Here is a 57,671-nt window from a genome sequence, read left to right as displayed (position 1 = left end):
GCGCCGTCTACGGGGTACGCGGCGAGGGCGGCCACGAACGCATCCACGTCACCGTGGTGCCCGTCCCCGGGGTGGCGGTCACGGCGCGGGAGCTGCGGGCCGCGGTGCTCGACGGCCGCGGCGAGATGTACGTGCCCGACGTCGTCGACTTCACGGACGCGCTGCCCCTCACCGACACCGGCAAGCCGGACAAGAAGGAGCTCCGGAGCCGGGCCACGCCCGCGGCCTCGTAGCCGCCCGTGACCGCCGGTGCCGGGGCGGCCCGGCACCGGCGGGGTGAGACTGGTCGGGGGACGGAGGCGAGCGGCTACGGCGTCGCCCGCCCGGCGGCATAGGTTTGTCCTCCGTCCCCGTCCGCACCGCCCGAGGAGACCCCCATGGCCGACCAGTCCCCCGACCACTCCCCCGAGCACCTGCTCGCCGCCATCGAGCTCGCCGCCTCCGCCCGGGCGCACGGCAACCACCCCTTCGGCGCGCTGCTCACCGGCCCCGACGGGAAGGTCCTGCTCACCGCCGAGAACACCGTCCTGACCGACCACGACGTGACCGCCCACGCCGAGATCAACCTGGTCCGGCAGGCCTCCCGCACCCTGGCCCCGCACCAGCTCGCCGACGCCGTGCTCTACTCCAGCACCGAGCCGTGCGCGATGTGCGCCGGGGCGATCCACTGGAGCGGCATCCGCCGGGTCGTCTACGCGCTCGCCGCGACCGAACTGAACGCGATCGCGGGCGTGGACCCGGACGAGCCGGTGCTCGACCTGCCGTGCCGCGCGGTCTTCGCGGCCGGCGGCAGCACGGTGGAGGCGTCGGGGCCGTTCCTCTTCGAGGAGGCCTCCGCGGTGCACGTCGGCTACTGGGGGTAGCGGCGGCCACGCCCCCCACCCACCCGGGAGGACCGGACATGACCGCACGGATCGCCTACCGGCGGATCTACGAGGAACCCTCGCCGCAGGACGGCCGGCGGGTCCTGGTGGACCGGATCTGGCCGCGCGGCATGACGAAGGCGGACGCCCGCCTGGACGAGTGGCTGCGCGACGTCGCCCCCTCGACGGAACTGCGCACCTGGTACGGCCACGACCCGGAGCGCTTCGCCGAGTTCCGCCGCCGCTACCTCGCCGAGCTGCGCGACGCCGGGCACCGGGAGGCCGCCGGCCACCTGCGGGAACTCGCCGCCCAGGACGCGCTCACCCTGCTGACCGCCACCAGGGACGTCGACCACAGCCAGGCCGCCGTACTGGCCGGATGGCTGGCGGAGTCCGGGCCCTGAGCTGCGCCCTGACCCGCGCTCTGACCCGCGCCCTGCCGCGCGCCCCCGGTCAGCGGTGCGCCTCGATGAAGCCGCTCACCGTCCGCACGTACTCGGCCGGGTGGGTGACGTGCGGGGTGTGGCCGGCCCCGGTCAGGGCCCGGACCTGCGCCCGGGGCAGCGCCCGCGCCAGCCGGGCGACGATCGCGGGGAACCAGGGCGGGCTCTCGGTGCCCACGGTGAGCAGGGACGGGCCCGGGTACGCGGACAGCCCGGCGAGGTCGAGCAGCGGCCAGCCCGGGTCCTGCTGTTCGTCGAGGAAGGTGGGGGCGTTGGTGAGGAGGGTGTCCCGGACCTCCAGCGGCAGCCGCTCCCACGTCCCCGGCCCGAAGGCGACCTCGTCCACGAACTGCCGCGCGCCCTCGCGGGTCTCGCCCGCGCGCAGGTGCGCCAGCACGGAGTCGATCCGCCGCTCCACCGCCCGCATCACGGGCAGCAGGTCCGGCTCCGGGGGCACGATCGCCATCAGCGGCGGCTCGTGGGCGATGAGCGTACGGAACAGCTCGGGGCGGCGGACGGCCAGGCCCAGGGCCGTCGAGGCGCCGAAGGAGTTGCCCGCGATGTGCGCCGGCGCCAGGTCGAGGGCCTGCACGAGGGCGGCGAGGTCGTCCTCGTCCTCCGTCCGGGAGCCGGGCCCGGGCGGGCGTTCGCTCCGGCTGTGCCCGCGCCGGTCGTAGACCAGGACGCGGTAGCGCTCGGCCAGGGGCGGCCGGACGAGGTCCCAGTGGGTGTGGTCGGCCCAGGAGCCGTGCACCAGGACGAGCGGATCGCCCACGCCCGTCAGCTCGTAGTGGAGGTCGACGCCGTTCACCCGGACCTTCGGCATGGTCCCGCTCCTCACCACTGGGATCCGCCCCCCGCTCCATTCAGTCATCGCGCCGCACCGACGGCAACCAGGTGGCCACGGCTCATCCGGGTGAGGGCCCGCGAGCCGGGGGCGGCGGGCGGGTGCGCGGGTGCGACCGTCGGTCGCATGCCCGTACTGCTCCCCCTGCTCCTGGTGTGCGCCGCCGTCGCGTCGGCGGTCGGACCGGCCCCGGACGCCGCCCCGGCGGCCTTCGACACCGCGCCCGCGCGGGCCGCGCTCGGGCGGCTGCTGCCCGGGCGTGCCGCCCAGTTCGAGCTGACGGCCGGGGCCCGGCCGGCCGACGGCGCCGACGCCTTCACCGTGTCCGGCACGGCGGGCGCGATCCGGGTGCGGGGCACCTCCCCGGCCACCCTGCTGGCGGGCGTCGGCTGGTACCTGCGCACCGTCGCCCACGCCGACATCGGCCTACCGGGCGACAGCACCGCGACGCTCCCGCCGGTGCTGCCGCCGGTGCCCGCCGCCCACACCGGCTCCGCCGTCGTCCCGCACCGCTACGCGCTCAACGACACCGACGCCGGCTACTCCGGGGCCTACCGCGGCTTCGCCGAGTACCAGCACGAGATCGACGTGCTCGCGCTGCACGGCTTCGACGAGGTGCTGGTCACCGTCGGCGCCGAGCAGCCCTACCACCGGGCGCTCCAGCGGTTCGGCTACTCCTCGGCCGAGCTGCGCGCCTGGATCCCGGCGCCCGCGCACCAGCCCTGGTGGCTGCTGCAGAACATGTCCGGCTTCGGCGGCCCGGTCTCCGAGCACCTGGTCGCCGCCCGTACCGCCGTCGGCCGCCGGGTCTGCGAGCAGCTGCGGGCGCTCGGCATGACCCCGGTCCTGCCCGGCTACTTCGGCACCGTCCCGGCCGACTTCGCCGCGCGCAACCCCGGCGCCGCCGTCGTGCCCCAGGGCACCTGGACGGCCTTCGCCCGGGACTCCTGGCTCGACCCGACCGACCCGCTGTTCGCCCGCGTCGCCGAGGCCTACTACACCGCCCAGCGCGAGGTGTTCGGCGACAGCGCGATGTACAAGATGGACCCCCTGCACGAGGGCGGCACCGCGGGCGGCGTCGACGTCCCCGCCGCGGCCGGCGCGATCCAGCGCGCGCTGCTGACCGCCCACCCCGGCGCGGTCTGGGCCGTCCTCGGCTGGGAGCACAATCCGACGGCCGCGCTGCTCGCCGGGGTGGACCGCCGCCGGATGCTGATCGTCGACGGCCTCTCCGACCGCTACGACGGCCTGGACCGCGAGGGCGACTGGAACGGCACCCCGTACGCCTTCGGCACCATCCCCAACTTCGGCGGCAAGACCACCTTCGGCGCCAACACCGGCGTCTGGACCGGCCGCTTCCACCGGTGGCGCACCGCGCCCGGCAGCGCGCTGAGCGGCATCGCCTTCATGCCCGAGGGCACCGGCAGCGACCCGGCGGCGCTCGCGCTCTTCGCCGACCTCGCCTGGTCGCCCGCCGAGATCGACCGGGCCGCCTGGTTCACCGCGTACGCGACCGCCCGCTACGGCGGCGCCGACACCGGTGCGGCGGCGGCCTGGGCACAGCTGCGCGACGGCCCGTACGGCATGCCGTCCGACGGGTGGAGCGAGCCGCAGGACGGGCTGTTCACCGCGCGCCCCTCGCTGACCGCCGCCACCTCCGGGTCCTGGTCGCCGCCGAGGACGCGCTTCGACCCGGCCACGGTGCGCGCGGCCCTGGACGGCCTGCTGCGGGCCGCACCGGAGCGGCGCGGCACCGACGCCTACCGCTTCGACCTGGTCAACCTCGCCCGGCAGGCCCTCGCCGACGAGAGCCGCCGCCTGCTGCCGCTGATCGAACGGGCCTACACAGGAGGGGACTTGGGGGCGTTCCGCTCGCTGGTGGGCCGGTGGACCGCCGCCGAGGCCGAGCTGGAACGGGTGACGGCGACGGACTCCCGCTTCCTGGTCGGCAGTTGGCTCGCCCGGGTGCCGGACTGGGCCGCGGCCCCCGCCGAACGGGACCGGCTCCGGTACGACGCCCGCTCGCTCCTCACCACCTGGGGCGGCACCCGCGCCGAGTCGGAGGACGGCGGCCTGCACGACTACGCCGCCCGCGAGTGGTCCGGCCTCGTCTCGGGCCTCTACGCGAAGCGCTGGGCGGCCTACTTCGCCTCCCTGGACGACGCCCTGACCCAGCACACCCGGCCGGTGCCGGTCGACTTCTTCGCCCTGGACGACGCCTGGGCGCACTCCACCGCCCCTGATCCGACCACCCCGGTCGGCGACCCGGTCGAGGCGGCGGCCGCCGTCGCCGCGAACCACCCTATGGTTGGCCCAAGTCGGCCCCCGGCCCCGGCACCTGCGGGTACCGTGCGGGCACGGGCCACGGCCGGGAGCGAGGGGCGGGAATGAGCGGGAGCGAAGCGGCACCGAACCCCCCGGCCGGGCCGGACCGGCCGGAGAGACGGCGGGTGCTGCGGCTCGCCGCCGCGCCCCTGGCCGCGTCGCTGGCGACGGCGCTCGGTGCCTGCGGCGGGCCGGCCGCCGGACCGTCCCCGGACCCGTCGGCCTCCACCGGGTCGCCGACGCCCCGGCCGAGCAGCGCGAGCCCCACCCCGGCCGGCCCGGCCGACTGGGCCGCGCTCGCCAAGGACCTCGGCGGCGCCGTCATCGGCCCGCAGGACGCCCGCTACCAGGACGCGAGCCGGCTCTACCAGCCGCAGTTCGACGACCTCCACCCCGCCGGGATCGTCTACCCGGCCTCCGCCCAGGACGTCGCCACCTGCCTGGCCTTCGCCCGCCGCCACGCCGTCCCGGTCGCGGTGCGCAGCGGCGGCCACAGCTACGCGGGCTGGTCCTCGGGCAGCGGGATGGTGCTGGACGTCGGCGCGATGGCGGGGGTCAGCGGTTCGGGCGGCCCGGCGACGGGCGGCTCGGCGACGGTCGGGGCGGGCGCGCGGCTGATCGACGTGTACGCCGGGCTGGCGGCCGACGGCGTGACCGTCCCGGCCGGTTCCTGCCCGAGCGTCGGCGTGGCCGGGCTGGCCCTGGGCGGCGGCATCGGCGTCACCTGCCGGGCGTACGGGCTGACCTGCGACAACCTGACCGGCGCAGAGGTCGTGACGGCGGACGGCCGGATCCGGCAGGTGGCGGCGGGCGCCGACGCCGACCTGTTCTGGGCGCTGCGCGGCGGTGGCGGCGGCAACTTCGGCGTGGTCACCTCCTTCACCTTCCGCACCCACCCGGCGGTGAGCTGCGCGTACGGCTTCCTCTCCTGGCCGTGGTCGGCCGCCGGGTCGGTGGTCGCGGCCTGGCAGGCCTGGGTGGCCGGCGCACCGGACGAGCTCTGGGCCAACCTCCACCTGGACACCTGGCCGGACGGCAGGCTGCGCCTCACCAGCACCGTCAACCTGCTCGGTTCGCAGGGTGAACTCGCCGACCTGGTCGACCGCTTGGCCGTCGCGCCGGCCACCGCCTCGCTGCACACCGCGCCGTTCCTGGACACCATGAAGGAGATGGGCGGGGTGGCCGGCTGGTCGGAGGCCGCCGCCCACCTGCCGGGCAGTCTGCCGGGCCGGAACCCCGACGGCCGGCTGACCAGGGTGTCGTACGCGGCCCGGTCCGACTTCTACACCCGGCCGATCGGCGCGGCCGGGATCGCGGCCCTGGTGGCCGCCGTGGACCGGTACGCGCGGACGACGCCGCAGGGCGGCAGCGCCTCGGTCGCCTTCGACGCGCTGGGCGGCGCCGTCGGCCGGGTGGCCCCCGGGGACACCGCCTTCGTCCACCGCGGCGCCCTGTTCGCGGCCCAGTACATCGCCAACTACCCGTCTCCCGGCGCCGGTTCGGGGCCCGGGGTGGAGCAGTCCCAGGCCTGGCTGGAGGACGTCTGGAGCGCCATGCGCCCGTACGCGAGCGGCGAGGCGTACCAGAACTACCCCGACCCGCGGCTGACCGACTGGGCGCAGGCGTACTACGGCGGCAACCTCGACCGGCTGCGGCGGGTCAAGCGCGCCTACGACCCGGACGGCCTCTTCACCTTCCCCCAGGCCGTCACCCCGGCGTGATCCGGCCGCGCCCCGGGCGGACCGTGGCGAGCAGCACCAGGGCGGCGGCCTGGACGGCGGCCACGGTGACGACCAGCGCCGGGACGGACACCGCGGAGAGCGCGCCGGTGAGCGCCCCGCCGGCCAGCGTGGCGAGGCCGACCACGGCGGCGAACACCCCGTAGGCGGTCGCCCGGCGCGGCGCGGGGACGAGGTCGGCGACCACCGCCCGCAGGGTCGACTCCTGGACACCCAGCGCGGCACCCCACAACAGCGCGCCGGCCGCGGCGGGCGCCACCGCGTCGGCGAAGCCCAGCGGGGGCACGGCCGCGGCCAGCACGGGCAGCGCCACCAGGGTGCGCGGGCCGATCCGGTCGTACAGCCAGCCGGTGACCAGGCTCGCCAGCGCGCCGGCGAGCATCGTCCCGGCGTACAGCACCGGTACGGCGGAGGCGGTGAGCAGGTGGTGCCGGACGAGGTGGAAGGAGAGCACGCCGTAGGTGGTGAAGCCGGTCATGGTCGCCGCGGTGAACGCCGCGTACGCCCAGAAGGCGCGGGGCAGCGGTGGGCGGACGGGCGCCGGGGACGGGGCTGAGGCTGAGGTTTGGGCCGGAGCCTGGGTCACCGGGGGTCGGGCGGGCCGCGCCGACTCGTAGCGGGACGGGTCGGGCACCCGGGAGCGCAGCCACCACAGCAGGCCGAGGGCCGCCACGCCCGGGGCGGCCAGCACGCCGAGCGCGGGCCCGTAGCCGCCGGTGGCCGCGAGCACGGCGGCCACGGTGAGCGGGCCGATCACCGCGCCGACCTGGTCGAGGGCCTCGTGGACGGCGAAGCCCCGGCCCCGGCCGGTGGCGGCGGTGGCGTGCGAGAGCAGGGTGTCCTTGGCCGGTGAGCGGACCGCCTTGCCGACCCGCTCGGCGATCACCAGGGTGCAGGCCGCCCCCAGCGAGCCCGCCACGCCGAGCAGCGGCACGGCGGCGACGGTGAGCGCGTAGCCGCCGATCGCCAGCGCCCAGAACCGGCCGGTGCGGTCGGCGAGCGGCCCGGACAGCAGGCGCGGGACCAGCGCCGCCGCCTCCCCCGCGCCGGTCACCACGCCGACCAGCGTCGCCGAGGCACCGAGCGAGGCCAGCAGCGGGCCGGTGACGGAACGGGCGCCCTCGTAGACGAAGTCAGCGAGCAGGCTGACGATGCCGAACCACACCACGAACCGCCACGGCCGCATGCCCGCGCCGTCGTCGTAGCCGCTCCTGTCGCTGGCCTGTTCGGCCGCCCGCCGGGCCGCTGGATCGGTACCCACAACGCCTCCACGATCGCCACGAGGACCGGCGCAGGGCTCCGCGCGGCTCAGCCGAAGCCGTGCCCGCGGGGCGCCGTGACGTCAAGAGTGTCCCGCAGCATCGCGAGCGCCGCGCCGAGCGGGCTGGACCGGCCGCCGCTCACCGTGATGTCCCCGGCCTCGGGGCAGCCGTAGACGACCGCCTTCTCCGGGCCGGTCAGCGCGTACAGCGGGTCGCCCGGCGCGGTCGGCTCCAGGCGGACCTCGACCACCAGCGGGCGGTCCGCGCTCGCACTCGCCACCGCCCGCAGCTGGCGCCCCTCGGCGGCCGCGGCCAGCGCCGCCGCGCCCGTCCCGGCGTCCACCGCCACCGCGTCGACGCGCACGGCCGACGGGTCCCAGCCCCACAGCAGGGCCGCGAGCAGCCGCACCTTGGTGGCGGCGTCGGCGCCCGAGAGGTCGGCCGAGGGATCGGCCTCGGCGATGCCGAGCCGCTGGGCCTCGCCGACCGCCCGGTCGAGGGAGTCGCCCGCGGCCAGGCGGTCGAGCACGAAGGTGGCCGTCCCGTTGGGGCAGGCCCGGACCGTCCGGCAGCCGAGGCCCCGCACCCCCGTGCGCGCCAGGTCGGCCGTCGGGAGGGCGGCTCCGGTGGCCCCGGAGATCCTGATCAGGCTGCCGCCGGCCCGGGCGGCCGCGCCGAGTTCACGCCAGTGGCCGAGCAGGTGGCTCTTGGTGGCGGTGACGACGTGGACACCGCGGCCGAGCGCCAGGACGGCCTCATCGGCGGCCTGTTGCCGCAGCTGCGGGGAGGACGGCAGCGCCTGGACCAGCACCCGCGCACCGGTCCGGTCGAGGGTCCGCGCCAACGGGCCCGGCGGAGCCCACTCGGCCCGGGGCGGGACCGGGCCGCCGTCCCGCAACTCCACCTCCGCCGACCCGACCCGGACGGCCGCCAGCCTCGGCCGGACGCCGTGGTCGCGGGCGAGCCCGTCCGCGTGCGTCAGCAACCGCTCGGCGAAGGCGCGGCCGACCGGGCCGAAGCCCGAGAGGACGACCGCCGGGTCGTCGTCCGAACGCACGACCGCCGGGTCGTCGCCCGGCGCGGCCGGGGGCACGGGCCCGGCAACTGGTGAGGACATCCGGGCAGGATACCCCCGGGGCCGTCGGGCACTCGGCGCCCTGCCCGGCCGGGCCGGCGCGCGGCCGCGCCCGCCGTCCGGGTGGCGCCGACTCTCGGCTTCGGCACCGGCGGTGAGCATCCGTCCGCCGCCCGCTCCGGACCGGGAACCGGAGGCGGACCAGGTGGAACCATCCCACCGGGTCCGGCCCGGTGGCCGAGCAGGGTGTCCCGGGGTTGCATGGGGTGACCGAGCCCCGAGACCGTGGAGGTCACCGTGTACGAGATGTGGGCCGAGCACGACCCGGCGGTGTCGCCGCCCGCCGTGGTGTGGCACGTGGTCGCGAAGGACGACGCGTCGGCATCGCTGTGCGGGCGGTTCCTGGAGCCGTCCCAGCGCGTACTGCCGCCCGGCGACGGCTCGCCGGTGCCGGACCGGTACTGCGACCCCTGCCTGGTGACCGTCCGTGAGGCGATCGCGGCCGGCGGGCGCTGACGGCCGGAGCGGCGCGCCGGGCGGGGCCTGGGGCCCGAGGACGGTGGTCGGCGGCCGAGGCGCAGGGTCGGCGGCGGCCGAATGCCGTCAAGCCCGCACGAATCGGAACCCGTGACGAACCCGCAGGTCGGAGCGGTGATCCGGAGCCGCTGACCCCGGTGCGCGGGCCGTCCGGGGACCGCTACCATCTCCACTCGTCGCACACCCGTTCACCATGCAACAACCGCGCGCCGCTCATGTCGTCGCGCCCAGGGGGAGGACCATCGCATGGGCGCGCCCCAGCGTTCTGCTGCCATGAGCACGTCAACAAGAGCCGCCACCGCCGTGGCCCTGCTCATCGGCTTCTACCTGCTCGCCCTCGGCATCGTCGCGGGCCTGATCGCCCTCGACGTCGCCCTGTACCAGGCCTCCGGCCAGTTCCGCCCGGGGCTGGTCAAGCTCTGGGCGCTGAGCGCCGCCGTCGCCTACCCCGTCGTCCGGGTGGTGTTCCTGACCCGGCGTCGCAAGGACGACGGCGAACTGCCCGGCGTGCTCCTCACCCGCGAGCGGCAGCCCGAGATCTGGGCGATGGTCGACCGGATCTCCGAGCGCACCGGCGTCCGCGGCCCGGCCGAGATCCGCCTCGTGCCCGAGGTCAACGCGGGCGTCATGGAGGAGAGCAGGCTGCTCGGCCTCGTCCCCGGCAAGCGCCACCTGGTGATCGGCGCCCCGCTGCTGATCGGCCTCACCGAGGGCGAGCTGGAGTCCGTGCTGGCGCACGAGTTCGGCCACTACAGCAACCGGGACGTCCGGCTCGCCGCCGTCACCGTCGCCGGCCGCCGCGCGGTCCTGCACACCATCGGCGGACTGCACCACCGCGCCGACCAGCACCAGGCCCAGGAGGCCGTCAAGCTCGCCGCCAAGGCAGAGAAGCGGCTGGCCAAGGGCCGCAAGCCCTCCGCGGAACAGGCCGGCGGCGGCGTGGACCGAGTGCTCGCCAAGCTGTTCACCGGCTACGCCAAGCTCTACTTCCGGGTCTCCGAGGCGGTCGGCCGCCGCCAGGAGTACGCGGCCGACCAGGTCGCCGCCCAGCTCGCGGGCCGGGACGCCACCGCCGCCGCCCTGCGCCGGATCCCGGCGCTGGAGGCCGCCCAGAACTTCTACCTCAACCGCTACGCCACCATCGGCTGGGACGCCGGACTGCTCCCGCCGCCCGGCCAGGTCTACGGCGGCCTCCAGCACCTGCTGAGCGACCCGAAGCGCCGCGCCGAACTCGCCGAGCACGCCCTCGAACTGCCCGAGGAGCAGCCCGACCCGTACGACTCCCACCCGCCGATCCACCTGCGGGTCGCCGCGATCGAGGCGCTGCCCGACGACGGCCGCGGCCCCGGCGCCGCCGGCCCCGCCCTGGCGCTGCTGCACGACTCGGAGCGGGTGCTCGCCGAGCTGGAGGTCGTCTCGCTCGTCCCGGAGGCCTCCGGCAAGCACCGGGCCGACTGGCCCGAGCTGGTCCGCACGGCCATGCTGGCGCGCGCCCGCGAGGCCGCCGAGGACGCCCGCCGGGCGCTCACCGGGCTGGGCCTGCCGCCCACCGCCCACGGGCTGCTCGACGGTATCGACGCCGGGCGTGCCTGGGAGTTCACCGACCGGCTGCCCAAGAGCGAGCAGGCCGCCGCGGCCACCGGCCGGGCCGCCCGGGAGTTCGCCCGACCGGCGCTGCGCGAGGAACTGGCGCACGCCACCGTCGTCGCCCTGGCCGAGGCCGGGCTCGCCGGCTGGGAGCTCTCCTGGGGCGGGCCGGCCGAACTCCGGCTGCCGGACGGCTTCGCGGACGGTTTCGACGCGGCCCTGGACGCCGCCTGCGCGGACGACCCAGACACCGCCCCGCTGCGGGCGCTGCTCGCGGGGGCCGGGCTGCCGACCGCCGCCGCTGTCTGATCGGTGTGATCGGTCGGATCGGTCACACCGATCCGACCGGTCGTCGCCGCACCCGCCCACGCCCGGACTGGTCCGCACCAGTCCACGCCCGGACTCGTCCGCACCAGTCAACGCCCACACCGCACCACCGGAGGAACACCCTTTGCTCGGCATCATCGTGCTGTCCGTCGTCGGCCTCGCCCTGCTGTTCCCGGTCGTCATGACCCGGCTGGCCAAGCGCAAGCTGGCCCAGCTCGAACGGGCCAAGGCCACCATCGCCCAACACGAAGCACGACAGGCGGAGGAGGCCCGGGCGAAGAACACCATCGTCCCGGCCGACCACGGGCTGCTGCTCGGCAGCGAACTGCTCCTGGACGACCGGCCCGAGGACGAGGAGGCCGCCGTCCTCGCCGCCGCCAAGGCCGGCGACTGGCGGACCGCCGCCACCTACCTCGCCGCCGACGCCACCGCCGACGTCCGCTGGCGGCGGCAGCGCCAACTGGCCGAGCTGGCCGCCGAGGACGACGCCTGGCTGCGCGCCTGGCGCGCCGAGCGGCCGCAGGACCCGGCCGCCGCACTGCTGCACGCGGACGCCCTGGTCTACCTGGCCTGGAACATCCGCAGCAGCGCCCGCGCGACCGACGTCAGCCGCGAGCAGTTCGCGGGCTTCCACCGCGTCCTGGCCGAGGCCGGGGAGGCCGCCGTCGCGGCCGCCGCGCTCGCCCCCGAGGACGACCCCAACCCGTGGGTCGCGCAGATCCCCATCGCCATGGGCCTCGGCTGGTCCAACGACCGCTTCCGGCAGCTGTGGGCCGAGTTGGTCGCGCGCGACCCGCGGCACTGGGCGGCGCACACCCGGGCGCTGCAGTACTGGTGCGCCAAGTGGCGCGGCAGCCACGAGCTGATGCACGGGTTCATCGACGGGGCGATCGCCGCCGCCCCGGCCGGCAGCCTGCTCGCCCCGATCAAGCTGGAGGCCTACTTCGAGCAGTTCGCCAAGGACGGCGAGAAGCTCACCGCCTGGCAGCGCCCCGAGGTCGGTGCCGCCCTGGACGCCGCGCTCGCCGACCTCGCGGCGGCCGACCCCGGCCACCCCCGGATCCGGTACGCCCACGGCTGGCTCGCGTACGCGCTGACCCGGGCCGGGCGGCCGACCGAGGCGCTGGCCCAGTTCCAGGCGCTGGGCCGGTACATCCCGCAGCCGTTCACCAACTTCAACGACCCTCGGCAGTCGTTCATCGACCTGCGGGTCGCCGCCGTCCAGGGCGCGGTCGCGGCGGCGGAGCAGCAGCCGGCCTGACCGGGCGCTCCCGCCGGGGTCAGGGGGGCGGGGTCAGGGGGCCGGGAACCGGGTGACGCTGGTGACCCGGCAGCTGACCTTGTCCTTCACCGCGGTCGCCCCGCGCGCCTTGAGCGAGGCGCTCTGACCCGCGGCCAGGTTGTCGGTCGCGGCGGGGGCCTCCGCCACCCGGGTGCCGGAGGCGTCCACGAACTCCACCTGGACGAGGTAGTTCGACGACTTGTCGGTGTGGTTGGTGACCTTGAGGGCCGCCGACGGCCAGTGGATCGCGCCGTCCACCTCGCACGCCGAGATCTCGACGTCCTTGGTCGCGTCACCGCCGGCCCCGGCCGGGGCGGCGGTCGGGGCGGCGGTCGGAGCGGCGGTCGGAGCGGCGGTCGTCGGCGCCGACTGGGTACCACCCGGTGCCGGACCGGCCACCGTCGTGGCCGGGACGGGGGCACCCGTACTCGTGGTCGTGGTGACCGGAGTCGGGTCGCAGGCGGCGACGCCGAGGACGGCGGTGGCGGCGGCGAGCAGGGCGAGGGCGGTGCGTCGCATGGTCCCCCCTGGGACGTGGTGCGGACAGTGCGGGAACCGTATCGACGCATGCCCGCCGGCGTGGGCGGTACGGCGCTTCCGTGACCGCTCCGGAACGCACCCGCCGCTCTCCACCCGCACCGTTCAGCTCACCAACCCCTGCTGCACACCCGGCAGTTCACTTCCCGTCGACACAACCGACACCACCACCCACCACCCCGAAGGGGACCCCATGCGGCACCACCGCGCCCTGCTCGCCGGCACCGTCCTGTCGGCGGTGCTGATCACCGGCTGCGACTCCACCACCCGAGCCGCCGAGCGCCCCACGACCACTCCGGCAACCGCCACCGCCACCACCGCCGCCACCGCGGCCACCTCCGCTGCCGCGCCGACGGCCGCCACCGCAGCCGCGAGTGCCGGGACGGCGCCCGCCGACCTGCCCGACGGATACGACGCGACCCGGGACGCCGAGGCCGATGTGAAGGCCGCCCTGGCCCGCTCCGCCGGGGACCAGCGCCCGGTCCTGCTCGACTTCGGGGCCAACTGGTGCCCCGACTGCAAGGTGCTGGACAAGCTGTTCCGCTCCCCGCAGGTCACCCCGCTGCTGCGGGACGACTACCGGGTCGTCGCGGTGGATGTCGGCCGCTTCGACCACAACCTCGACCTCGCCGCCCGGTACGTCGACCTCCGGAGCAGCGGCATCCCCGCCCTGGTGGTGCTCTCCCCCGACGGCACCGTGCGCACCGCCAGCAACGACGGGGCCTTCTCCAACGCCCGCGCCATGAGCGCCGGCACGGTCGCCACCTTCCTCACGCGCTGGGCGCAGGCATGACGGTGACCCGACGGGCGGCCGGCGCGGTCGCCGCACTCCTGGTCCTCGGGGCGGCCGGCTGCGCCGCCGACCCGGCCCCGGCCGCCGCCCCCATCGCCAGCTACCGTGGCGGCGGGGTCACCGTCTCCCTCCGGCTCGCCCCCGGCGACGACGGCCACCTGGTCCTCGCCGCCACCTTCACCCCCGACGAGGCGGGCTTCCACCTCTACAGCGTCGACCTGCCCGCCGACGGCATCGACGGCCTCGGCCTGCCCACCCGGCTGGCCGTGCGCGGCGGGCTGACGCCGGACGGCGCCGTCCGGGCCGACCGCCCGCTGCGCACCGTCAGCCCCCTGGACCTCGGGGTGCAGCTGCCCGTCTACCCGGACGGCGCGGTCACCGTCGCGCTCCCGGTCCGCCGGACCGCGGCCGGGCCGAGCGAAGCCGTCGTCAGCTTCGGCGCGTGCAGCGAACAGCGCTGCCTGATCCCCGTCACCGACCAGGTCGTCCCGCTCGGCGCGGTCGGCTGACGAACCGATCGCCGAACCGTCGCACCGCCCGCATCCGGCACGTTGGGCCTCTTGCGCGTCAGTCCGGCAGCCAGTGCAGCTCGTGCGCCAGGGTTCTGGCGGCGGTACGGACGCGGCGGTGCAGCGGCAACTGCTCGCGCGGGAGGACCAGGTGGAACGTCAGGCCGGGCGCGCCCCGCAGCGGTCGCCAGGTGAGACCGGCCGGTTGTGCCGTGGCCGCGGCTTCACCGGCGGGGGCGAGGGTGACCCCGTCGCGCAGGTCGCGCTGGGACATGTCGAAGGACACGGCGAGCGTGTGGAACCGGGGGTGCGGTCGGGTGTCCCGGAACACCGCGGACAGCTGATCGTGGACCACGGGGTTGGCCGCACGGTCCGGGAGTCGCAGCGGATACGCGGCCGCGTCGGCGATCTCGATCTCCGGGTGTCCGGCCAGCGGATGGTGCTGCGCCAGCTGGACCCCGATGCGCGCACGCCGCAGCAGCAACCTGCGTACGCCTCGGCCCGGTTGCTCACCGCGGGTGATCCCGGCATCGATGCGGCCGTCGGCGACCGCGGGGGAGATCTCCGGTGTCGCCATCGGGACCGCTCGGACGTCGAGTCCGCTGTTGTCGCGCATCAGCCTGTCCACCAGGGCCGGTGTCGTCTCGGCCCCGGTGCTGAGGCTGTATCCGATGCGCAGCGTGCCCAGTTCACCGGCCGCCGCGCTCCGGGCGGTGTCCCATGCCCGGTCCAGCGCCGCCAGCGCGGGCGGCGCGGACTCCGCCAGCGCCGCACCGGCCGTGGTCAGTACGACGCTGCGCGTGCTGCGGACCAGCAGGGCCGTACCGAGTTCCTTCTCCAACCGGCGCATCCGGGCGCTGAGTGCGGGCTGGGCGATGCCGATCCGTGCGGCTGCCCGGGTGAAGTTCAACTCCTGTGCCAGCACCAGGAAGTAGCGCAGGCTCACGGTGTCCGGCGCCACGTGCCCTCCCCCCCCGATTGATAACGATCCGTTCTGAGCCTAGCCCGTACCGGTCTTTCCCTCGGCCGCACGTCAAGCCCTAGCCTGCGCATGCCGGGATCGACCGATCCGGGTGTCGATGCGGAGCCGGACGTGTCCGGCCGAACGCAGGAGGTTCTCCGTGGCCAAGGGCTACTGGGTCAGTGTCTACCCCGCGATGTCCGACCCTGAGGGGCTGACCGCCTACGACGAGCTGGCCGGTCCGGCTGTCCGGGCCGGGGGCGGGCGCCTCCTGTCCCGTGGCAGTCGAGTCGTCGCCCGCGAGGCCGGAATCACCCAACGCGTCGTGCTGATCGAGTTCGACAGCTTCGAACAGGCCGTCGCGGCCTACGAGAGCGCGGCGTACCGGAAGGCGCTGCTGGCCCTCCCCGACGGCTTCGAGCGCGACTTCCGCATCACCGAAGGCCTCGACTGACCGACGGGAGGCCCTCGACCGGTGGCGCACCGACGCCGAGCACCGAGCGGCGCAGCAGCGCGGCCGGGCCCAGTGGTACCAGAGCTACTCGCTGCACGTGGCCAAGGTCGAGCACAGCCACGGGTTCACCCGCGCGAAGGGGTGACAGCGGAGCAGTGACAGCTGTCATACCGGATCGGTGACGGAGCGACCTGCCGCACGGGGGTCGTGGTCGGCCAGGCTGACGCTGCAAGGAACGAACGGCCGAGAAGGCAGGCGGGGAGAGGGTGCGCAGCATGAAGGTGTTGGTGGCCGGGGCCGGGATCGGGGGGCTCTGTCTGGCCCAGGGGCTGGTCCGGGCCGGGATCGACGTGCGGGTGTTCGAGCGGGAGGGCGCGGCGGACAGCCGGTACCAGGGGTTCCGGATCGGGCTGGACGAGCCCGGACTGGCCGCGCTGCGGGAGTGCCTGCCGCCCCGGCTGCACGGCCTGCTGACGGCGGTGACCGGACCGCTCGCCGGCGAACGGCGCGTGGTGGACGAGCAGTTGACGGAGCTGCGGCGGCTCGGCCCGACCGGCGGGGGAACCGCCGCCGACCGGCACGTGCTGCGGCAGCTGCTGCTGGCGGGGCTCGGGGACCGGGTGGAGTTCGGGCGGGCGGTCGTCGGGTACCGGGAGCGGGCGGACGGCCGGGTGGAGGCACGGTTCGCGGACGGCACCGGCGTGCTGGGCGACCTGCTGGTCGGGGCGGACGGCGTGGGCTCGGCGGTACGGCGGCAGCTGCTGCCCGGGGCCGAGGTCGCCACCGTACCGGGCGGCGCGCTGCTGGGGCGCACCCCGATGACCGAACGGCTCGCCGCGCTCGTACCGGGCGCCGGCACCCTGGTCCAGGGGCCCGGGGCGAGCCTGCTGATCGGCCGGATGGACTTCCGCCGCCCGCCCCGGCTCGCGGCGGCCGAACTGGCGCCGGAGGTGGAACTGCCGGACACCGGGAGCTACCTGCGCTGGGTGGTGATGCTGCCCGAGCCGCTCACGGGCCCCGCGCCGACGGACTGGGCGCAGGTGCGCGACCGACTGCTCGTCCTGGTCCGCGACTGGCACCCGGACCTGGTCGAGCTGGTCCGGCGGTCCGACGTCGGCAACAGCTCACCACTGACGTTCCGCTACTCCGAGCCGGTACCCCACTGGGGCACCGGGCCGGTCACCCTGCTCGGCGACGCGATCCACCCCATGCCGCCCAGCGCCGGCCAGGGCGCCAACCTCGCGTTCCACGACGCCGCCCTGCTCTGCCGCTCGCTCACCGCCGTCCACCGCGGCGAGGCCGAACTGCCCTCCGCCGTCCAGGAGTACGAACTGCTGATGCTCGACCGGGGCTTCACCGCGGTCGCCGCCGGCCTGGCCCGACTCCCGGACTTCACCCCGTCGCGCTAGGCACCGGCTACGGGCGGCCCCGTTCGGCGATGGCTCCGGCGACCGCGGCCAGGTGGTGGGAGGTCTCCCAGGCACGGCGCTGGCCGGGGTTGCCGGGGCCGGTCACGAGGTCGAGGGCCCGGCGGCGGATCTCCTCTCCGCCCCAGGAGGCGTCGGGGCGGGTGGCGTCCCAGACGTCGGCCCGGGTGAGCTGACGGCACAGCCGGAGGGCTTCCAGGCCCGTCGCGTCGACCGCCCGGACGACGTGCCAGTGGCGGCCGCCGGTGTAGCGCAGGTTGGCGGGCGCGGCCCGGACCTCGGCGGGTTCCGGCGGGTCGGGGTGGGTGACGCCGTGGTCGCCGAAGTCGGGCGGCGGGCCGGCCGCCCCGCGGGCGACGTGCTCCCAGAGGTCCAGCTCGTGACGGCGCAGGGCGGTCAGGACGTACGGCCGGACCCGGCGCAGACTCGGCGGGAACGCCCCCGCTGCCAGCGCGATGTGGCGCCAGGGGTGTGCGCGGGCCCAGCCGAGGACGGCGAGCGCGCGTGGCACCAGGGCGGTGACCGCGTCGGGGCCGGGCAGGTAGCCGGCGTCGAGCAGCAGGTCGGTGTCCTGCGGGGTGAGCGCCACGGCGGCCAGGGCGGCGCGCACGTCCTCGGTCAGGTCGCCCGGGCCGCCGGGCAGGTGGTGCAGGTCGATCCGCAGGCAGCCGCCGGCGCCGTGGGCCCGCTGGGCACGGCGGATCTCGTCGAGGGAGCCGACCGGGTCGGTGGTGCGGAAGGCGGGGATGAGCGTCTGGAGCCACTGCTCGAAGTGCTCGCTGAGCCACCGCATGGCGTGGCCGCGGTAGCCGGTCCCGACCGCGCCCTGCTGCCAGAGCTGACCGCAGTCGACGGTGACGGTCAGCCGGGCGGGGAGGTGGTCGCCCGCGTGGCGGGCGAAGGTCTGCACGACATCGGCCAGACGCCGGTCGGGGTGGACTTCGAGCAACGGGCGGATGCGCGCCTGCACGTGGGCGCCGATGTGGCCCAGGGCGATGAACTCGCCCGCCTTGCCGCGCAGGATCGGTACGTACTCCATCGGCCCCCCGCTGACGGTCGTGCGTGCGCGGTGCGTCGCTGTCGCTCCGTCAGTGTGCGGTGCACGACGCCGCCCCACCAGGGCGCGTACCGGGCGCACTCGCCCCCGGTACGCGCCTCGGTGCGCCCTGCGTCAGCGTGCGAGGAGGCGGACACCGTCCTGGGTGCGGAGGAGGTCGCAGAGGGCGCGCAGGCCGGATTCGGCCTGGGCGATCTGGGGGTCGGTGATGTGGACGGAGGGTTCGATCCGCAGGGTGGTCGTCGCGCTGGCGGTCGGGAAGACCCGCAGGGCGTGGGCGTGGAGGAGGTAGCCGGCGGCGGCGTAGCCGAGGACGCCGGCCCGGGAGAGTTCGCGCAGGGCCGGGGAGGTGGAGTCGCCCTGGTCGCGCAGTTCCAGGCCGAGCATCAGGCCGCGGCCTCGGACGTCGGCGACGACGTCCTTGAAGTCGTCGCGGATGCCCTCCAGCCGGGCCAGGATCCGTTCGCCGCGTTCGGCGGCCTGCCGGTAGCGGGCGCCGCCGTCGGCCTCCAGCAGGTCCAGGGTGCGGGCGGCGATCAGGGTGGAGAAGGCGTCCTTGGCGAAGGTGGAGCTGTGCAGCAGCTCGAAACCGGGCCGGTGGCGGCGGTGGTGCACCAGCATGACCGCGGCCTTGGCGAGGCCGCCGCCGAGGCTCTTGGCGAGTACGTAGTAGTCGCCGCGCAGCCCGATGGCGGAGCTCGCCAGGAAGCTGCCGGTGCGGCCCATGCCGCTCTGCACCTCGTCCACCACGATCGGGCAGTCCGCCTCGGCGCAGATCCGCTGGAGCTCGCGCGCGTACCCGGCGGTGAGCGGCCGGACCCCGCCCTCGCCCTGGACGGGTTCCAGTACCAGGGCGCACAGCCGGGGCAGCCGGTGCTCGGCCAGGTCCACGGTGCCGTCGGAGACGGTGAGGCCCAGGGCCGTGCGGTGTTCCTCGGCGATCGCCGCGGCGAGGGCGGCCGGGTCCTCGGCGGGGACGAACCGGCAGGGGGCGGCCAGGGCCCGGAAGGGCTCCCGGACGACCGGGTTGTGGGTGAGCTGGACGCTGCCGACGAGCTTGCCGTGGAAGCCGCCGGTCAGGGCGAGCAGCACGGGCGGCTCCTCGGCCCGCGCCCGGTTGGCGGCGGTGAGGGCGGCGGCCAGGGACTCGAAGTCCCCGCCGTCGGCGAGCCGCCGGGCGGCCGCGGAGAGGACGGCGCCGTCCCGGACGGCCCGGCGGGCCCGGTCGGTCTCCTCGTCGATCCGGGCGAGCAGCTCGGCCGCCTTGAGCCCGCGGTCGAGTTCGGCGTGCTTGACGGCGGCCTCGACCGCCTCGGCGCCGCTGTTGGCGAAGACGGCGGTGTACGGGCCCGGGTCGCCGGTGTCGCGGTGGAGGATCTCGTTGAGCCGCCGGGCGACGGTCTCGGCGTACGGGTGCAGTGAGAACTGGGCGTGCACCGGTACCCGCGCGCTCAGCAACTCCTGGGCGAGGGCGAGGATCTCGGGGTGGTTGTGGCCGAGGATCGTCGCGCCGAAGCCGCCGACGAGGTCGAGCACGGGGAGTTCGCGGCCGTCGTCGCCGCGCCGGTAGAGGGTGTCGCCCTCGGCGCGGACGTACTCGACGGCCAGGCCCAGGGACTCCAGTTGGGCGCGGAGGAAGGGTTCGGCCAGACCGGTGATGGTCATCGCGGTGCCTTTCTGGCGGTGCCGGTCAGAGCCGGGTGTCGATGAAGCGGAGGAGTTCGTCGTCGTCGGCGTCGGCGAGTTCGTCGGCCAGTTCCCTGGCCGGTTCGCCGGCGGGTGCCCCCGCCGGGACGCTCGCCGTCGGAGCGGCGGCGAGGGGGCGGGCCGGGGCGGTGGCGGGTTCGAGCCGCTGGAGCAGGGTGCGCAGCCGGGCGGTGAGGTCCGCGCGGGACTCCTCGTCCACGGCCGTGAGGGTGCGTTCCAGGGTGTCCAGGGCGGCGGCCGCCTGCCGGTGTTCCCGGACGGAGCCGAGCAGTCGGCCCAGCTGCTCGGCGACGGCGGCCGGGCTGGGGTGGTCGTAGACCAGGGTGGCGGGGAGCCGGGCGCCGGTGAGCCGGGCCAGCCGGTCGCGCAGTTCGAGCGCCATCAGGGAGTCGAAGCCCGCGTACTCGAAGGGTTCCTCGGCCGGGATCCGCTCGTCCGCCCCGAGCACCTCGGCGGCCTCGGCCCGGACCAGGTCGAGCAGGGCGGCGGGGTCGGCGGCGACCAGCCGGACGGCCTGCGGTCCGGGAGCCGTGGTACCGGGCGTGGGGTCGGCGGTTCCCCCGGTGGGATCGGCGGTGCCGGGTTCGGCGAGGTCGCGCAGCACCGCGGGGGCCGGGTGCCGGACGGCGCCGGGGTCCAGGGCGAGCGGGACGAGGACGGCCCGGCCGTCGGCGAGGCCCGCGTCGAACAGTCGCAGCCCCTCGGCGGGGTGGAGCGGCCGGACGCCGGTGCGGGCCAGCCGGGCGCGGCCGGCCCGGCCCAGGGCGGCGGTCATGCCGTCGGGCGCGTCCCAGGACCCCCAGGCCAGCGACACCGCGGGCAGGCCGGCGGCCCGGCGGCGGGTCGCGAGGCCGTCCAGGAAGGCGTTGGCGGCCGCGTACCCGGCCTGGCCCGCGGTGCCCAGGACACCGGCGGCGGAGGAGCAGAGCACGAGCGCGACGGGTGCGGGGAGCTCGCGGGTGGCCCGGTCGAGCCAGACGGCGGCGTCGGCCTTGGGGCGCAGCACGGTGTCGAGCCGGTCCGGGGCCTGGGAAGCGACCACCGCGTCGTCCAGCACGCCGGCGGCATGCACGACGACGGTGAGCGGCGCCTCGGCGGACACACCGGCGACCAGGGCCCGGACCTGCTCCCGGTCGGCGACGTCGCACCGGACGGCCTCCGCGTGGGCGCCCAACTCGGCCAGCTCGGCGCAGAGTTCGGCGGCACCGGGGGCTTCGGCGCCGCGCCGGGAGGCGAGCAGGACGCGGCGCAGGCCGTGGCCCGTCACCAGGTGGCGGGCGATCAGCCGGCCGAGCTGGCCGGTGCCGCCGGTGACGATCGCGGTACCGGCCGGGTCCAGCACCGGGCCGTCCGTCGGCGCGGGGGTGCGGGCGGCCAGGCGGGGCACCCGGACGGCCGGGCCGCGGAGGGCGAACTGCGGCTCGTCCGCGGCGGCCGCCTCGCCCAGTGCGGCCGCGACCGCGCGGGCGCAGTCCTCCGGGGTCGCGTCGGCGGGCAGGTCGAGGTCGGCGAGCAGCAGGCGGCCGGGGTGCTCGGTCTGGGCCGAGCGGACCAGGCCGCACACGGCGGCCTCGGCCGGGTCGACGGGTTCCCCGTCCTCGGTCGCCACGCCGTGGCGGGTGGCGACGACCAGGCGGCGGTCCTCGTACCGGGGGTCGGCGAGGAAGTGCTGGACGGCCGCCAGGGCGCGGGCGGTCGCGCGCCGGACCCGTGCGGTGTCCTCGGCGGGGGCGTCGGCGGCGTCGGCGGGCGGGAGCAGCAGCCAGCCGGACGCGTCCGGGGGCAGCACCGCCGGGTCCGCGACCGGTGTCACCGGGACGGGCGCCGCGCCGCGCACGGGCAGGTCCCGCCAGGCGAGGCGGAACAGGTCGCCCGTGCCAGCGAACGCCCGCACCGGCACCGGCCCGGGGCCCGGCTGCGACACCGGCTCCGGCCAGTACCGCCGCCCCCGGAAGGGGTAGGTCGGCAGGTCGATCCGGCGCGCGCCGGGCGGCAGCAGCGGCGTCCAGTCGACCGGGACGCCCCGGACGAAGGCCTCGGCGAGCGAACGGGCGAACCGCGTCCGGCCGCCCTCACCCCGGGTCAGGCTGCCGCAGACCACGGCGGCCCGGCCCGCCCCGGTGTCGGCCAGCGTCGCCTCGATCGCCGTGCCCAGCACCGGGTGCGCGCCGACCTCGACGAAGGTGGTGAAGCCCTGCTCGGCGAGCGCCCGGACGGCGGGTTCGAAGCGGACCGGGTGGCGCAGGTTGCGGTACCAGTAGTCGGGCCCGACCGGGCCGCCGACCCAGTCGCCGTCGACCGTCGAGTACCAGGGCACCGTCGGCGCCGACGACCGTACGCCGTCGAGGAGTTGCAGCAGTTCCGGCTCCAGCTGCGCCACCTGCGCGGTGTGCGAGGCGTAGTCGACCGGGATCATCCGCACGTCGATCCCGCGCCGCTCCAGCTCGGCGTGGAACCCGCTGAGCGCCGCGCCGTCCCCCCCGACCACGGTGCGCTCCGGCCCGTTCACGGCGGCGATCTCGACTCCCCCGCCGCAGGCCCGGATCCAGTCCCGGACGCGGCGCTCGGGCAGCGGTACGGAGAGCATCCCGCCGGTGCCCGCGAGGCGGGCGCCGATGGCCCGGCTGCGCAGCGCGACCGTCCGGGCGGCGTCCGCGAGGGTCAGCGCACCGGCCGCGCAGGCGGCGGCGATCTCGCCCTGCGAGTGGCCGAGGACGGCCGCCGGACGGACGCCGTACGACTGCCAGAGGGCGGCGAGCGAGACCATCACCGCGAAGGACACCGGCTGGGCCACGTCCACCCGGTCCAGCGGCGGGGCGTCGGGGGTGCCGTGCACGACGTCGGCGAGCGACCAGTCGACGGACCGGGCGAGGGCCTGTTCGCAGGCGGCCATCCGCTCGGCGAAGACCGCTTCGGACTGCCACAACTCCCGCCCCATGCCGGCCCATTGGGCACCCTGGCCGGGGAAGACCAGGACCACGTCCTGGTCCACCCGGTCCGCCGGCGCGGTGCCGGTGACCAATCCGGGAGTCGCCGCGCCGGACCTGCTCGCCCCGCCCGTCGCGAGGGCCCGCAGCGCCGCGCGGGCCTGCGTCCCGTCCTCCGCCAGCACGACGGCCCGGTGCTCGAACAGCGCCCGCCCGGCGAGTGCGGAGCGCGCCGCGTCCTGCGGCCGGGCCCCGTCGTCCAGCAGGTCGGCCAGCCGCCCGGCCTGGGCGGCCAGTGCCTCCGGAGTCCGGGCGGAGATCACGAGCGGCACCAGCGGCACCAGCGGTTCCGGCCCGGCCTCGGTGGCGGGTTCCTCGACCGGGGCCTGTTCCAGCAGCACATGGGCGTTGGTCCCGCTGATCCCGAACGAGGAGACCCCGGCCCGGCGCGGGCGCCGCCGCTCGGGCCAGGGGGCGGTGGCGGTGCGCAGCCGCACCGCGCCGCCGGACCAGTCGACCCTGCTGCTCGGGCGGTCGACGTGCAGGGTGCGGGGCAGGACGCCGTGCCGGAGGGCCAGCACGGTGGCCGCCACGCCGACGAGGCCGGCGGCCGCCTGGGTGTGCCCCAGGTTGGACTTCACCGAGCCCAGCAGCAGGGGCTCGGTGCGCTCCGGCCCGTACGCGGCGATCAGCGCCTGGGCCTCGATCGGGTCGCCCAGCACGGTGCCGGTGCCATGGGCCTCCACCGCGTCGACCTCGTCGGGGCGCAGTCCGGCGTCGGCCAGGGCGCGGCGGATCACCCGTTGCTGGGCGGGGCCGTTGGGCGCGGTCAGCCCGTTGGAGGCGCCGTCCTGGTTGACGGCCGAGCCGCGGACCACGGCGAGCGGGCGGCGGCCGGCCCGCCGGGCGGCGGAGAGCCGCTCCAGGACGAGGACGACGGCGCCCTCGGCCCAGCCGGTGCCGTCCGCGGCCTCCGCGAAGGGCTTGCAGCGCCCGTCGGGGGCGATGCCGCGCTGGCGGGAGAACTCGACGAAGGCGTCCGGGGTGACCATCACCGTCGCCCCGCCGACCAGCGCGGTCGTGCACTCGCCGGACCGCAGCGAGCGCAGTGCCAGGTGCAGGGCGACCAGCGAGGAGGAGCAGGCGGTGTCCACCGCGACGGCCGGGCCGTGGGTGCCCAGGACGTACGCCACCCGGCCGGCGGCGATGCTGGTCGCACTGCCGGTGACCCGGTAGCCGTCGGCCGTGCGGGAGACCGGGACGCGCTCGGTGTAGCCGTTGGCGAACACGCCGGTGAACACGCCGACGTCCTGGCCGCGCAGGGCGGTCGGGGCGATGCCGGCCCGTTCGAGCGCCTCCCAGCTGGTCTCCAGCAGGAGCCGCTGCTGGGGGTCCATCGCGGCGGCCTCGCGCGGGGAGATGCCGAAGAAGTCGGCGTCGAAGAGCGCGGCGTCGCGCAGGAAGCCGCCGTGCCGGGTGTCGGAGCGGCCGGGGGCCTCGGGGTCGGGGTCGGCGAGGGCGGCGAGGTCCCAGCCGCGGTCCTCGGGGAAGCCGGAGACGGCGTCCCGTTCCTCGCTGAGCAGCTGCCAGAGCGCCTCGGGGGTGGTGATGCCGCCGGGGAGGCGGACGGCCATGCCGGTGATCACCACCGGGTCGTCGGCGGGCCCGGTCCCGGGGCCTGACGCGGGCTCGGGCTCGGACCCTGGCCCGAACTCGCCTTCCGTGGAGGGGGTTTCGCCGAGCCGGGCGCGCAGCAGCGCGACCACGGCCGCCGGGGTCGGGTGGTCGAAGGCCAGCGTGGCGGGCAGGGTCAGGCCGGTGGCCTCGGCCAGCCGGTCGCGCAGGGCGACGGCCCGGAGGGAGTCCAGGCCGAGTTCGGCGAAGCCGGCGGTGGCGCCGTAGCGGCGGCCGGGCGGGAAGCCGAGCGCCGCCTCGGTCGCGGCCGCGACCAGTGCGGCCAGGCCGTCCGGGCGCGGCGGCCCGGGGAATTTCGAGCCCGGTCCTTCCGTCGCGCGGGCACCCGTCGCCCGGGCTTCCATCGCGCGGGCTTCCATCGCGCGGGCTTCCGTCATGGCCGGCAGCAGCAGCCGCAGCGCCGCCAGGTCGGCCTTGCCGGCGCCGTTGCGCGGGAGCTCCGCGACCAGGTGCAACCGGACGGGCAGCTTGTGCGGCGCCAGCCGGGCCGCGCCGAACTCCCGTACCGTCTCCAGGCTCGGGGCACTGCCGGGCTCGGCCACGGCCACCGCGACGACGGTCTCGCCCCACTCCGGGTGGGCGGTGCCGAGGACGGCGAGTTCGCGCAGGCCGGGGCAGTCGGCCAGGGCGCGCTCGACCTCGGCGGGGTAGACCTTCTCGCCGTTCTGGATGATGACGTTCTTGAGCCGGTCGACCAGGTACAGGCAGCCGTCGGCGTCCAGGCGCCCGAGGTCGCCGGTGCGGAACCAGCCGTCGGCGTCCCGGAGTTGCTCCTCGTCGCGCCAGTAGCCGGGCGAGACGTGCTTGCCGCGCACCCAGACCTCGCCCGGCCGGTCCGGGTCGGCGACGTCCGTTCCGGTGTCCGGGTCGACGATCCGCAGCTGGGTGAAGGGCATCGCCCGGCCCGCCGAGCCGGCCTTCGCCAGGGTGAGCTCCGGCGGCAGGTAGCTGGCGAAGCAGGCGGTCTCGGTCAGGCCCCAGGCCTGCTGGAGCAGCACCCCGCGGGCCGCGTAGTCGCGGACCAGTCCGGGCGGGACGGGGGCACCGGCCACCACGGCGCCGCGCAGCGCGGACAGGTCGGCGGCGGCGAAGCCGGGCTGCCGGGCCAGCAGGGCGTACATCGAGGGGACGGCGAAGAAGGTGTCGACCCGGAGGGCGACCAGGTCGCGCAAGGTCCGCTCGGGGTCGAAGCGGCGGCGCAGCACGGTGGTGCCGCCGTGGCCGAGGTTGCGCAGGGTGAAGCAGTTGAGCCCGCCGATGTGCGACAGCGGGGTGACCACCAGGTTGACGTCGTCCTCGCGGGTGGTCATCGCCGCGTCGATGTTGGCGGCGTTCCACCAGATGTTGCCGTAGGTGAGCCGGACGCCCTTGGGCCGGCCGGTGGTGCCGGAGGTGTACAGCAGGACGGCGAGGTCCTCGGCGTCCAGCGGCGCGGGCTGGCGCGGCGGCTGGGGGGCCGCCGCCAGGGCGGGGGCGAGCGGCGTCCAGCGCGGGTCGGGCGGGCCGGTCACGGGGGCGGCCGGGTCGTCGTCCACCAGCAGCAGCCGCGCCCCGGACGACGGGTCGACCAGCGGCGCGTGGCCCGGTTCGGCGACCACGGTGTGCGCTGCGCAGTCCCGCAGCAGCTCCGCCACCTCGGCGGCGCCGAGCCGGTGGTTGACGGGCACGAAGGCGGCGCCCAGCCAGCCGCAGGCGAGGTACGTCACCAGCAGCGTCGGACTGTTCAGACCCAGGTAGGCGACCTGGCGGCCGGCCGTCACCCCGCCGTCGGCGAGCACCTCGGCCAGGCGGCCGGCCCGGTCCAGCAGTTCGGGGTAGCCGATCTCGGCTTCCTCGTAGTGCAGGGCCGGGCCCGCCCCGGGCCGCCGGGCCGCGCGGCGCAGCGCGTCGATCGGGGTGATCTCCAGATGCATGGTCGTCCTCCTGGTCGGGCGGGCGGGGCGCGGTCAGGCGGTGGGCACGGGCGGCGCGGTGCCGGTACCGATAGCGATAGCGGTGCCGGTTCCGGTTCCGATAGCGGTGCCGGTACCGGTGCCGGTCGGGGGCGGCAGCCAGCCGGTGCGGACGAAGAAGTCCACGTACCGGCGGAACAGCGGCAGGTCGATCGGTGGGCAGGCGATCCCGGTCCCGGCCAGCGCCGCTTCGGCGGCGGACACGTCCATCAGCGGGTGGACGGCCCGGTGTCCGGCGATCCGCTCGAACGGGTCGAGCAGCGGGGTGAGCGCGTTGCCCGGGTGGGCCCGCACCGTCCGGCACCACCGCTCGAGTTCCACCTCGGGCAGCGAGTACCCCAGTTCCCGCAGGTAGCCGGTCAGTTCGCCGTACCCCTCGGTGCTGGTGTTCTGCAGGTGGAAGGTCCGGCCGGCGTTCCCGCGCTGCCCGGCCAGAGTGGTGACGGCCGCGCTGATGTAGTCGACGGGGGCCAGGTGGACGGCACCCGCGCCCGCGAGCCCGGCCGGGACGGCCCCGGACTGGACCAGGCCCTTGAGGCTCAGCCAGAAGAAGTCCCTGGTCTGGCAGGCCCCGTGGACCTGGTCGCCGCAGACCACGTCGACCCGGTACACCGTCACCGGCAGTCCGCGCTCCCGGGCGATCCCCACCACCTGCTCGGCCACCCACTTGCTCTGGGCGTAGCCGTTGGCCAGCACCTGCGGCGGGCCGGTCGGGGAGGACACCGTGCGCGGGCCGGGCTCCGCGCCCTTCTCCGCGAACACGGCGGTGGAGGAGACGTGGTGCACCGGCACGGTGCGGTGCCGGGCCGCCAGCCGGAGCACCTCCCGGGTGCCGTCCACGTTGGCGGCCCGGAGTTCGCTGTACGGGCGCAGCCAGTTGACGGCGGCCCCGGCGTGGTGGACCACGTCGACGATCCGGGCGAGCCGGTCGAACTCCAGCTCGGTGAGGCCGAGTCGGGGCCGGCTGAGGTCGCCGACCACGACCGCGAGGCGGTCCGGGTCGATCTCGTCCCACACCCGGTACCAGCTCAGGCGTTCGCGCAGCCGCTCGGCGGCCGCGGCCGGGTCGGCGGCGCGCACCAGGCAGTGCACGGTCGCCTTGGTGGAGCGCATCAGGTCGCGCAGCAGGAAGGCGCCGAGGAAGCCGGTCGCGCCGGTGAGCAGGACCTCCCGGGGCTCGACGACGTCCGCGACGAGCTCGGCGGCCGGGCGGACGTCCTCGTCCAGGCGGACGTCGGCGGCGAACTCCCCGGCCGGATCGGGCGCGTAGCCCGGATCCGCGCGGCCCGGATCCGCGTAGCCCGGTCCTGTGCCCACCGGTTCCGTGCCGAGCGGTTCCGCGCCGAGCGGTTCCGTACCGACCGGTTGCGTGCCGGCCCGATCAGGAGCCCCGGTCGGCGTGCCGGTCCCGTCGGGTGCCTGCGGCCCGGCGAGCGCCGCCAGCAGGTGGTCCGCCAGCGCCGCCGGTGTCGGGTGGGCGAACACCGCCCCGGGGGCGAGCCGCAGACCGGTCAGCGCGTCCAGCCGGTTGCGCAGTTGCACGGCGGCGAGCGAGTCGAAGCCCAGCGCCGGGAAGGCGTCCTCGGCGCCGACGGCGGCCGCGTCGGGGTGGCCGAGCACCCGGCCGGCCTCCCGGCGGACCAGCTCGACGGCCTCCTCGCGGGCCCGCTCCGGCGCCAGCGCGCCGATCCTCCGGGCGAACGGCTCCGCCGCCGCCTCCGTCGTCCCGGCGCGGGGCCGGGGCGGCAGCGGCGCGAGGCCGGTGAACACCGTGGGCAGCTCGGCGGGGTGGCGCCGCATCGCGGCCAGGTCCAGCGGCGCGGCGAGGACGGCGGCCTGCGGCCCGGTCAGGGCCGCGTCCAGCAGCGCCGGGCCGTCGGCCGCGGTGACCGGGCGCAGCCCGCTGCGGGCGATCCGCCGCAGATCGGCCTCGCCGAGGTGCCCGGCCATCCCGCCCTCGTCCTGCCACAGGCCCCAGGCGACGGAGGTGGCGGGCAGGCCGAGGGCGGCCCGGTGCTCGGCGAGCGCGTCCAGGAAGGTGTTGGCGGCGGCGTAGTTGGCCTGGCCCGGCCCGCCGACGATCCCGGCGACGGAGGAGAACAGCACGAAGGCGGACGGCCCGTGCGGGAGGGTCAGCTCGTGCAGGTGCCAGGCCGCGTCGACCTTGGGGCGCAGCACCGCCGCCAGCCGTTCGGGGCTCAGGGTGGCCAGCAGGCCGTCGTCCAGCACCCCGGCCGCGTGCACGACGGCGGTCAGCGGCCGGTCGGCGGGGACGGCGGCCAGCAGCTCCGCGAGCGCGGTCCGGTCGGCGACGTCGCAGGCCGCGACGGTGGCCCGCGCGCCGAGCGCGGCCAGTTCGGCGACCAGGGCGGCCGCGCCGGGGGCCGCGGGCCCGCGCCGACCGGTGAGCAGCAGGTCGCTCACGCCGTGCCGACGCACCAGGTGGCGGGCGAACACGGCGCCGAGGGCGCCGGTTCCGCCGGTGAGCAGCACGGTGCCGTCGGTGGGCCAGGGCGGGGCGGGGGTCGCGGAGCCGCCGTCGGGCTGCCCGGCCCGGGCCAGGCGCGGGACCAGCACCCGCCCGGCGCGGATCGCCGCCTGGGGTTCGCCGGTGGCGAGCAGCCCGGGGAGGGCGGCGGCGGCGGCCGGGTCGTCGTCCAGGTCGACCAGCACGATCCGGTCGGGGGCCTCGGACTGGGCCGAGCGCAGCAGGCCCCAGACGGTGGCGGCCGCTGGGTCGCTCACCCCGGCCACGGCGCCCCGGGTCGCCACCACCAGCGGGACGCCGGCGGCGCGCCGGTCGGCCGACCAGCACCGGGCCAGCTCCAGGGCTCGGGCCGCCAGTGCGTGGGCCCGGGCCGGGACGTCGGGCTCGGCACCGGGCAGCAGCGGGGCGAGCACCGCGTCGTAGCCGCCGATCGCGCCGAGCAGCTCCTCGACCCGCGCGAACCGGTGGGCCCCGTCCGGTAGCGGTCCGGCGCCGACCGGCAGCTGTCCGGCGCCGACCGGCAGTGCTCCGGTGCCGGACGGCAGCGGTCCGGCCCCGTCGGTGAGCACCGCCCAGCGCACGTGCGGCGCCGACGACGGCAGGGTGAGCGGCGCCCAGTCGACGTGGAACAGCCCGTCCCGGGCGCGGTTCCGCTGCGCCGTAGCCGCCCGGTCGGGACCGTCCGTCGCCCGCAGGCGCACGGCCTCGACGTCGGCGACCGGCCGCCCGGCGGGGTCGGTCAGCCGCAGCGCCGCGCCGTCCGGCCCGGGGGTGATCCGGGCCCGGAGCCGGGTGGCGCCCGCCGCGTGGAGCCGGACGGCGCGCCACTCGGCGGCGAGCCCGGGGCCGGCGCAGCGCGCCGCCGCGTCCAGCAGCCCCGGGTGCAGTCCCCAGCCCTCCGCCGTCGTGCCGTCCGGGAGCGCCAGTTCGGCGAACAGCTCGCCGTCCAGCCGCCACAGCGCCGTGACCCCGTCGACGTCCGTCGCCACGGCCTGTGCGCCCGGTGGCGGCCAGGCCCCCTCGTCGGCGACCGTCCGCACGCCGCCCCGGCCGAGCGCGCCCGAGGCCACCGGGGCCCAGCCGCCGCTCTCCCCGGCCCTGGTGTGCACGGTGAACGCCCGACACCCCCGGTCGTCCGCCGGTGCGAGCACCAACTGGGCCTCCAGCGAGCCGCGTTCGGGCGGCTCCGGCAGACAGTCGACCGTCAGCTCGGCCAGCACCGCGCACCCGGCCTCCTCGCCCGCCCGCAGCGCCAGTTCCACCAGCTCGGCCGGGGAGCGGCCGGGCAGCCGTCCGTCGAGGACCAGCTCCGCGCGCCCGGCCAGTTCGGTGACGCCGGTCAGCAACGGGTGCCCGAGCGCCCACCCGCCGGTTCCCCGGCCCGCGGCGCGCGGCGGCGTCAGCCAGTACCGCTCCCGCTCGAACGGGTACGTCGGCAGGGCGACCGCCGCCGTCCGCCCGGGCGGGCCGAGGACGGCGCGCCAGTCGACCGGCACCCCGGCCGTCCACAACGCCGCCAGCGCGCCGAGCAGCCCGGGCACCTCGGCGGAGCCCGCCCGTGCGCTCGGCACCGCCGTGACCTGCCGGTCGCCGTCGGCGAGGCAGGCGGCGACCAGCGGCGACAGCACCGCGTCCGGGCCCACCTCCAGCGCGGTGCCGACGCCCTGGGCGGCCAGGGTGCGGACGGCGTCGAGGAAGCGCACCGGCCGGCGCAGGTGCGCCGTCCAGTGGTCCGGGGAGCGCAGCTCCTCGGCGGTGGCGGGGCGGCCGGTCACGGTGGACACCAGCGGCAGCGTCGGCGCGGCCGTCCGGGTGTCCACCGGCCGGACGGCTGCCACGGCGCGTCGGAACTCGGCGAGCACCGGGTCCAGTCCGGCGGAGTGCACGGCCCGGCTGATCGCCAGGCGGCGGGTGCGGCGGCCGCGCTGTTCGGCCTCGGCGGCGACGGCGCCCACCGCGTCGGCCTCGCCGGACACCACCACCGAGGCGGGACCGTTCACGGCCGCCAACGAGACCCGGCGGCCGTGCCGGGCCAGCAGGTCGACCGCCTCGGCCTCGGAGACCTCCAGGGCGACCACCGCCGCGTCGGCGGGCAGCGCCTCGACCAGCCGGCCCCGGACGGCGAGGACGGTCGCGGCGTCCGGCAGCGACAGCACTCCGGCGACATGGGCGGCCGCGAGTTCCCCGGCCGAGTGCCCGGCCACCACGTCGGGCCGTACCCCGAAGGACTCCAGCAGCCGGAACAGCGCCACCTCGAAGGCGAACACCGCCGCCTGCGCGTAGCCGAAGCGCTCCAGCTCTCCCCCGCCGGCCAGGACGGCGGCGAGCGGCACGGGCAGGTGCGGGTCCAGTGCGGCGCCGACCTCGTCGAAGGCCGTCGCGAAGGCCGGGAACGCCCGGTACAGCTCCCGCCCCTGCTCCGGCCGCTGGGACCCGTGCCCGGGGAAGAGGAAGGCGAGCCGGCCGGGCCGTACGGGCGCCCCGGACGTCACGGACGTCACGGACGCCACCGACGTCACGGGCGCTTCGTCGGCGAGTGCCCGCAGACGGCTCGTCAGCTCGTCCCGGTCGGCGCCCACCACGGCCGCCCGGTGCTTGAGCCCGGGCCGCCCGGCCAGGGCCTCGGCGACGGCACGGGGCGGGGTGTAGGGGTGCCGTTCCAGGTGCGCCAGCAATCGGGCGGCCTGGGCGCGCAGCGCGGTGGGCGTGGCGGCGGAGAGCAGCCAGGGCACGGCGGGGAGCCCGTCGGGGTCCGGCTCGGGGCCCTCCTCCGGTGCCTGTTCCAGCACCAGGTGAGCGTTGGTCCCGCTCACCCCGAAGGCCGAGACGCCGGCCCGGCGCGGGCCGTCGGTCCGCGGCCAGGGGCGCTGCTCGGTGAGCAGCTCGACCCCGCCCGCCCGCCAGTCGACCAGCGGCGTCGGCGCGTCCACGTGGAGCGTGGCGGGCAGCACGCCGTGGCGCAGCGCCTGCACCGTCTTGATCACCCCGCCGATCCCGGCGGCGGCCGTGGCGTGCCCGAGGTTGGACTTGACCGAGCCGAGCAGCAGCGCTCGCCCGGCCGGGCGGTCCGCGCCGTAGACGGCTTGCAGGGCCTGCGCCTCGATCGGGTCGCCGAGCCGGGTGCCGGTGCCGTGGCCCTCGACGGCGTCGACCTCGGCCGGGGTGAGTCCGGCGTCGGCCAGGGCGCGGCGGATCACCCGCTCCTGGGCGGCGCCGTTGGGCGCGGTCAGCCCGTTGGAGGCGCCGTCCTGGTTGACGGCCGAGCCGCGCAGCACGGCGAGCACCCGGTGCCCGTGCCGGCGGGCGTCGGCGAGCCGCTCCAGCAGGACCAGCCCGGCGCCCTCGGCCCAGCCGGTGCCGTCCGCCGCCGCGGCGAAGGACTTGCAGCGGCCGTCCGGCGCCAGGCCGCGCTGGCGGGCGAAGTCGACGAAGCCGAGCGGCGAGGCCAGCACCGTCACGCCGCCCGCCAGGGCGAGCGAGGACTCGCCGCAGCGCAGCGAGCGGGCGGCCAGGTGCAGCGCCACCAGGGAGGAGGAACAGGCGGTGTCCACGGTGACGGCCGGGCCCTGGAAGCCGAAGGTGTACGCGATCCGGCCGGAGACCACGCTGCCCAGCCGCCCGGTCAGCAGGTAGCCCTCGTACTCGGCCGGGGTGTCCGGGCCGAGGTAGGACTGTTCGGTGGCGCCGGCGAACACCCCGACGTCGGTGCCGCGCAGCGCCGTCGGGTCGATGCCCGCGTGCTCGAACAGCTCCCAGGCGGTCTCCAGCAGCAGCCGCTGCTGCGGGTCCATCGCGGTGGCCTCGCGTGGGGAGATGCCGAAGAACCCGGCGTCGAAGCGGGTGGCGGTGTCCAGGAAGCCGCCCTCGCGCGCGTAGCTGGTGCCGGGCGTCTCGGGGTCGGGGTCGTAGAGGGCGTCGAGGTCCCAGCCCCGGTCGGCGGGGAAGGGGGTGATGGCGTCCCGGCCGTCCAGCACCAGCCGCCAGAGGTCCTCGGGCGAGCCGACGCCCCCGGGGAAGCGGCAGGCCATGCCGACGATCGCGATCGGCCCGTCGTGGGACGACTCCTCCTGGGACGACTCCAGTTCGGCGATCCGGCGCCGGGCGTCGCGCAGGTCGGCGGTGACCCACCGCAGGTAGTCGACGAGCTTCTCCTCGTCCGGCATGCTGGGCTTCCTCTCTCGGCGGGCGTGCTGCCGGGCGGGCGGGCGATCAGGTGCGGGCGAGCCGCGGTCAGGTACGGGCATGCGGTCAGCTACGGGCGTGCGGTCAGGTACGGGCCCGGCCGAGCTCGTGGTCGATGAGGTCGAACAGCTCGTCCTTGGTGGCGGTTTCGAGCCGTCCGAAGCGGCCGAGGAGCGCCCGCAGGCGTTCGGTGACCGCGAGCAGCTCCGGGCCGCCGGCCGGCAGCCGCCCCAGCACCGCTTCCAGCCGGTCGACTTCGGCGAGCGCGTCCGGCCCGTCGGCGGCGTCCGGACCGTCGGCGGCGGACAGCCGGTCGAGCAGGAGGTCGGCGACGGCGTCCGGGGTGGGGTGGTTGAACAGCACGGTGACCGGCAGCTCGATCCCGGCGAGGGCGGCCAGCCGGTTGCGCAGCTGGACGGCGGTGAGCGAGTCGAAGCCGAACTCCCGGAAGGGGCGCGACACTTCGACGGTCGCCGGGTCGGCGATCCGCAGCACGGCGGCCGCCTCGGCGCGCACCGCGTCGAGCAGGTGGGCGCGCCGCTCCCCGGCGGGGAGGGCGGCCAGGCTCCGGGCGAGCGCGCCCTCGCCCGCCGACCGGGCGGACGGCGTTGCGGGCGGGGCCTCGGCGGGCGCGGGTGCGATCGGCTCCAGCCAGTAGCGCTCGCGTTGGAACGGGTACGTCGGCAGGTCGACGTGCCGGGTGCCGGTCCCGGCGAAGAAGGCGGACCAGTCGACGGCGGCCCCGGCCGTGTGGAGCCGGGCCAGCTCTCGGACGACGGCGTAGGGGGCCTCCTCGCCGGGCGCGAGTTCCAGGCTCAGCACCGGCCCCTCCGGCAGCGGCCTCTCCGACAACGACCCCTCCGGCACCGGCCCGTCCTCGGCCAGGACGCGTTCGGCCCAGGCCTCCGGGTCCGTCCACCGCCCGGCCGGCTCCTCGCCACCGCTCGGGGCAGACCGCAGCGGCACGGTCGGCGCCGCGAAGGCCAGCGCCGCCGACTCCTGCCGGAACTCCGCGCGGGCCGCCGCACCGCCGCCCTGCCGGAGCAGCCGCTCGCGGGCCGCGAGCAGGGCCACCGCGTCCGGCACCGGGAGCACCCCGGCGAGGTGCGCGGCCACCACCGCGCCGCTGCCCCGGCCGACCAGCGCCGCCGGGCGCAACCCCCAGGCCGCGTACAGGCGGTGGAGCGCCAGCCGCGCGGCGAAGCCGCCCGACGCACCGGGCACGGCGTCCAGTTCCCGGTACGCCTCGGCGAACACCGGGAAGGCCGCACGGAGTTGAACCACCGCCTCCGGCCCTGGCCCGTCGCCGTCCGGGCAGAGCAGGACCGGCCGGACCTCCCCCGGTACCCGGCGGGCCGCGTCCGCCGCGACCGTGCCCGCCAACTCCGCCAGTCGCTCGACGAGTTCGGCGGCCGTACCGCCGACCACCGCCGCCCGGTACGGCAGCGCCGCCCGGGTGGTGGCCAGCGCCCGGGCGACGTCCCGGAAGTCCGGGGCCCTCCCCGGGCCGCCGACCAGCGCCAGCAGATCGCGCGCCCGCTCCGCCAAGGCCCGGGCGGACCGGGCCGAGAGCACCCACGGCACCACCGGCAGGACCACCGACGCCTCCCCCGCCTCCTCGGGCGGCGCCTCCTCCAGGATCACGTGCGCGTTCGTCCCGCCGAGGCCGAAGGAGGAGACCGCCGCCCGGCGCGGCCGCTCGCCCCGGGGCCAGTCGCGGGCCTCGGTGAGCAGGGCGACCGCGCCCGAGTCCCAGTCCACGTGCGGCGAGGGCTGTTCGGCGTGCAGGGTGGCGGGCAGCCGGCCGCGCCGCAGCGCCTCCACCGTCTTGATCACCCCACCCACCCCGGCGGCGGCCTGGGCGTGGCCGAGGTTGGACTTGAGCGAGCCCAGCCACAGCGGCCGCTCGGCGGAGCGCTGTCCGTAGGTGCGCAGCAGCGCCCGGGCCTCGATCGGGTCACCGAGCGCCGTCCCGGTGCCGTGGGCCTCGACGGCGTCGATGTCCGCCGTGGCGAGCCGGGCGTCGGCGAGGGCGGCGCGGATCACCCGTTCCTGGGCGGGGCCGTTGGGCGCGGTCAGCCCGTTGGAGGCGCCGTCCTGGTTGACGGCCGAGCCGCGCACCACGGCGAGCACCCGCCGGCCGTCCCGGCGCGCCTCGGACAGCCGGGCGAGCACCAGCAGTCCGGCGCCCTCGCCCCAGCCGACCCCGTCGGCGGCCGCCGAGAAGGCCTTGCACCGGCCGTCCGGGGCGAGGGCGCGCTGGCGCGAGAAGCCGAGGAAGGCCGCGGGGGTGGACATCACCGTCACGCCGCCCGCCAGGGCGAGGTCACACTCGCCGCGGCGCAGCGCCGCGCAGGCCAGGTGGAGGGCGACCAGGGAGGAGGAGCAGGCGGTGTCGACGCTGACGGCGGGGCCCTCCAGGCCGAAGGCGTAGGCGAGTCGGCCGGAGAGGACGCCGGGGGCGCTGCCGCTGAACAGGTAGCCCTCGAAGTCCTCCCGGGGCAGCTGCGGCCGGCTGCCGTAGTCGTTGTACATCACCCCGGCGTACACGCCGGTGCGGCTGCCGCGGAGGGCCTCCGGCGGGATTCCGGCGCGTTCGCAGGCCTCCCAGGCGATTTCCAGCAGGATGCGCTGCTGGGGGTCGGTGCCGAGGGCTTCCCGGGGGGACATCCCGAAGAATTCGGCGTCGAACCGATCGGCGTCGTACAGGAATCCGCCCTGTTCGACGTAGCTGGTGCCGACGGCGTCGGGGTCGGGATGGAACAGGGAATCGAGCGGCCAGCCCCTGTTCGACGGGAATCCGGCGACCGCGTCGACCCGGTCGGCGACCAACTGCCAGAGCTTTTCCGGGGAATCGGCGCCGCCGGGGTAGCGGCAGGCCGCGCCGAGGACCGCGATCGGCTCCGACTGCCGTTCCTCCAGGGCGCGCAGGCGTTCCCGGGTGTCGACGGCGTCGGCGACCACGCGCTTCAAGTACTGGCGCAGGGTGTCATTGTCGGCCACGTGGGTCTCCGGTCCTGGGCGGGCGGGCAGGGCGGCGCGACGTCGGACGATCGCGCACGCACCCTAGCCGGGCATCCGATCTCTATCAGATCTGACCCACCGTCAACATTGCGAGCAGGAAAGTATGCAGAGCAGGCAATCGGCCCGGTGTTTCCGACGATTCGTCAAAAGCGAACAACATCGGCGAGTTCGGATACGATCACCGGGCCTTCCCCCACCCGCTCCGATACCTCGGGAACGCTCTTGGCACTCGGCAGGTCGTCCCGGCTGCCCTCGCTCACCGGTCTGCGTTTCGTCGCGGCCGCGGCCGTCGTCGCCCAGCACGCCAGCCTGATCTGGACCCACGGGCACGGCGAGAGCGCCACCCTGCTCCGCCTCGGGTTCGCCGCGGTGACGTTCTTCTTCCTGCTCAGCGGCTTCCTGCTGGCCTGGGCCTGGCGGCCCGGGCAGCCCGTCCCGGTGTTCTGGCGCCGCCGGGTGGCCCGGATCCTGCCCACCCACCTGGTGACCCTGCTGCTCGGGGTGCTGCTGCTGGCCGCCGCCGGGCGGGCCGTGCCGCTGTGGGCCTGGCTGCCGAACGCGCTGCTCGTCCAGACCTGGTCACCCGGCTTCGACCTGCTGGACCCCGGGGTGAACGGGGTGTCCTGGTCGCTCTGCTGCGACCTGCTCTTCTACCTGCTGTTCCCGGTCATCGCCCGGCGGGCGGCCGCGATCGGCTCCGCACACCTCTGGGCCTGGGCGGCGGCGGCCGTCGCGGCCGCCGTGCTGATCCCGGTGCTGCTCACGGCGGCGCGGCCCGGAAGCGACGGGCCTTCCTTCGGGCTCGGCGTGACGCTCCGCCAGATCTGGCTCTGCTACACCTTCCCCCCGGCGCGGCTGCCGGAGTTCCTGTTCGGCGTGGTGCTGGCCCGGCTGGTCCGGGAGGGCCGGCTCGACGGCGTCCGGACCTGGCACGGCGCCGCCGCGTTCACCCTGCTCTACCCGCTCGACCAGCTCTCCCCGCTGCTGTTCGGCGTCGCCGCGATCACCGTCCTGCCGCTGGGCGCGCTGATCGTGGGCGCCGCCAACGCCGACCGGCTGGGCCGGCCGTCCCGGCTCGCCCACCCGGCGGCCGAGCACCTGGGCGCCCTCTCGCTGACGCTGTACCTGTCGCACTACCTGGTGATCGAGTACGGCGACGCGCTGCTCGACCCGTACGGCACCGCCGACGGGCTCCGGCCGCTGCTGTACACGGCCGTCCTGGTGGCCGGATCACTGGCGGCGGCCTGGCTGCTGCACGCCCTCGTCGAGGAGCCGATGGTCCGCGCGCTGAACGAGCCCCGCCGCCGCACCGCACCCGTCACCCTGCCGGACCGCCCGAAGGAGACCTCGTGACGACCGACCGCCGCCCTGCCCCTGCCGCCGCTACCGCCCCCGCCCCCGTCGCCGTGCTCGGCCTCGGCCTGATGGGCACGGCGCTCGCCGACGCCTTCCTGGCCGCCGGGCACCGCACCACCGTCTGGAACCGCACCGCCGCCCGTGCCGACGGCCCGGCCGCCCGGGGCGCCCACCGCGCCGAGACGCCCGCGGAAGCGGCGGCCGCCGCACCGCTGGTCGTGCTCTGCCTCGGCGACCACCACGCCGTCGGCGAGGTCCTCGACGCCGCCGGGGACGCCCTGGCCGGCCGGGTCCTGGTCGACGTCACCTCCGGCACCTCCGCGGACGCCGCCGCCGTCGCCGAGGCGGCGGCCCGGTACGGCGCCCGGAGCCTCGACGGCGCCCTGCTGGCCACCCCCGACGCCATCGGAGCCGCCGGGACCGTGGTGCTCTACAGCGGCCCCGAGGCGGCCTTCCGCACCCACGAGGCGGCCCTGACCGCGCTCGGCGGCTGCCCCACCTACCTCGGCGACGGCCCCGGGCTCGCCTCGCTGCACGACGTCGCCCTGCTGGCCGTGCTGTGGTCCGGACTCAACGGCTTCCTCCACGCGGCGGCGCTGCTGCGCACCGCCGGGATCGGCGCGACGGACTTCGCGCCGACCGCCGAGCTGCTGTTCGGCGGCATCGGCGCCTTCCTGGCCCGCTACGCCCGGCAGGTCGACGAGGGCGACTACCCGGCCGAGGACTCGGCGCTGCGCACCCACCTGGCGGCCGCCCGCCACCTGCTGGACGAGAGCGAGCGGCGCGGCCTCAACCCGGTCCTGCCCCGGCAGCTGACGGCCGTGATGGAGGCGGTCGCCGCGCGCGGGTACGCCGACGACAGCTACGCCGCCGTCGTGGAGCATTTCGCCAAGCCCACCGAGTAGGCCGCCGCGTGCGGGCCCGGGCTTCCGGGCCCGCACGCGGCCGGTCCTCAGGCCCCGGCCGCCGCCTCCCGCAGCCGTCCCGCGCCGATCAGTTCCGCCACCAGGGCGATGTCCCGCTCCATCCCGCGGTCCCGGTCCAGCACCGGCGACACGGCGCGCACCACCGCGTGCACGACCGCGGTCGGACCGCTGAGCCGCTCGGGGCCGCGCAGGTCGGCGGCCTGGCAGAGCGCCAGCAGGTGGATCGCGGCCACCTCGCGCACCAGCTCGACGACCGTCCGGGCGTCCCGGGCGGCGATGGTGCCCATGCTGACCTTGTCCTGGTTGTGGGCCTCGGTGGAGCGGGAGAACGAGGTCGCGGGCATGGTCAGCTTGAGCGCCTCGGCGACCAGCGAGGAGGCCGCCAGCTGCAGGGACTTGAAGCCGTGGTGCAGGCCCGCCTCCCAACTGTCGTCCGGGAAGCGCGGGATGAGGTTGGCGGTGAGTCCGTTGTTGTACTTCTCGTCCACCACCAGCTGCAACTGCCGTTCCAGCAGGTCGCCCACGCTGGCGACGGCGGTCTTGAGCGAGTCCATCGCCTGGCCGATGTGCCCGCCGTAGAAGTTGCCGCCGTTGACGACCACGCCCGCGTCGGCGTCGAACAGCGGGTTGTCGTTGGAGGAGTTGATCTCCACGTGGGTCCAGTCGGCGGCGAACGCGAGGGTGTCCCGCAGCACGCCGTTGACGTGCGGGGCGCAGCGGATCGAGTACCGGTCCTGGACGGCCTCGGCGAGCCGCCGGTAGCCCGTCCCGTCGGGCATCGGGTCGGCCGGGCCGCCCTCCTGGTCGCCCTCGTACGGGCCGTCGCCGAGCCGGCCGAGCAGCCGCCGCACCGTCCGGGCGGAGTCGGCGGTGCCCGGGTGCGGCTTGTGGTCGAAGACGAACGGGTCGAAGTGGCGCGGGTTGCCGTTCAGGACCTGGGAGGCGAGCGCCGTGCACAGGTCGGCGGCGAAGGCCAGTTCGGTCGCGTCGCGCAGGGCCAGGACGGCGAAGCCGGCCATGAAGGAGGTGCCGTTGACCAGCGCCAGCCCCTCCTTGGAGGCCAGCACCACCGGCTCCAGGCCCTCCTCGGCGAGGGCCTCGGCGGCGGGCCTGGCCTCGCCCCGGTGCAGCACCGTCCCGTGGCCGGTGAGCATCGCCCCGAGGTAGCTGAGCGGGACGAGGTCGCCGCTGGCGCCCACCGAGCCGCGCTCCGGCACCACCGGCAGGATGTCCTGCTCCAGGCAGTCCAGCAGGAGTTGGACGACCTCCGGGCGGATGCCGGAGTTGCCGCGCGCCAGGCAGTTCGCCCGGGCGATCACCGTCGCCCGCACCACCTCGGGTGAAGCCGCCGGTCCCAGGCCGCAGTTGAAGCCGCGGATCAGGTTGGCCTGGAGCGCCTCGACCTTGCGCGGCGAGATCTGCCGGGTGTTGCTGTCGCCGAAGCCGGAGGTGACGCCGTACACCCGCTGCCCGGAGTCGACGATCGCGTTCTTGAGGTCCACCGACCGCTTCATCCGGTGCACCGCGCCGTCCGACAGCGCCACCCGCCACGCCTTCGGGCGACGGGCGGCCGCGGCGGTCTCCTTGACGGTGAGCGAGCGGCCGTCGAGCAGCAGGTCCGCTCTGGGGGCACGGGACGTGGCCGGACGGTCCTGGACCCACTGCGAACGCTGCGTGCTGTCGGACGACAACTCAACTCTCCTGTCTGCGGGCGACCCGGGGCACCCGCCACGGCCGAGGGGGCGGAACGGGGTGGGCCGGGGGTGGAACGGGGGTCCGAGGACGGGTCCGCGCGCGGCTGCGGCCGACCGGAACCTCGACTCCCCCCTGTTGACCTCCTATCACCCTACGTCACCACGATCGGCCCGCCGTACCACGACGTGTCCCCTTCCGGGGGGAGCCGCCGCCGCTCACACGGTGCGCAGATGGATCCGCCGAGGGGCCGGGCAGCCGCCGCACCGACTTCCGGTGCCGCGACGGACACCCGTCCGCAACACTCCTTCGCATACACTCCGTAATTGCACCGTTCCGTGCTGTCATGGCTCTGCAAATCCCCCACACCCATCGCGCCCCGCGCGGGAAGGCAGACCCATGGGCAGACCCAGATTCACGACCGCGGCGACGACCGTCCTCCTGACGGCTTCGGCACTGCTCGCCACCGCGGGCGGCCAGGCCCACGCCGAGGCCGGCCAGGACACCATCACCATGCTCAAGCAGGAGAAGTCCCAGTGGTGCTGGGTCGCCTCCGGCCTGACCATCGCCAAATTCCATGGCTACGGCACCACCCAGGCCGACTTCTGCACCCGGGCCCAGCCCTACTACGGCTGCAACAACCAACCGGCCACGCTCGACGACATGGCCAAGGGCTGGAAGAGCCTCGGCATGACCAACCTCGGCACGGGCCTGAACAGCGCGGCCACCTTCAACCAGGTCTACACCGACGTCAAGGCGGCCCGGCCGGTCGCCGCCCGGATCGGCTGGACCTCCGGCGGCGGCCACATGAACGTGGTCTACGGCTTCGACACCTCGAAGAACACCGTCGCGGTCGCCGACCCGTGGCCGGACACCGCCACCTACACCTGGTGGAACTACGCCGACTACGTCAGCAACAGCTCGTTCAAATGGACCCATTCCCGGATCGGCATCTCCAGGTGAGGCGGACGGCCATGCACAGCACCACGACACCCGCCGGGCCGGCGAGCACCCGCCGCATCCGCCTGGCCGCCCTGCTGGCGGCCGGCGCCTGCGCGCTGCTGCCGCTCGCCGGGCCCGTCCACGCGGCCCCGGCCAAGGACCCGCTCCCGGCGGACATCCCGGACTACACGGCCGCCCTGGAACTGGTGAAGTCCGCCGACGTCCGCGACGCCGTCTGCCGCTTCCTCAGTGCCCCACTGCCCCAGAAGGACGCGCCCCCGGCGGCACAGACGATCCCGGACCAGGCCGAGCCGTGCGCGGGCCTGCCGGCCTTCACCGTCGACAACCCCCTGGCCCTGAACGAGCTCACCCCCGGGTTCGTCGCCGGGACGGCCCTGCCGCTCGCCTCCCAGGCGATCCGGCTGAGCTACCTGGTCTCCGCCCTGAACACCACGGTCAACGGGCGCAACGCCACCGTCCTGCTCGCCCCCACCGAGGGCGGGGGCTGGCACCTGGCCGGCGTGCGCGACGGCAACAGCGACGCCGCGTACGCCGGAAGGGCCACGCCCGGGACGCTGGTCTTCAGCGAGCCGCAGATCCGCGGCTGGTACCAACTGCGGCTCAGCACGGTGGAGCCGCTCAACGACCAGGCGCGGCAGGGGCTGGACGGCCGGCCCTCGGCCTCGCTGAGCGAGTACCAGAAGCTGGTCAAGGCCCGCTACGCCGACAAGCTGCCCGGCTCGGAGTACGCCGCCGCCGGGATGTCCAGCGGCTACGGCACGGCGGCGCGGACGGCGGCGGCCCCGTCCGTCGCGCCCGTCGTGATCGGCGGCGCGGCCGCGGCCCTGGCGCTGGCGGGCGGCGTCCTCGCCTTCCGCCGCCGTCGCAGCGGCACTCGCTGACCTGCGCGCTCCTCGCCCCGCTGGTCCGCCCCCTCCGGGGCCGGACCGGCGGGGCGTCGGCATGTCGGCCGGGGGCGCGGGCCGCATCCGTCCTGCCCCTGCCGTTTCCGGGGCGGCTGGGCTACCTTTACCGACAGAGTGTCGGGAAGTCGTGAACTTAGGTTAGGCTAACCAAAACTCGCGGGGTCCTTCCGCCCCGGCCGCATCCGATCCCTGGAGGCCGCATGCCCACGCCCGAGCCCGTCCCCTTCTCCACCGTGCTCCGCACCGCCAGCAGCGAGGAGCACGAGGCCGCGGAGCACTCCTCGTTCATGAGCCGCCTGCTGGGCGGGCAGCTCGGGATCGACGCCTACGCCGAGCTCACCGGCCAGCTCTGGTTCGTCTACCGGGCGCTGGAGGAGCGGGCCGAGCAGCTCGCGGAACACCCGCTGGCGGGCCCGTTCATCGACCCGGCGCTGCTGCGCACCGCCGCCATCGAGCGCGACCTGGCCCACCTGCGCGGGCCCGACTGGCACACCGGACTCGCACCGCTGCCCGCCACCGCCGCGTACGTGGCGCGGATCGAGGAGCTGGCCGCCGAGTGGCCGGCCGGCTACCTCGCCCACCACTACACCCGGTACCTGGGCGACCTGTCGGGCGGCCAGATCATCCGGGGCCTGGCCGAGAAGGCCTGGGGCTTCGAGCGCAAGGGCGACGGCGTGCGGTTCTACGTCTTCGAGGACGTCACCAACCCGGCTGCCTTCAAGCGCGACTACCGGTCCAAGCTGGACGCGGCGGGCGCCGCGATGGACGAGGTGGAGCGGCGCCGGGTGGTCGAGGAGTGCAAGCGGGCCTTCGTGCTCAACGGGGCCGTCTTCCACGACCTCGACGGCCGCTACCCGTTGAGCGCCTGACCGTCCGGAGCTGCGTCCGGAACCGGGCCGCCCGGGCCTCGACCGCCCGGGCGGCCCGGACACCCGCCGCGAACGCACCGGCCCCCGCGAGTACCCACTCGCGGGGGCCGGTGCGCGTTCCGCTCCGGGATCAGGCCCGCACCGCGCCACGGCGGTTGCGCACCAGGACGGTGGCGCTGCCGCCCACCAGCAGCAGTCCCGCCGCGGTGGCCAGCAGCGGAACCACCGGGGTGTCCGCGCCGGTCGCGGCCAGCGCACCGGTGCCGGCGCCGCTCAGCGCGGTGGTGGTGAGCGAGGCGCCGCCGCCCGCGCCGCTGCCCGCCCCACCGCCGGAACCCTGGCTGCCCGAACCCTGGCCCCCCGCGGCCGGGTTGCCGCCGCCGGTCGTACCGGAGGAGCCGGCGGGCGGCAGCTTGGCGTCCTTGTCGAAGGCCAGGGTCGCGCTCACCGGGTCCAGGGCCGTACCCGCAGGGTAGTTGGAGAACACCGGGACGCCCTCGGCGGTCAGCGTGGCCGGGACGCCGGTGAGGGTGACGACGCCGTCGACCGGCTTCAAGGCGGCGGCGGGGACGTCGAGCTTGGCGATCCGCGCGCCGGTCAGCACGGTCGACCGGCCGTCCGGGGACTTGCCGTTGACGTCGGCGGTGAGGAAGGCGCCGTCCTTGTCGATGACCAGACCCGGCTTGGAGAGCGTGGTGTCGAGCGCCCAGCCGTCCTTGCCCGGGTGGCCGAGGAAGCGGACCGAGCCGGTGTAACCGGCGGTGAGCGTGTGGTCGGCGGTGTTGTACGTGCCGGTGGCACCGCCGAAGCGGTAGTCGGCCGCGCCGCCGCCGAACTCGACCTTCCCGGCGGCCATCGGGGATTCGAGGTACTTGCGGAAGCTCTCCTTGACCGTCCAGTTCAAGGTGCCGTTCAGTACGGGCAGACGGTCGGAGCCGGTGACGGGGGTGCCGGTCGGCAGGGGTGTCGCGGGGGCCGTGGCGGTCGGCGAGGCGGTGGCCGTGGCGGTCGCGGTCGGCGAGGCGGTCGCCGACGGCGAGGCGGTGGCGGACGGCGTGCCGGTCGGCTGCGCCGTCGGCGAAGCGGTGGCGGACGGGGTGGCCGTCGCCGTCGGAGTGGGCGTCACCGGGCCCTGCTTGAGCAGCAGCGACAGCGGGTCCATGTCCGTTCCCGCCCCGTAGAAGCCCGCGAAGGCCTTGGCGCCCTGCTCGGTGAGCTTCGCGCCGGTCGGCACCCCGGTGGTGGTGTCCCGCCCGACGGTGAAGGTCACCAGCGGCACGTCGTCGCGCCGGGTGATCTCGGAGGCGCCCACCGTCTCCTTGGCGGCCGTGTCGGCCGTGAGGGTGCCGGTGGTGCCCGAGGTAACGATCCTCAGGTCGCTGAGCGCGAGGTCCAGCGCGCCGTGGTGGGCGGTGAAGTGCACGCCGCCGGTGAACGAGGACTTGAGCGCGTGGGTGCCGAGGTCGTAGGTGGCGTTCGCCAGCCCGAAGTGGAAGGTGCCGTCGGCGTTGCGGGTCGCGCCGCCGGTCGGCTCGACCGCGCCGCCCTGGGAGGCCGGTCCCTCGATGTAGCTGCGGAAGCTGGCCTTCACCCCCCAGTCCAGCGCGCCGGTGTCGTAGCTGACGCTGCCCGGGGCGCCGCCGGCGAAGGCCAGCGCGGGGGCGCCGAGGGCGGTCAGGCCGAGGCCGGCGGTGGCGGCGGCCAGAGCGGCGAGCCGAGTGCGGTTGCGGGACATGGTGATGCTCCGTTCAGGTGACGGGGGGGGGACACGGGGGACGGGGACAAGGGGGACGGGGGCAGGACGGGAAGGGGGACGGCTCAGGCCGACTGGTCCGCGTCCGGCGCGGCGGCCGAGCGGCGGCGGCGCAGCAGCAGCCCGCCGGTCACGGCGAACGCGGCGACCAGCACCGCGCCGCCCGCCGTGGCGGCCACCGGGAAGCCGCCCGTGGAGGAGTCCGCGGCGGCCGCGACCGGCGAGGCGGCCGGGCTCACCGGGGTGGCCTCAGCGGCCGGGGTGGCCGGGGCGCTGCCGAGGTCGGGCAGCGGGGGCAGGGCGGCGGCCGGGTCGAGGGCGACGGCGAAGCTCAGCGGGTCCATCTCGGTCCCCGCCGGGTAGAGGCCGCCGAAGGCCTTGGCGCCGCCGTCGGCGAGCTTGAGCGGCAGTTCGACGGCCTTGAGCAGGCCGCCCTCCGGCTTGAGGCCGGCGGCGTCGAAGGTCGCCAGTTCGACGCCGGTCAGCTGCTGGGTGGCGCCGTCCGGGGTGCGTCCGGAGACGTCGGCGAGCAGGCGGCCCCGGCCCTCGGCCACGCTGACGGCCGGGTCGGCCAGGGTGAGGTCCAGGCCGTAACCGTCGCCACTGCGCAGACCGGTGAAGCGGACGGTACCGGTGAAGCCGGCGGTGAGTTCGCCGGTGCCGGGGTCGTAGCTGCCCTTGGCCGGGGTCCAGCGGTAGAAGGCGCCGCCGTCGGCCGCGCCGCCGCCGAGCTCCCAACGGCCCTGGGCGATCGTGCCGGTGACGTAGTCGCGGAAGGTGCGGCGCACGCCCCAGTCGAGGGCGCCGTTGCCGAACTCGGTCCGCGCGGGCGCCTGGGCGGCCGGCTGTGTGGCGGTCGCGGCCGGGGACGCAGCCGTGGGCGTCGTGCCCTGGCCGGTACCCGGCGTCGTGCCCGGGGTGGCGCCGGGCGCGGCCGCCGCCGGACTCGGCTGCGCGGCGGGCAGGTTGACGGAGAGGCTGAGCGGGTCCAGGGCCGTACCGGCCTGGTAGAAGTTGCCGAAGGCCTTCGCCCCGGCGTCGGTGAGGGTGGCCGGGACGTTGGCGAGGTTCAGCGTCCCGGCGGCGCCGCGCAGGTCGACGCCGGCCAGCGAGAGCTCGGCCAGTTTGGCCTGGCCGGCGGTGCTGACCTGGCCGGTCTCCTTGGACTTGCTGCTGACGTCGGCGTACAGCCCGGCCGCGCCACCGGGGGCGGCCCGGAAGGTGAGCCGCCCGAGGCTCAGGTCGAGCGCGTTGCTGCCGTTCTCCTGGTGCCCGGCGAAGCGGACCCCGCCGGAGAAGGCCGCGGTCAGCGCGCCGGTGGCCGGGTCGTAGGTGCCGTTGGCGGAGTGGAACCGGAAGGTGTTGCCACCGACCGTGGCGGCGCCGCCGGTGAGCGCCCAACTGCCCTTGGCGATGGGCCCGGTGACGTAGGTCAGGAAGGACTGTCTGATCCCCCAGTCCAGCCGCCCGCCGGAGACCTTGCCTTCGGCGGCCACCGCCGGGGACGGCGAGAGGACCACCGCCGACAGGGCGGCGAGTACGGCCACCAGGGTGGCGGCCAGGCGGCGGAGCCGGCTGGGCAGGGACACGCGGATCACTCCTCGGAAGGACACGGCCGTGCGGGCAGGGAGGACCCTGCGGGCAGCCACGACAGGCAGGCACGACGCGCAGGCACGGCGGGACGGGCCGTGCGGGCACGACGGAGAAGGGGTGGCCGGGAAACCGACCCCCTTGCGGGATTTAGGTAAGGCTAACCTAATATGTGAGTCAAGAGCCCCGCCACCCAGCCTCCCCGGCCGGAGCGGACGACAACACCCCACGAAGGGAAGCCCGTTGAGCAGCAGTACGACCCGACCCCAGGTGGCCCGCGGGCCAGCCCTCCTGCTGCTACTCCTCGGCCTGGTGCTCGCCCTCACCGCTTGCAGCACCGCTCCTCGCACCGGCACCGCCACCGGCGGAACGACGGCCGGGGCCACCCGCTCCCCCGACGCGGTCGAGCCACTGCCCGTCGAACCCGTCCCCCGCCTCCCGGCCACCACCGCCTCCGCCGACGGCCGCCAGGTCACCGTCACCAGCGCCGAGCGGATCATCCCGCTCAACGGCAGCCTCGCCGAGCTGGTGTTCAGCCTCGGCCTCGGCCCCAAGGCGGTCGCCCGGGACGTCTCCACCACCTTCCGGCAGGCCGCCGCCCTGCCGGTGATCACCCAGGCCCACGAGGTCTCCGCCGAGGGCGTGCTGTCCCTGCACCCGACCGTCGTCCTCGCCGACCGCTCCACCGGCCCGGCCGAGGCGATCGACCAGATCCGCGCGGCCGGCGTCCCGCTGCTCGTGCTGCACGACGCCAAGCGCCTCGCCGACGTCGGCCCGCGCATCGACACCGTCGCCGCCGCACTCGGAGTCCCGGACGCCGGGCGGCAGTTGAAGGAGCGCACCGAGCAGCGGATCGCCGCAGCCGAGGCCGCCGTACCGGCCGGCGGCAGCCGGCCCAAGGTGGCCTTCCTCTACCTGCGCGGCAGCGCCTCCGTCTACCTGCTCGGCGGCCCCGCCTCCGGCGCCGGCTCGCTGATCGAGGCGGTCGGCGGCGAGGACGCCGGCACCGCCGCCGGACTCACCGGCGACTTCACCCCGCTCACCAGCGAAGCCCTGGTCAAGGCCGCGCCCGACGCGATCCTGGTGATGAGCAAGGGACTCGACTCTGTCGGCGGCGTCGACGGGCTGCTCAAGCTCCCCGGCGTCGCCCAGACCCCGGCCGGGCTGGACCGCCGGATCGTCTCCATCGAGGACGGCCAACTGCTCAGCTACGGCCCGCGCACCCCCCAGGTGCTCCGGGAGATCACCGCCCAGCTGCACCCGGCAGGCGCCAAGTGACCACCGCCGTACGGGAGAAGAACGCGGCGCAGAGCCGGCCGAAGGCCCGCCCCGGCCCCTCCCGCAGCACCCTGATCACCGTCGTGCTCGCCACCGCCCTGGTGCTCTGCGCCCTGCTCGCGGCCGGCACCGGCGCCTACCGCATCCCGCTCGGCGACATCCTCGGCTCCGCCGCCCACCGCCTCGGCCTCGGCGGGCACGCCCTGGAGCGCGTACCCGAATCGGTGCTGTGGAACGTCCGGCTGCCCCGGGTGGTGCTCGCCCTGCTGGTCGGCGGCTCGCTCGGCTGCGCCGGCGCCCTGATGCAGGGCGTGTTCGGCAACCCGCTCGCCGAGCCCGCCGTGATCGGCGTCTCCTCCGGCGGCGCGGTCGGCGCGGTGGCCTGCATCGTGCTCGGTCTGGACGCCCTCGGCGGCTGGACGGTCACCGTGTTCGCCTTCGCCGGCGGGCTGTCGACGGTCTTCGCGGTCTACCTGATGGCCCGGGCCGGCGGCCGGACCGAGGTGGTCACGCTGATCCTCACCGGGGTCGCGGTGAACGCCTTCTGCGGCGCGCTGATCGGCCTGCTGCTGTTCACCGCCGACTCCGCCGCGATCAGCCAGGTGACTTTCTGGCAGCTCGGCTCGCTCTCCCAGGCCACCTGGGGCAAGGTGCTCGCCGTCCTGCCCTTCGCCGTCGTCGGACTCACCGTCGCCCCGCTGTACGCCCGCAAGCTGGACCTGCTGGCGCTCGGCGAACGCCCCGCCCGCCACCTCGGGGTGGACGTCGAGCGGATGCGGCTCACCCTGATCGCCGTGGTCGCCCTGCTCACCGCGGCGGCCGTCGCGGTCAGCGGCATCATCGGCTTCGTCGGCCTGGTCGTCCCCCACCTGCTGCGGATGCTGGCCGGGCCCGGCCACCGCTTCCTGCTGCCCGCCTCGGCCCTCGGCGGGGCACTCGTCCTGGTCGCCGCCGACCTCGCCGCCCGCACCCTCGCCGCCCCGGCCGAACTGCCGCTCGGGGTGCTCACCGCCCTGATCGGCAGCCCGTTCTTCTTCTGGCTGCTGCGCCGGACCCGGACCAAGCAGGGAGGCTGGGCATGAGGCTGCACCGGTCCCGCCCCGTCCCCGAACGCCCTCTGCCCGGCTCCGAGTTGCTCGCCGCCGAGGCGGTCCGACTGACCGTCGGCGGCCGCCCGCTGCTGGCCGGCGCCTCGGTCCGGGTCACCGCCGGGGAGGTGGTCGCGCTGCTCGGGCCGAACGGCGCGGGCAAGTCCACCCTGCTCTCCGTCCTCGCCGGGGACGCCGCCCCGCAGGGCGGCACCGTCACCCTGCGCGGCCGCCCGCTGGCCGACTACGGCGCGGCCGAACTCGCCCTGCACCGGGCGCTGTTGCCGCAGTCCGCCACGCTGTCCTTCCCGTTCCCCGCCGACCGGGTGGTCCGGATGGGCCGCGCCCCCTGGACGGGGACGGCGGCCGCCGCCGAGGACGAGGCGGTGGTCGCCGAGGCGATGGCCGCCACCGAGTCCACCCCCTTCGCCGGGCGGCCCTTCACCGCCCTGTCCGGCGGCGAACGGGCCCGGGTCGCGCTCGCCCGGGTGCTCGCCCAGCGCACCCCGCTGCTGCTCCTGGACGAGCCCACCGCCGCCCTCGACCTGCGCCACCAGGAACTGGTGCTGCGGATCGCCCGGGAGCGCGCCGCCGCCGGGGACGGCGTGGTCGTGGTGCTCCACGACCTGTCCCTGGCGGCCGCCTACGCGGACCGGGTGGTCCTGCTGACGGACGGCAGCACGATCGCCGACGGCCCGGTCGCCGAGGTGCTGCGCGCACCGCTGCTCAGCGAGGTGTACGGCCACCCCGTCGAGGTGCTGCCCCACCCGCGCACGGGGGTGCCGCTGGTCCTGCCGGAACGGACCGGCGGGGCCCGCCCCTGACCCTCCGGCAACAGAAGGCAGCGCGGCCCGTGCCCCCGATCGGGGTACGGGCCGCGCTGCCGCGGGGGCCGGGTCAGTGCCGGTCGGCCGGGACGCAGCGGAAGGCGGCCGCGTCGGCGACGTCACCGTGGCCGCTGTAGCGGGAGACCAGCGGGTAGGCGCACAGGTTGCGGCTGACCGTACGGCCGTCCGCGGTGTTCAGGGTGGCGGGCAGCGTCTGCGGCGCCTTGCCCTGTTCGACCCAGGCGGTCAGCGCGGCGAGGTCGTCGGTGCGGCCGCTGGGACCGTTGAGCCCGCAGTGGGCCGCGCCCGGCACCAGGAACAGCCGGTAGAAGTCGTCGACCTGCTGCGCGCCGCCCAGCTCCCGCTCCACCTGCTTGCGGTAGCGCACCGTACCGTCGGCCGGGATGAACTCGTCGGCCGAGCCGTGCCAGCTGAGGAGCTTTCCTCCGGCGTCGCGGAAGGCGGAGAGGTCCGCGTCGTCGGTGCCGATGACGTCGTCGTACTCGGCCACCGACTGCTGGAACAGCTCGGTGAAGCGCGCGGTGGTGAGGGTGGTGACGTCGAGCGAGGGCTGCTCGGCCACCCAGGTGGACACCCACGCGGCGGGCACCGGGAACGGCGCGCCCACCGGCTTGCCCGACGGGTCCGTGGTGTGCCCCGCGAGGGCGCTCAGCTGGGCGCCCTTGGGCACCCCGGCCCACAGCCGGCGGCCGTCGGTGGTGCGCGGCCCGTCCCAGATCCGGCGGACCACCTCGGCGTCGGCCTCGGTGATCGTCACCTTCCTGCCCTCGCACTCGACGGTGGTGCCGATCAGCCGGCGCGGGTTGAAGCCGCACTCGTCCGGCCGGGACACCAGGCCGTCCCGGGCGCCGTCGAGCCCGTCGCAGGCCTGGACGGCGGCGGCGGTGAAGGCGTCGAACTCGCAGGCGGTCGGGTAGGTGTGCTGCTCGTTCATCACCACCTGCGGCCAGAGCGTGGCGACCTCGAACTCCGCCCAGTGCACGGCGGGCGCGTTGGCCAGGATGCCGTTGTAGTCCTCCGGGTACTTCTGCGCCTCCGCGTACCCCTGGCGCCCGCCGGTCGAACAGCCGTTGAAGTAGGAGTACGCGGCGGCCCGCTGGTAGTGGCCGGCGATGACGTCCTTGGCGACGACCGCCGCCTCGTGCTCGGAGCGGGACGCGAAGTTCTCCAGCAGCGCCGCGTCGACCGTGCCGTCGGCCTTCAACCCCCAGTGGCTGTCGAGGTACGTACCGACGCCGGCATCCGTGGTGGCGGCGGCGTAGCCGCTCTTCACGGCGAGGGCGAGCTTGCTGCCGTAGTCACCGGCGGCGTAGGCCTGGCCGCCGATCGTCTGCAGCCGGCCGTTCCAGGTCTGCTGCGGCAGCCAGACCCGCACCTTGGCGTGGTCGCCCTGGCCGGGGTGGGTGAGGGTGACCGTGACGTCGCAGAAGGCGGGGACGTCGGGGACGTGGTCGGCGCCCAGCGGGAACACCGCGGGCACGTCGACCGTGCCCGCCGGGTGGGCGACGGCGGTGACACCCTCCACCTGTGTCCCGTCGGGGGCCGTCACCGCGGGGGCGGCGCAGCTGGTGGCGGTGAGCGGCGCGGTGTCGGCCAGGGCGCCGGGCGCGTAGAGCACGGCGGCGAGGGACATGCCGACCGCGAGGGCGGTCAGGGAGCGTTTCATCGGGAGTTCCGTCCAGGTGTGTGAAGTGGTCTTGGGTGTAACGGGGTTGACGGTCCGGGCCGGATCCGGCCCGCCGTCAGGCGTGGTCGCGCGGGGCGGCTTCGGCGCCGGCTCGCTCCTCCGGCAGCCAGTGCGGGTGCTCACGACGCGCCCAGCTGCGGCTGACGTGGCCGGTGCGCATGCCCCGGCGCGACTCCGGGTCCCGCAGGGCCCGGCGGGTGTGCCCGATCAGGACCGCGACCACCGCCCAGGCGAGGCAGTCGTGGACGAAGATCGCGCTGGTCCGGGAGACGGCCGGCAGCAGCCCGGTGAACCACATCAGCAGTCCGGTCGCCGCCATCACCAGGACCGCGCCGGCGATCCAGCCCGCGTAGAGCTTCTGCCCCGCGTTGAACTTGCCCGCCGGGCGGTCCTGCGGCCCGCTCAGGCGGCGGCGCGCGGCCCGCAGCCACTGCCGGTCGTACGGGGCGAAGCGGTTCAGCCGGCGTAGGTCGGCGCGGACGGCACGGGAGAACAGGCCGAGCAGGAGCGGCACCGGCAGCAGGACGCCGGACCACTCGTGCAGGGTGACCATCAGGTGCCGCCGCCCGACGAGTTGGGCGAGCGGACCGAGGTAGAGGCAGGCTCCGGCGGCCAGGCAGAGCAGCATCAGCAGTCCGGTGCTCCGGTGGACCAGGCGCTGCGCCCGGGTGAACCGGCGGACCCGGTCGCCCGGTTCGGGCAGCACCGGTTCGGGCAGCACCGGTTCGGGCCGCGCGGGTTCAGGCGCTGCGGTCGGCGCCGTCGAGCCAGCCGTCGACCGCATAGCCGTACTCCTCCCAGTAGCCGGGGATGACCCGGTCGGTGACGGTGATGCCGGAGAGCCACTTGGCCGACTTGTAGAAGTACATCGGCGCCACGTACAGCCGGGCCGGGCCGCCGTGCTCGTGACTGATCGGCCGGTCCTGCATGGTGAGCGCGACCAGTACGTCCGGGCGCCGGGCCTGCTCCAGGGTGAGGCTCTCGCTGTACGCGCCGTCGAAGCAGGTGAAGCGGAGCGCCTTGCCCTCGGTGCGCACGCCCGCGGCGTCCAGCAGGTCGGCGAGCCGCACCCCCTGGAAGGGCGTGCCGTCCACCCGCCAGCCGTCGGTGCACAGCACGTCCCGGACGATCCGGGTCTGCGGCAGCGCGCGCAGGTCGGGCAGGGTGTAGCTGCGCGGGCGGTCGACCAGGCCGTCGATCCGCAGGCTGTAGTCGGTCTCGTCCTTGCGCGGCACCGAGCCGACGATGCTGTAGTACCGGAAGCCGCCGGGGTCCGGCAGCAGCCCGGTGAGCCCGGTCGGATCGTGCTGAGAGGCCGCCCCGAGCAGCTTCTCCCACCCGCGCTGGAGCGGGGGCGCGGCGGCGAGTCCGGCCATCCCCGCGGCGAAGGTCCCCAGCAGCATCCGCCGCCCCACCGGTGCCCCTCGGGCATGCCGCTCGTGCTCCTTGGCCATGGTTCCACCCCTGGATCCGAGTAACTGCTCTGAACGGTTATGACGATGGCATCTCATCAGCCCAGCCGTCAACCGCTTCTGGACTCCCGGCGTGATGATGCGTCATCAAGCACCTACAAACCACCGCAAAGCAGCAACCCGAGCCTGTCGGACACGCGAGAGAGGTAACCTTTCTGAAAGGTTATGAGCAAGGCGAAAGGGAGACGACGCGAGCCGCCGGGGGCGACGACGACCGCGCCCCCGGCCCGGTGTGCGGGCAGGGGGCGCGGGTCTGGTCCGGTCTGGTCTGGGCGGGGTCGGAGCAGGGTCAGGGCGGGGTCAGGTCACCAGGTCACCGGAATCGCGGCGGCCATGATGGCCATCCGGTTCGGGTGCCACGGCACCTCGTCCACCGGCACCGCCAGGCGCAGCCCGGGGAACCGCTGGAGCAGGACCCGGAAGGCCGTGTCGGACTGCCGCCGCACCAGGTGGGCGCCGGGGCAGTGGTGACGGCCGTGGCCGAAGCGCAGGTGGGGATTGGGCGAGCGGGCGGGCTCGAACCGCTCGGGGTCGGCGAAGGTGCCGGGGTCGTAGTTCGCCGCGTCCAGGGAGAGCAGGATCAGCTCGCCGGCCTTGACCCGCTCGCCGCCCAGCGAGGTGTCCTCGGTGACGAAGCGCGGGATGGCGTTGCCGAGGACGACGCTGCACCGCAGCAGTTCCTCCACGTGCCGGGGTGTCGCCTCCGGGCTCTCCCGCAACTCCGCCATCGCCTCGGGGTGTTGGAGGAGGTTGACGGCGGCGACGCCCAGGAAGCCGGCGAAGTCCTCGTAGCCGCTGACGAACAGCACGGAGACGATGTTGGACAGTTGCTCGTCGCTCAGCCCCTTCGGCCCGGCGGGCCCCTCGGACGGCCGGTCGGCGTTCAGGTCGGCGAGCCGGTCGGCGAGGCCGCGCGGCTGCCCGGGGGTGCGGGCGGCCAGGAAGGCCGCCATGTAGGCGCGGATCTCCTCCCAGTTGACGGCCAGTTCCTCGTCCGAGTACGTGGCCATGGTGAGGTCCTTGTCGGCGCGCTCGGCGAGCCACGCACGGTCCTCGAAGGGCAGACCGAGCAGCCGGCACAGGCACTGTGCGGCGACCCACTCGGCGAAGTGGCGCTGGAGGTCGCCCGGCACGCCCTCGGCGACCATCCGCTCCAGGCCCTCCCGCGTCACCTCGGCGACCCAGTCGGCGGGCAGTTCGGGCTGGTTGCGGCCGAGCGCGGCGAGCACCTCGTCGCGCAGTCCGGCCTGCTGGAGGTGGTTCATGGCGTCCAGCAGTTCGGGTGCCAGGATCGGGGCGTCCTGGGTCGGGCTGTCGGCCTCGCCGAGTACGGAGCGGGCGAAGGCGCGGTCCCGCAGGACGTCGCGGGCCAGCTCGTAGCCGGTGACCAGCCAGGCCTCGCCACCGGCGTTGGTCCTGACCCGGGCGACGGGGCAACGGCTGCGCAGCTCGTCCAGCTCGGGGGCGAGGCGGTCGCCGTCGGTGCTGAACGGGTAGCGGGGCAGCGCCTCCACGTCCGGGATGCCGTCCGGGACCTCGTCGGTGGTGGCGGGCGCCTGGGGTGCGCTCATGCGGCGCGGTCCTTTCTCTACGGAAGCAGGGGTGCGCGGCTGTACGGGAGCAGGGGTGCGCGGCGGGGGTGCCGTCGTCACCAGCGCACCGGCAGCCGGGCGGGTGCACGCAGCGGGGTGGTCTCGTCCCAGGGCAGCGACTCGGCGGGCTCGGCCAGTTCGATGCCGGGCAGCCTCTCCAGCAGCACCTGGATCACCACGGCCAGCTGCATCCGGCTCAGGTGCGCACCGGTGCAGGCGTGCGGGCCGTGGCCGAAGGCGAGGTGCGGGTTGGGCGTGCGGGTGAGGTCGAGGCGGTCGGGGTCGGTGAACGCCTCGGGGTCGCGGTTGGCGGAGGCGGGCACCGGCACGACGGCGTCCCCGGCCCGGATCAGCTGCCCGTGGAGGGTGAGGTCCTCCTCCGCGACGAGGATGTTGATCGCGTTCATCAGCGGTACGTGGCGCAGCAGTTCGTCCACGGCGCCGGCGATCCCGGCGGGTTCCTCGCGCAGCCGGCGCAGCTGGTCGGGGTGGGTGAGGAGGGTGAGCAGGGCGTTCCCGGTGTGCTGCATGTTGGTCTTGTAGCCGGCCATCAGCATGGTGACCACGAAGCTGACCACGTCGTCCCTGACCAGCTCGCTGCCGGGGCGGCGGGTCTCGGCGAGCAGCAGCCGGATGTAGTCCCCGTCCTGTTTCGGTTCCCCCGCTTCCTCCTCCTTGCGGGTGATCAGCTCGGAGGCGTAGTCCTGGAGGGCGTACAGCGCGGCGAGGATCTCGTCCATGGTCAGCCCGGCGGCGCTGAGCAGGGTGAGGGTGTGCGGGAGGTAGCGGTCGCGGTCCTCGTGCGGGAGGCCGATGGTCTCGCACAGCACGCGCAGCGGCAGCGGTTCGACGCAGTCGGCCACCAGGTCGGCCGTGCGGTCGGGCGAGTCGGCCGTCATGGCGTCGATCAGTTCCTCCGCGATGGCGCGGATGCGGGGCCGCATGAACTCCAGGCGCCCGCGGCCGAACAGCGGCAGGACGGCGCGCCGCACCCGCTCGTGGTGCTCTCCCCGCATCTCCAGGAAGGTCGGCAGGCAGGGCGGCGGCGCGTCGTCGCCCTCGACGGGCGGCCAGGCGGACAGCAGGGGCCGCACCAGCCTCGGGTCGGCGAAGGCGGCCCGGGCGTCCGCGTAGCGGGCGAGCAGCCACGCGGTCTCGCCGTTGGGCAACTGCGCCTGGACGACGGGCTGTTCGGCGCGCAGCCGGGCGTAGCCACAGGGCGGTCCGGCGGTGCCGGGCGTCACCTCGGGGACGGGGATCGGGGCGGGGGCGGCGGTGTCGGTCATCGGGTGCCCTCCCGGACGCCGGTGGTGGTGGTGGTGGGGCGCTGGAGGTAGCCGGAGGCGAAGAAGTACTCCAGGTACCGGTCCAGCAGGGCGGCGTCGACCGGCGGGCAGTGCAGCCCGCTGTCGGCCAGGGCGGCCTCGGCGTTGTGCCGGCCGAGCACCGGGAAGGTGCCCTCGAAGTAGAGCTCCTTGACGGACATGTCGGCGGTGCGGCTGCGGTCCACGCACAGCGACACGAAGGGCGCGGTGGCGCTGGTGGGGTTCGCGGCGACGTGGCGCACCAGCTCGTCCACCCACCGCTGGTAGGGCAGCGTGCGCACCGCGCAGCCGGCCGCGCGCATCCGGTCGATGACGTCCGACAGCATCGCGGGACGGGGGTTGGTGAGGTGGTAGGTGCGGCCGTCGGCGTCCCGCCGGGTGGCGATGTGGACGACGGCCTCGGCGAGGTGGTCGACCGGGACGAAGTCCATCGGCAGGGCGATGTCCGGGGCCAGCCCGGTCTCGGCGATCGTCCGGAAGAGCGAGCAGATCGCGGTCTCGGTGTTGCTCACCCCGCTCACCTGCTCCCCCGTCACCTCGTACGGGCGGTGGACGGCCATCGGCAGTCCCTGCTCGGCGGCTCGGCGCAGCACCCCTTCGGCGACCCACTTGCTCTCGGCGTAGCCCATGGTGAGCCCGTCGGCGTGGGCCATCGGGGCGTCCTCGGCGATGTCGCGCACCCCGGCGGCCCCGGCGCCGGCGACGACCGCGACGGTCGACAGGAAGTGGACCGGGACACGGCGGGGAGCGGCGAGCCGGACCATCTCCCGGGTGCCCTCCACATTGGGGGCGCGCAGCTGCTCGTACGGGTAGAGGAAGTTGACCTGGGCGCCGTTGTGGACGATCAGGTCCAGCCGGGCCGCCAGGTCGGCGCGCCGCTCGGCCGACAGTCCGAGGCCCGGCTCGGCGAGGTCGGCGGGGAAGCACTCCAGGCGCTGCCGGTCGGCCTCGTCGAGGTGCAGTCCGTAGCGGGCGAGGGCGGTGCGCACCCGCTGTTCGGCGTGGGCGGGGCTCGCGGCGCGGACGGGGCAGTGGATCCGGGCGGCGGTGCGGCGCAGCAGGGTGGTCAGCAGGAAGGCGCCGACGAAGCCGGAGGCACCGGTGAGCAGCACGTGCTCCGGGTCCCGGGGGCGGGGCGCGGGGCCCTGGGCGGGCGGCAGGCGGAAGCCGAGTTCGCTCTCCCGGACGAAGTCGACGGTGCTCTCCCCGGCCCCGGCGCCGCTCGGGGAGCCGTCGCGGGCGGCCCGGACGGCCTCGGTGAAGCGGGCGAGGGTGGGGGCGGTGAGCAGCGCCCGGATCAGGGTGGAGCTGAGTGCGGCGTCGAGGCCGAGGGCGGCGAGGGTGCGGGTGACGGCCTCGGAGGCGAGCAGGGAGTCGCCGCCGAGGTGGAAGAAGTCGTCCTCGGGGGCGGGCCGGGTGCGCAGCACCTGCTGCCAGATCCCGGTGAGGATCGCGGCGAGCCCTTCGGCCGGCTGCTCCTGCGGCGGGATGTCCGCGCGGCCGACGTCGACGGCGCGGAGGGCTTTGCGGTCCACCTTGCCGCCGCTGGTCACCGGGAAGCGGTCGAGGGCGACCAGCGCGGGCACGGCCTGCGGCGGCAGCCAGCGGGCGCAGTAGCCGCGCAGCTCGGGCAGCGGCAGGGGCTCCCCCGGGGCGGTGGGGGTGATGTAGGCGGTCAGCGCGTCGCTGTCGGCCTCGACGACGGCCTCGGCCACGGCGGGGTGGGCGCGCAGCCGGGCCTCCACCTCGTCGAGTTCTATCCGCGCGCCGCGCAGCTTGACCTGGCGGTCCGCGCGGCCGCGGTACTCCAGCAGGCCGTCGGCGGTGCGGACGGCCCGGTCGCCGGTGCGGTAGAGCCGGCCGCCGGGTTCGACCTGCGGCAGCCGGACGAACCGCTCCGCGGTCAGCTGCTCGTCGCCCGGGTAGCCGAGGGCCAGCCCGTCGCCGCCGACGTACAGCTCGCCCTCCTCGCCCGGCGCCGCGGGCGTGCCGTCGGCGCGCAGCACGTGGCAGGTGGTGGCGGCGTACGGGCGGCCGATCGGGACGCCGGCGGCGTCCTCGGGCAGCGGGCGGACGACGTGGGCGGTGGAGACCACCGAGTTCTCGGTCGGGCCGTAGAAGTTGACCACGGTGGTGCCGGGGCAGGCGGCGAGGACGGCGTTCGCCAGGCGCGGGTCCATCGCCTCGCCGCCGGCCGAGACGAACCGCAGGCCCGCCATCGCCTGGGGGCGGGTCCGGGCGAGCAGGTGGAAGACGCTCGTGGTCAGGTAGGCGACGGTGACGCCCCGGCTGCGCAGCAGGTGTTCCAGCGCGGTCGGCGAGAGGAG

38 protein-coding genes and 1 pseudogene (2 of these 39 only partly in view) are annotated in these 57,671 nt (G+C 76.1%); 20 read left to right on the top strand and 19 right to left on the bottom strand.

Annotation, left to right across the window (positions count from 1 at the left end):
* From ACFY2K_RS07810 to ACFY2K_RS07800, 3 genes are all read left to right on the top strand, one after another.
* On the top strand, positions 1-233 hold the final stretch of the coding sequence (locus ACFY2K_RS07810) for an AMP-binding protein (RefSeq protein WP_387710183.1). The gene continues 1,354 nt to the left of window position 1, outside the view; the window shows 233 of its 1,587 coding nt (coding positions 1,355-1,587); its start codon lies beyond the left edge, outside the window; it ends in the stop codon at positions 231-233.
* A gap of 144 nt (positions 234-377) precedes the next feature.
* Positions 378-863 (top strand): nucleoside deaminase, encoded by a 486-nt coding sequence (locus ACFY2K_RS07805; RefSeq protein WP_380522291.1) that lies wholly within the window; start codon positions 378-380, stop codon positions 861-863.
* 38 nt (positions 864-901) lie between these two features.
* On the top strand, positions 902-1,267 hold the full coding sequence (locus tag ACFY2K_RS07800) for a DUF488 domain-containing protein (protein WP_387710181.1): 366 nt from the start codon (positions 902-904) through the stop codon (positions 1,265-1,267).
* A 49-nt stretch (positions 1,268-1,316) separates the two neighbouring features.
* Here ACFY2K_RS07800 and ACFY2K_RS07795 read toward each other — a convergent pair whose 3' ends face one another.
* Positions 1,317-2,132 (bottom strand): alpha/beta fold hydrolase, encoded by an 816-nt coding sequence (locus tag ACFY2K_RS07795; protein ID WP_380522296.1) that lies wholly within the window; start codon positions 2,130-2,132, stop codon positions 1,317-1,319.
* Positions 2,133-2,279: 147 nt separating this feature from the next.
* On the opposite strand from ACFY2K_RS07795, the gene ACFY2K_RS07790 reads away from it, so the two are divergent.
* Both ACFY2K_RS07790 and ACFY2K_RS07785 read left to right on the top strand, forming a co-directional pair.
* A complete protein-coding gene (locus ACFY2K_RS07790) occupies positions 2,280-4,544 on the top strand; it encodes an alpha-N-acetylglucosaminidase (RefSeq protein ID WP_387710179.1) in 2,265 nt (754 codons plus the stop codon).
* Positions 4,541-6,199, top strand: a complete 1,659-nt coding sequence (locus ACFY2K_RS07785) for an FAD-binding oxidoreductase (protein ID WP_380522300.1) — start codon at positions 4,541-4,543, stop codon at positions 6,197-6,199. The genes ACFY2K_RS07790 and ACFY2K_RS07785 overlap by 4 nt, the downstream gene beginning before the upstream one ends.
* On the opposite strand, the gene ACFY2K_RS07780 is transcribed toward ACFY2K_RS07785, so the two are convergent.
* Positions 6,186-7,478, bottom strand: coding sequence for an MFS transporter (locus ACFY2K_RS07780; protein ID WP_387710177.1), 1,293 nt, complete (start codon positions 7,476-7,478; stop codon positions 6,186-6,188). The genes ACFY2K_RS07785 and ACFY2K_RS07780 overlap by 14 nt on opposite strands.
* 47 nt (positions 7,479-7,525) lie before the next feature.
* Positions 7,526-8,596: a homoserine dehydrogenase gene (locus ACFY2K_RS07775; RefSeq protein ID WP_387710175.1), complete on the bottom strand. Its 1,071-nt coding sequence runs from the start codon at positions 8,594-8,596 to the stop codon at positions 7,526-7,528.
* Positions 8,597-8,839: 243 nt separating this feature from the next.
* Here ACFY2K_RS07775 and ACFY2K_RS07770 point away from each other — a divergent pair, with 243 nt between their 5' ends.
* From ACFY2K_RS07770 to ACFY2K_RS07760, 3 genes are all read left to right on the top strand, one after another.
* Positions 8,840-9,070, top strand: coding sequence for a hypothetical protein (locus ACFY2K_RS07770; protein WP_380400019.1), 231 nt, complete (start codon positions 8,840-8,842; stop codon positions 9,068-9,070).
* Positions 9,071-9,364: 294 nt separating this feature from the next.
* Positions 9,365-10,987: a M48 family metalloprotease gene (locus ACFY2K_RS07765; RefSeq protein ID WP_380644693.1), complete on the top strand. Its 1,623-nt coding sequence runs from the start codon at positions 9,365-9,367 to the stop codon at positions 10,985-10,987.
* Between the two features lie 142 nt (positions 10,988-11,129).
* Positions 11,130-12,266: a hypothetical protein gene (locus tag ACFY2K_RS07760; protein ID WP_387710173.1), complete on the top strand. Its 1,137-nt coding sequence runs from the start codon at positions 11,130-11,132 to the stop codon at positions 12,264-12,266.
* A 33-nt stretch (positions 12,267-12,299) separates the two neighbouring features.
* Here ACFY2K_RS07760 and ACFY2K_RS07755 read toward each other — a convergent pair whose 3' ends face one another.
* A complete protein-coding gene (locus tag ACFY2K_RS07755; RefSeq protein WP_387710171.1) occupies positions 12,300-12,806 on the bottom strand; it encodes an FxLYD domain-containing protein in 507 nt (168 codons plus the stop codon).
* Positions 12,807-13,017: 211 nt separating this feature from the next.
* On the opposite strand from ACFY2K_RS07755, the gene ACFY2K_RS07750 reads away from it, so the two are divergent.
* Together ACFY2K_RS07750 and ACFY2K_RS07745 are read left to right on the top strand one after the other, a co-directional pair.
* Positions 13,018-13,617, top strand: coding sequence for a thioredoxin family protein (locus ACFY2K_RS07750; RefSeq protein WP_387710169.1), 600 nt, complete (start codon positions 13,018-13,020; stop codon positions 13,615-13,617).
* Entirely contained in the window at positions 13,614-14,126 is a 513-nt protein-coding gene (locus ACFY2K_RS07745; RefSeq protein ID WP_380594676.1) for a hypothetical protein, read from the top strand. Before ACFY2K_RS07750 ends, ACFY2K_RS07745 begins: the two co-directional genes overlap by 4 nt.
* 58 nt (positions 14,127-14,184) lie before the next feature.
* Here the strand turns inward: ACFY2K_RS07745 and ACFY2K_RS07740 are convergent, their stop codons facing one another.
* Positions 14,185-15,087 carry a LysR family transcriptional regulator gene (locus ACFY2K_RS07740; protein WP_380644697.1) on the bottom strand — a complete coding sequence of 301 codons (903 nt, stop codon included), beginning with the start codon at positions 15,085-15,087 and terminating at the stop codon, positions 14,185-14,187.
* Positions 15,088-15,247: 160 nt separating this feature from the next.
* Here ACFY2K_RS07740 and ACFY2K_RS07735 point away from each other — a divergent pair, with 160 nt between their 5' ends.
* Both ACFY2K_RS07735 and ACFY2K_RS07730 read left to right on the top strand, forming a co-directional pair.
* A complete protein-coding gene (locus tag ACFY2K_RS07735; protein WP_380522323.1) occupies positions 15,248-15,541 on the top strand; it encodes a DUF1330 domain-containing protein in 294 nt (97 codons plus the stop codon).
* A gap of 275 nt (positions 15,542-15,816) precedes the next feature.
* The gene (locus tag ACFY2K_RS07730; protein WP_387710166.1) at positions 15,817-16,950 is read left to right on the top strand and encodes an FAD-dependent oxidoreductase; all 1,134 of its coding nucleotides are present in this window, start codon (positions 15,817-15,819) and stop codon (positions 16,948-16,950) included.
* 7 nt (positions 16,951-16,957) lie between these two features.
* Here the strand turns inward: ACFY2K_RS07730 and ACFY2K_RS07725 are convergent, their stop codons facing one another.
* From ACFY2K_RS07725 to ACFY2K_RS07705, 5 genes and pseudogenes are all read right to left on the bottom strand, one after another.
* Entirely contained in the window at positions 16,958-18,007 is a 1,050-nt protein-coding gene (locus ACFY2K_RS07725; RefSeq protein ID WP_387710164.1) for a hypothetical protein, read from the bottom strand.
* A 132-nt stretch (positions 18,008-18,139) separates the two neighbouring features.
* Positions 18,140-19,690, bottom strand: a complete 1,551-nt coding sequence (locus ACFY2K_RS07720; RefSeq protein WP_387710162.1) for an aspartate aminotransferase family protein — start codon at positions 19,688-19,690, stop codon at positions 18,140-18,142.
* Positions 19,691-19,715: 25 nt separating this feature from the next.
* Positions 19,716-26,267, bottom strand: a complete 6,552-nt coding sequence (locus tag ACFY2K_RS07715; RefSeq protein WP_387710160.1) for an SDR family NAD(P)-dependent oxidoreductase — start codon at positions 26,265-26,267, stop codon at positions 19,716-19,718.
* A gap of 33 nt (positions 26,268-26,300) precedes the next feature.
* Positions 26,301-32,915: pseudogene (locus ACFY2K_RS07710) on the bottom strand (thioester reductase domain-containing protein); the annotation flags it as partial.
* A 145-nt stretch (positions 32,916-33,060) separates the two neighbouring features.
* A complete protein-coding gene (locus tag ACFY2K_RS07705; protein ID WP_387710158.1) occupies positions 33,061-35,979 on the bottom strand; it encodes a type I polyketide synthase in 2,919 nt (972 codons plus the stop codon).
* A gap of 243 nt (positions 35,980-36,222) precedes the next feature.
* Between ACFY2K_RS07705 and ACFY2K_RS07700 the strand changes: the two genes are divergently transcribed.
* Both ACFY2K_RS07700 and ACFY2K_RS07695 read left to right on the top strand, forming a co-directional pair.
* A complete protein-coding gene (locus tag ACFY2K_RS07700) occupies positions 36,223-37,353 on the top strand; it encodes an acyltransferase family protein (protein WP_380528373.1) in 1,131 nt (376 codons plus the stop codon).
* On the top strand, positions 37,350-38,261 hold the full coding sequence (locus ACFY2K_RS07695; protein WP_387710156.1) for an NAD(P)-dependent oxidoreductase: 912 nt from the start codon (positions 37,350-37,352) through the stop codon (positions 38,259-38,261). Before ACFY2K_RS07700 ends, ACFY2K_RS07695 begins: the two co-directional genes overlap by 4 nt.
* 47 nt (positions 38,262-38,308) lie before the next feature.
* Here the strand turns inward: ACFY2K_RS07695 and hutH are convergent, their stop codons facing one another.
* Entirely contained in the window at positions 38,309-39,973 is a 1,665-nt protein-coding gene (gene hutH, locus ACFY2K_RS07690; protein WP_380592816.1) for a histidine ammonia-lyase, read from the bottom strand.
* Between the two features lie 400 nt (positions 39,974-40,373).
* Between hutH and ACFY2K_RS07685 the strand changes: the two genes are divergently transcribed.
* The 3 genes from ACFY2K_RS07685 (at position 40,374) to ACFY2K_RS07675 (ending at position 42,711) form a co-directional block, all read left to right on the top strand.
* Complete coding sequence (locus ACFY2K_RS07685) at positions 40,374-40,937, top strand: papain-like cysteine protease family protein (RefSeq protein ID WP_380528642.1); 564 nt, start codon at positions 40,374-40,376, stop codon at positions 40,935-40,937.
* Between the two features lie 11 nt (positions 40,938-40,948).
* Complete coding sequence (locus ACFY2K_RS07680; RefSeq protein WP_380528640.1) at positions 40,949-41,818, top strand: hypothetical protein; 870 nt, start codon at positions 40,949-40,951, stop codon at positions 41,816-41,818.
* A gap of 224 nt (positions 41,819-42,042) precedes the next feature.
* Complete coding sequence (locus tag ACFY2K_RS07675; protein WP_380528639.1) at positions 42,043-42,711, top strand: heme oxygenase (biliverdin-producing); 669 nt, start codon at positions 42,043-42,045, stop codon at positions 42,709-42,711.
* Between the two features lie 130 nt (positions 42,712-42,841).
* Here the strand turns inward: ACFY2K_RS07675 and ACFY2K_RS07670 are convergent, their stop codons facing one another.
* Together ACFY2K_RS07670 and ACFY2K_RS07665 are read right to left on the bottom strand one after the other, a co-directional pair.
* Entirely contained in the window at positions 42,842-44,446 is a 1,605-nt protein-coding gene (locus ACFY2K_RS07670) for an HtaA domain-containing protein (protein ID WP_380528637.1), read from the bottom strand.
* A gap of 83 nt (positions 44,447-44,529) precedes the next feature.
* Positions 44,530-46,053, bottom strand: a complete 1,524-nt coding sequence (locus ACFY2K_RS07665) for an HtaA domain-containing protein (RefSeq protein WP_387710153.1) — start codon at positions 46,051-46,053, stop codon at positions 44,530-44,532.
* A 244-nt stretch (positions 46,054-46,297) separates the two neighbouring features.
* Here ACFY2K_RS07665 and ACFY2K_RS07660 point away from each other — a divergent pair, with 244 nt between their 5' ends.
* Genes ACFY2K_RS07660 through ACFY2K_RS07650 form a run of 3 tightly spaced genes read left to right on the top strand, consistent with a single transcriptional unit; the run spans position 46,298 to position 49,244 of the window.
* Positions 46,298-47,332: a hemin ABC transporter substrate-binding protein gene (locus ACFY2K_RS07660; RefSeq protein ID WP_387710152.1), complete on the top strand. Its 1,035-nt coding sequence runs from the start codon at positions 46,298-46,300 to the stop codon at positions 47,330-47,332.
* Positions 47,329-48,414 carry a FecCD family ABC transporter permease gene (locus tag ACFY2K_RS07655; RefSeq protein WP_380528631.1) on the top strand — a complete coding sequence of 362 codons (1,086 nt, stop codon included), beginning with the start codon at positions 47,329-47,331 and terminating at the stop codon, positions 48,412-48,414. The genes ACFY2K_RS07660 and ACFY2K_RS07655 overlap by 4 nt, the downstream gene beginning before the upstream one ends.
* A complete protein-coding gene (locus tag ACFY2K_RS07650; RefSeq protein WP_380528629.1) occupies positions 48,411-49,244 on the top strand; it encodes a heme ABC transporter ATP-binding protein in 834 nt (277 codons plus the stop codon). Before ACFY2K_RS07655 ends, ACFY2K_RS07650 begins: the two co-directional genes overlap by 4 nt.
* Before the next feature lie 73 nt (positions 49,245-49,317).
* Here ACFY2K_RS07650 and ACFY2K_RS07645 read toward each other — a convergent pair whose 3' ends face one another.
* The 6 genes from ACFY2K_RS07645 to ACFY2K_RS07620 all read right to left on the bottom strand — a co-directional run.
* A complete protein-coding gene (locus tag ACFY2K_RS07645) occupies positions 49,318-50,934 on the bottom strand; it encodes a tannase/feruloyl esterase family alpha/beta hydrolase (RefSeq protein WP_380592822.1) in 1,617 nt (538 codons plus the stop codon).
* 76 nt (positions 50,935-51,010) lie between these two features.
* Complete coding sequence (locus ACFY2K_RS07640) at positions 51,011-51,739, bottom strand: cytochrome b/b6 domain-containing protein (protein ID WP_380592824.1); 729 nt, start codon at positions 51,737-51,739, stop codon at positions 51,011-51,013.
* The gene (locus tag ACFY2K_RS07635; protein ID WP_380528623.1) at positions 51,696-52,409 is read right to left on the bottom strand and encodes a molybdopterin-dependent oxidoreductase; all 714 of its coding nucleotides are present in this window, start codon (positions 52,407-52,409) and stop codon (positions 51,696-51,698) included. The genes ACFY2K_RS07640 and ACFY2K_RS07635 overlap by 44 nt, the downstream gene beginning before the upstream one ends.
* 323 nt (positions 52,410-52,732) lie before the next feature.
* Positions 52,733-53,998: a cytochrome P450 gene (locus ACFY2K_RS07630; RefSeq protein WP_380528621.1), complete on the bottom strand. Its 1,266-nt coding sequence runs from the start codon at positions 53,996-53,998 to the stop codon at positions 52,733-52,735.
* 77 nt (positions 53,999-54,075) lie between these two features.
* Positions 54,076-55,305 (bottom strand): cytochrome P450, encoded by a 1,230-nt coding sequence (locus tag ACFY2K_RS07625; protein WP_387710150.1) that lies wholly within the window; start codon positions 55,303-55,305, stop codon positions 54,076-54,078.
* Positions 55,302-57,671 carry the 3' portion of an amino acid adenylation domain-containing protein gene (locus tag ACFY2K_RS07620; RefSeq protein ID WP_387710148.1) on the bottom strand. Its footprint extends 744 nt past the window's final position, so only the last 2,370 of its 3,114 coding nucleotides appear in the window; its start codon lies off the right edge, out of view — the gene reads right to left on this strand; the stop codon is at positions 55,302-55,304. The genes ACFY2K_RS07625 and ACFY2K_RS07620 overlap by 4 nt, the downstream gene beginning before the upstream one ends.

The sequence above is a fragment of the Kitasatospora sp. NPDC001309 genome, from assembly GCF_042896295.1.
In the GTDB taxonomy this organism is placed as follows: Bacteria; Actinomycetota; Actinomycetes; order Streptomycetales; family Streptomycetaceae; genus Kitasatospora.
The sequence above is the reverse complement of the archived record's forward strand: the minus strand, read 5'-3'. Positions and strand labels throughout refer to the sequence as shown.

What these genes read in the sequence shown, in the direction of transcription:
- ACFY2K_RS07805 (WP_380522291.1), top strand. Translation starts at nt 378, where the DNA reads ATGGCCGACCAGTCCCCCGACCACTCCCCCGAGCACCTGCTCGCCGCC.
- ACFY2K_RS07800 (WP_387710181.1), top strand. Translation starts at nt 902, where the DNA reads ATGACCGCACGGATCGCCTACCGGCGGATCTACGAGGAACCCTCGCCG.
- ACFY2K_RS07795 (WP_380522296.1), bottom strand. Translation starts at nt 2,132, where the DNA reads ATGCCGAAGGTCCGGGTGAACGGCGTCGACCTCCACTACGAGCTGACG.
- ACFY2K_RS07790 (WP_387710179.1), top strand. Translation starts at nt 2,280, where the DNA reads ATGCCCGTACTGCTCCCCCTGCTCCTGGTGTGCGCCGCCGTCGCGTCG.
- ACFY2K_RS07785 (WP_380522300.1), top strand. Translation starts at nt 4,541, where the DNA reads ATGAGCGGGAGCGAAGCGGCACCGAACCCCCCGGCCGGGCCGGACCGG.
- ACFY2K_RS07775 (WP_387710175.1), bottom strand. Translation starts at nt 8,596, where the DNA reads ATGTCCTCACCAGTTGCCGGGCCCGTGCCCCCGGCCGCGCCGGGCGAC.
- ACFY2K_RS07765 (WP_380644693.1), top strand. Translation starts at nt 9,365, where the DNA reads ATGAGCACGTCAACAAGAGCCGCCACCGCCGTGGCCCTGCTCATCGGC.
- ACFY2K_RS07755 (WP_387710171.1), bottom strand. Translation starts at nt 12,806, where the DNA reads ATGCGACGCACCGCCCTCGCCCTGCTCGCCGCCGCCACCGCCGTCCTC.
- ACFY2K_RS07750 (WP_387710169.1), top strand. Translation starts at nt 13,018, where the DNA reads ATGCGGCACCACCGCGCCCTGCTCGCCGGCACCGTCCTGTCGGCGGTG.
- ACFY2K_RS07745 (WP_380594676.1), top strand. Translation starts at nt 13,614, where the DNA reads ATGACGGTGACCCGACGGGCGGCCGGCGCGGTCGCCGCACTCCTGGTC.
- ACFY2K_RS07730 (WP_387710166.1), top strand. Translation starts at nt 15,817, where the DNA reads ATGAAGGTGTTGGTGGCCGGGGCCGGGATCGGGGGGCTCTGTCTGGCC.
- ACFY2K_RS07725 (WP_387710164.1), bottom strand. Translation starts at nt 18,007, where the DNA reads ATGGAGTACGTACCGATCCTGCGCGGCAAGGCGGGCGAGTTCATCGCC.
- ACFY2K_RS07720 (WP_387710162.1), bottom strand. Translation starts at nt 19,690, where the DNA reads ATGACCATCACCGGTCTGGCCGAACCCTTCCTCCGCGCCCAACTGGAG.
- ACFY2K_RS07715 (WP_387710160.1), bottom strand. Translation starts at nt 26,267, where the DNA reads ATGCATCTGGAGATCACCCCGATCGACGCGCTGCGCCGCGCGGCCCGG.
- ACFY2K_RS07685 (WP_380528642.1), top strand. Translation starts at nt 40,374, where the DNA reads ATGGGCAGACCCAGATTCACGACCGCGGCGACGACCGTCCTCCTGACG.
- ACFY2K_RS07680 (WP_380528640.1), top strand. Translation starts at nt 40,949, where the DNA reads ATGCACAGCACCACGACACCCGCCGGGCCGGCGAGCACCCGCCGCATC.
- ACFY2K_RS07675 (WP_380528639.1), top strand. Translation starts at nt 42,043, where the DNA reads ATGCCCACGCCCGAGCCCGTCCCCTTCTCCACCGTGCTCCGCACCGCC.
- ACFY2K_RS07670 (WP_380528637.1), bottom strand. Translation starts at nt 44,446, where the DNA reads ATGTCCCGCAACCGCACTCGGCTCGCCGCTCTGGCCGCCGCCACCGCC.
- ACFY2K_RS07650 (WP_380528629.1), top strand. Translation starts at nt 48,411, where the DNA reads ATGAGGCTGCACCGGTCCCGCCCCGTCCCCGAACGCCCTCTGCCCGGC.
- ACFY2K_RS07645 (WP_380592822.1), bottom strand. Translation starts at nt 50,934, where the DNA reads ATGAAACGCTCCCTGACCGCCCTCGCGGTCGGCATGTCCCTCGCCGCC.
- ACFY2K_RS07640 (WP_380592824.1), bottom strand. Translation starts at nt 51,739, where the DNA reads ATGCGGTCGACGGCTGGCTCGACGGCGCCGACCGCAGCGCCTGAACCC.
- ACFY2K_RS07635 (WP_380528623.1), bottom strand. Translation starts at nt 52,409, where the DNA reads ATGGCCAAGGAGCACGAGCGGCATGCCCGAGGGGCACCGGTGGGGCGG.
- ACFY2K_RS07630 (WP_380528621.1), bottom strand. Translation starts at nt 53,998, where the DNA reads ATGAGCGCACCCCAGGCGCCCGCCACCACCGACGAGGTCCCGGACGGC.
- ACFY2K_RS07625 (WP_387710150.1), bottom strand. Translation starts at nt 55,305, where the DNA reads ATGACCGACACCGCCGCCCCCGCCCCGATCCCCGTCCCCGAGGTGACG.